Annotated in this window: 41 protein-coding genes and 1 pseudogene (1 of these 42 running past the window's edge); 23 read left to right on the forward strand and 19 right to left on the reverse strand. The window is 41.3% G+C overall.

The annotated features are described in order from the left end of the window. Positions 1-301: 301 nt before the first annotated feature. The 6 genes from AAEY55_RS11455 to AAEY55_RS11480 all read left to right on the forward strand — a co-directional run bounded on the left by AAEY55_RS11455 (position 302) and on the right by AAEY55_RS11480 (position 4932). Positions 302-778 carry a hypothetical protein gene (locus AAEY55_RS11455; RefSeq protein WP_197182358.1) on the forward strand — a complete coding sequence of 159 codons (477 nt, stop codon included), beginning with the start codon at positions 302-304 and terminating at the stop codon, positions 776-778. Between the two features lie 2 nt (positions 779-780). Then, a complete protein-coding gene (locus tag AAEY55_RS11460) occupies positions 781-1914 on the forward strand; it encodes a DUF1570 domain-containing protein (RefSeq protein ID WP_350551340.1) in 1134 nt (377 codons plus the stop codon). Between the two features lie 899 nt (positions 1915-2813). Further along, positions 2814-3212 carry a DUF6088 family protein gene (locus tag AAEY55_RS11465; RefSeq protein ID WP_011329741.1) on the forward strand — a complete coding sequence of 133 codons (399 nt, stop codon included), beginning with the start codon at positions 2814-2816 and terminating at the stop codon, positions 3210-3212. Next, positions 3202-4152 carry a nucleotidyl transferase AbiEii/AbiGii toxin family protein gene (locus tag AAEY55_RS11470; protein WP_193038940.1) on the forward strand — a complete coding sequence of 317 codons (951 nt, stop codon included), beginning with the start codon at positions 3202-3204 and terminating at the stop codon, positions 4150-4152. Before AAEY55_RS11465 ends, AAEY55_RS11470 begins: the two co-directional genes overlap by 11 nt. A gap of 290 nt (positions 4153-4442) precedes the next feature. Next, entirely contained in the window at positions 4443-4766 is a 324-nt protein-coding gene (locus AAEY55_RS11475) for a helix-turn-helix domain-containing protein (protein WP_086996891.1), read from the forward strand. Next, positions 4750-4932: a hypothetical protein gene (locus AAEY55_RS11480; RefSeq protein WP_086996888.1), complete on the forward strand. Its 183-nt coding sequence runs from the start codon at positions 4750-4752 to the stop codon at positions 4930-4932. Before AAEY55_RS11475 ends, AAEY55_RS11480 begins: the two co-directional genes overlap by 17 nt. 26 nt (positions 4933-4958) lie before the next feature. Here the strand turns inward: AAEY55_RS11480 and AAEY55_RS11485 are convergent. The 3 genes and pseudogenes from AAEY55_RS11485 to AAEY55_RS11495 form a co-directional block, all read right to left on the reverse strand. Beyond that, positions 4959-5815: pseudogene (locus tag AAEY55_RS11485) on the reverse strand (YecA family protein). Positions 5816-6290: 475 nt separating this feature from the next. Continuing rightward, entirely contained in the window at positions 6291-7241 is a 951-nt protein-coding gene (locus AAEY55_RS11490; RefSeq protein WP_350551348.1) for a glutathione S-transferase family protein, read from the reverse strand. A gap of 77 nt (positions 7242-7318) precedes the next feature. Next, a complete protein-coding gene (locus AAEY55_RS11495; protein WP_011329744.1) occupies positions 7319-7774 on the reverse strand; it encodes a DoxX family protein in 456 nt (151 codons plus the stop codon). Positions 7775-7918: 144 nt separating this feature from the next. Here AAEY55_RS11495 and AAEY55_RS11500 point away from each other — a divergent pair, with 144 nt between their 5' ends. After that, positions 7919-8806, forward strand: coding sequence for a LysR substrate-binding domain-containing protein (locus AAEY55_RS11500; RefSeq protein WP_179808333.1), 888 nt, complete (start codon positions 7919-7921; stop codon positions 8804-8806). A gap of 91 nt (positions 8807-8897) precedes the next feature. Here AAEY55_RS11500 and AAEY55_RS11505 read toward each other — a convergent pair whose 3' ends face one another. After that, positions 8898-10625, reverse strand: coding sequence for a potassium/proton antiporter (locus tag AAEY55_RS11505; RefSeq protein WP_350551352.1), 1728 nt, complete (start codon positions 10623-10625; stop codon positions 8898-8900). Positions 10626-11213: 588 nt separating this feature from the next. Between AAEY55_RS11505 and gshA the strand changes: the two genes are divergently transcribed. Further along, positions 11214-12731, forward strand: coding sequence for a glutamate--cysteine ligase (gene gshA / locus AAEY55_RS11510; protein WP_011329747.1), 1518 nt, complete (start codon positions 11214-11216; stop codon positions 12729-12731). A gap of 527 nt (positions 12732-13258) precedes the next feature. On the opposite strand, the gene AAEY55_RS11515 is transcribed toward gshA, so the two are convergent. Together AAEY55_RS11515 and dgt are read right to left on the reverse strand one after the other, a co-directional pair. Then, positions 13259-14824, reverse strand: a complete 1566-nt coding sequence (locus AAEY55_RS11515) for a cell surface protein (protein WP_350551355.1) — start codon at positions 14822-14824, stop codon at positions 13259-13261. A 69-nt stretch (positions 14825-14893) separates the two neighbouring features. Then, positions 14894-16360, reverse strand: a complete 1467-nt coding sequence (dgt, locus tag AAEY55_RS11520; RefSeq protein WP_041454886.1) for a dGTPase — start codon at positions 16358-16360, stop codon at positions 14894-14896. Positions 16361-16694: 334 nt separating this feature from the next. Here dgt and AAEY55_RS11525 point away from each other — a divergent pair, with 334 nt between their 5' ends. Continuing rightward, positions 16695-17915 carry an ectonucleotide pyrophosphatase/phosphodiesterase gene (locus AAEY55_RS11525; RefSeq protein WP_350551358.1) on the forward strand — a complete coding sequence of 407 codons (1221 nt, stop codon included), beginning with the start codon at positions 16695-16697 and terminating at the stop codon, positions 17913-17915. Between the two features lie 184 nt (positions 17916-18099). Then, positions 18100-19257: a benzoate/H(+) symporter BenE family transporter gene (locus AAEY55_RS11530; protein WP_086998222.1), complete on the forward strand. Its 1158-nt coding sequence runs from the start codon at positions 18100-18102 to the stop codon at positions 19255-19257. Positions 19258-19482: 225 nt separating this feature from the next. On the opposite strand, the gene hemH is transcribed toward AAEY55_RS11530, so the two are convergent. Then, on the reverse strand, positions 19483-20502 hold the full coding sequence (gene hemH / locus AAEY55_RS11535) for a ferrochelatase (RefSeq protein WP_011329752.1): 1020 nt from the start codon (positions 20500-20502) through the stop codon (positions 19483-19485). A gap of 494 nt (positions 20503-20996) precedes the next feature. On the opposite strand from hemH, the gene AAEY55_RS11540 reads away from it, so the two are divergent. Together AAEY55_RS11540 and arfA are read left to right on the forward strand one after the other, a co-directional pair. Then, complete coding sequence (locus tag AAEY55_RS11540) at positions 20997-23540, forward strand: TonB-dependent receptor domain-containing protein (RefSeq protein WP_350551362.1); 2544 nt, start codon at positions 20997-20999, stop codon at positions 23538-23540. A gap of 416 nt (positions 23541-23956) precedes the next feature. Next, a complete protein-coding gene (gene arfA, locus AAEY55_RS11545) occupies positions 23957-24157 on the forward strand; it encodes a ribosome alternative rescue factor ArfA (protein WP_058374703.1) in 201 nt (66 codons plus the stop codon). Positions 24158-24327: 170 nt separating this feature from the next. Here the strand turns inward: arfA and AAEY55_RS11550 are convergent, their stop codons facing one another. Both AAEY55_RS11550 and AAEY55_RS11555 read right to left on the reverse strand, forming a co-directional pair. Next, positions 24328-25827, reverse strand: a complete 1500-nt coding sequence (locus AAEY55_RS11550) for a DUF2235 domain-containing protein (protein WP_192531768.1) — start codon at positions 25825-25827, stop codon at positions 24328-24330. A gap of 161 nt (positions 25828-25988) precedes the next feature. Further along, entirely contained in the window at positions 25989-27293 is a 1305-nt protein-coding gene (locus AAEY55_RS11555) for an NAD(P)/FAD-dependent oxidoreductase (RefSeq protein WP_350551366.1), read from the reverse strand. A gap of 273 nt (positions 27294-27566) precedes the next feature. Here AAEY55_RS11555 and AAEY55_RS11560 point away from each other — a divergent pair, with 273 nt between their 5' ends. Both AAEY55_RS11560 and AAEY55_RS11565 read left to right on the forward strand, forming a co-directional pair. Next, the gene (locus tag AAEY55_RS11560; protein ID WP_350551369.1) at positions 27567-29513 is read left to right on the forward strand and encodes a RecQ family ATP-dependent DNA helicase; all 1947 of its coding nucleotides are present in this window, start codon (positions 27567-27569) and stop codon (positions 29511-29513) included. Positions 29514-29629: 116 nt separating this feature from the next. Further along, complete coding sequence (locus AAEY55_RS11565) at positions 29630-29938, forward strand: YkgJ family cysteine cluster protein (protein ID WP_176359701.1); 309 nt, start codon at positions 29630-29632, stop codon at positions 29936-29938. A gap of 97 nt (positions 29939-30035) precedes the next feature. On the opposite strand, the gene AAEY55_RS11570 is transcribed toward AAEY55_RS11565, so the two are convergent. Continuing rightward, positions 30036-30653 (reverse strand): glutathione S-transferase family protein, encoded by a 618-nt coding sequence (locus tag AAEY55_RS11570; protein ID WP_179807751.1) that lies wholly within the window; start codon positions 30651-30653, stop codon positions 30036-30038. 49 nt (positions 30654-30702) lie between these two features. Next, on the reverse strand, positions 30703-31731 hold the full coding sequence (locus AAEY55_RS11575; protein WP_350545641.1) for an NADP-dependent oxidoreductase: 1029 nt from the start codon (positions 31729-31731) through the stop codon (positions 30703-30705). A 481-nt stretch (positions 31732-32212) separates the two neighbouring features. Between AAEY55_RS11575 and AAEY55_RS11580 the strand changes: the two genes are divergently transcribed. The 7 genes from AAEY55_RS11580 (at position 32213) to AAEY55_RS11610 (ending at position 45992) form a co-directional block, all read left to right on the forward strand. Next, positions 32213-33418: an anhydro-N-acetylmuramic acid kinase gene (locus AAEY55_RS11580; RefSeq protein WP_182683765.1), complete on the forward strand. Its 1206-nt coding sequence runs from the start codon at positions 32213-32215 to the stop codon at positions 33416-33418. A gap of 624 nt (positions 33419-34042) precedes the next feature. Next, the gene (gltB, locus tag AAEY55_RS11585; RefSeq protein WP_350551372.1) at positions 34043-38650 is read left to right on the forward strand and encodes a glutamate synthase large subunit; all 4608 of its coding nucleotides are present in this window, start codon (positions 34043-34045) and stop codon (positions 38648-38650) included. 20 nt (positions 38651-38670) lie between these two features. Continuing rightward, positions 38671-40161, forward strand: a complete 1491-nt coding sequence (locus AAEY55_RS11590) for a glutamate synthase subunit beta (RefSeq protein WP_089369085.1) — start codon at positions 38671-38673, stop codon at positions 40159-40161. Positions 40162-40308: 147 nt separating this feature from the next. Then, entirely contained in the window at positions 40309-41988 is a 1680-nt protein-coding gene (gene ilvD, locus AAEY55_RS11595) for a dihydroxy-acid dehydratase (RefSeq protein ID WP_086998204.1), read from the forward strand. 190 nt (positions 41989-42178) lie between these two features. Next, positions 42179-44125: a hypothetical protein gene (locus AAEY55_RS11600; RefSeq protein ID WP_350545648.1), complete on the forward strand. Its 1947-nt coding sequence runs from the start codon at positions 42179-42181 to the stop codon at positions 44123-44125. 94 nt (positions 44126-44219) lie between these two features. Then, a complete protein-coding gene (locus tag AAEY55_RS11605; RefSeq protein WP_089369087.1) occupies positions 44220-44678 on the forward strand; it encodes a thioredoxin family protein in 459 nt (152 codons plus the stop codon). A 183-nt stretch (positions 44679-44861) separates the two neighbouring features. Next, positions 44862-45992, forward strand: coding sequence for a DUF2971 domain-containing protein (locus AAEY55_RS11610; protein ID WP_089369088.1), 1131 nt, complete (start codon positions 44862-44864; stop codon positions 45990-45992). Between the two features lie 146 nt (positions 45993-46138). On the opposite strand, the gene AAEY55_RS11615 is transcribed toward AAEY55_RS11610, so the two are convergent. Further along, positions 46139-47017: a LysR family transcriptional regulator gene (locus AAEY55_RS11615; RefSeq protein ID WP_089369089.1), complete on the reverse strand. Its 879-nt coding sequence runs from the start codon at positions 47015-47017 to the stop codon at positions 46139-46141. A 121-nt stretch (positions 47018-47138) separates the two neighbouring features. On the opposite strand from AAEY55_RS11615, the gene AAEY55_RS11620 reads away from it, so the two are divergent. Further along, positions 47139-48209: a YeiH family protein gene (locus tag AAEY55_RS11620; protein ID WP_089369090.1), complete on the forward strand. Its 1071-nt coding sequence runs from the start codon at positions 47139-47141 to the stop codon at positions 48207-48209. A 29-nt stretch (positions 48210-48238) separates the two neighbouring features. Here the strand turns inward: AAEY55_RS11620 and AAEY55_RS11625 are convergent, their stop codons facing one another. After that, positions 48239-49558 (reverse strand): DASH family cryptochrome, encoded by a 1320-nt coding sequence (locus tag AAEY55_RS11625; RefSeq protein ID WP_089369091.1) that lies wholly within the window; start codon positions 49556-49558, stop codon positions 48239-48241. A gap of 134 nt (positions 49559-49692) precedes the next feature. Then, positions 49693-51420 carry a DUF885 family protein gene (locus tag AAEY55_RS11630; RefSeq protein ID WP_024605507.1) on the reverse strand — a complete coding sequence of 576 codons (1728 nt, stop codon included), beginning with the start codon at positions 51418-51420 and terminating at the stop codon, positions 49693-49695. Between the two features lie 216 nt (positions 51421-51636). On the opposite strand from AAEY55_RS11630, the gene AAEY55_RS11635 reads away from it, so the two are divergent. Continuing rightward, on the forward strand, positions 51637-52224 hold the full coding sequence (locus AAEY55_RS11635; protein WP_350551376.1) for a DUF4202 domain-containing protein: 588 nt from the start codon (positions 51637-51639) through the stop codon (positions 52222-52224). Between the two features lie 82 nt (positions 52225-52306). On the opposite strand, the gene der is transcribed toward AAEY55_RS11635, so the two are convergent. From der to ispG, 5 genes are all read right to left on the reverse strand, one after another. Continuing rightward, entirely contained in the window at positions 52307-53770 is a 1464-nt protein-coding gene (gene der / locus AAEY55_RS11640; protein WP_011329772.1) for a ribosome biogenesis GTPase Der, read from the reverse strand. Positions 53771-53863: 93 nt separating this feature from the next. After that, a complete protein-coding gene (bamB, locus tag AAEY55_RS11645) occupies positions 53864-55042 on the reverse strand; it encodes an outer membrane protein assembly factor BamB (RefSeq protein WP_011329773.1) in 1179 nt (392 codons plus the stop codon). 10 nt (positions 55043-55052) lie between these two features. Next, positions 55053-55673: a tetratricopeptide repeat protein gene (locus tag AAEY55_RS11650; RefSeq protein WP_011329774.1), complete on the reverse strand. Its 621-nt coding sequence runs from the start codon at positions 55671-55673 to the stop codon at positions 55053-55055. 47 nt (positions 55674-55720) lie between these two features. Continuing rightward, on the reverse strand, positions 55721-57001 hold the full coding sequence (gene hisS / locus AAEY55_RS11655) for a histidine--tRNA ligase (RefSeq protein ID WP_011329775.1): 1281 nt from the start codon (positions 56999-57001) through the stop codon (positions 55721-55723). Between the two features lie 179 nt (positions 57002-57180). Continuing rightward, on the reverse strand, positions 57181-57671 hold the 3' end of the coding sequence (gene ispG / locus AAEY55_RS11660) for a flavodoxin-dependent (E)-4-hydroxy-3-methylbut-2-enyl-diphosphate synthase (RefSeq protein WP_086998188.1). It continues 628 nt past the right edge of the window; 491 of the gene's 1119 nt are visible here — the last part of the coding sequence; its start codon lies beyond the right edge, outside the window; the stop codon is at positions 57181-57183.

Genomic DNA, 57671 nt, shown 5'->3' on the forward strand with positions numbered 1-57671 from the left:
TCGGGGCGCTGTGAGATTCCAAAGAGAGGCCGGCGTTTGCCTTTCTTTGGTTGCCGTCGCCAACGCGACATATAACTCAAATTTGCAATTTGAAAGCCCAAGTGCGAGGTAAACTCCCGCCTACAATTCAAAAGTTGCGCTTTTGGCGTCAGCAAACTTAACGCCTACAAAATTACTTTTACTATTGCGCTAAAGCACGACTTAGTAATTCCCCTAAACTATCTGTTTCTATTTTATATCCAATCCCTTATATTCACTCTAGGAGCTCAAAGGAAGAAAGCACTCAATTTAAGGATAAATAATGATTAAATGGATTTTATTGATACTACTTGCCATATTTACAACGTTACCTCAAGCATACGAATCCTACTCACAAAGTCGCTGCGACAGAATTGAAAAAGAACGTGAAACAATACGTTCACGGTTGCGTCAAGGCTATAGAGTGAAAGAAGGTGAGCGATTAAAAGCACGATTCAAATCTTTATTTGAAGAACTTGCAAAGCATTGTGATAACCCCAAACAAACCAATCGAACACATCAACGATCTTCCGTTTATAGCACTAGTAATAACGCGTTATTACACACAAGAATGCCGAATATGCAATTTTATAGTGATAGCTATAACGACCCAGGTAAGCTTAAAGCTTGGTCTGAGTTTTATACTTTACCTAAACGTTGCCGAGCTAAGGGAATGGAGTCATCCGATTTTGTATGGTGCAGTGAGTACCGCGGTGAGCAAAAACGATTATTTGAAGAGCAGTGGAATAAGCGGCCATAAATATGTTAAACACACAATGGCGAGTGCTATTTGTATTTATTGTGCTGTTAATTGCATCGGCACTTATTGCTAATCATTTAACAGGACGGGTATTTAATTATCATGATCCTATTGGCAGTGTTAGGGCTATTTACGATGATATAAAAATTAAAATCGAAATGGCTGAAGAGTCTGAACTAACCGCTATTAAAACGATTGCCGCTCCGTCATTTTCTTCTAAAACTGCAATGCAAAACCATTTACCACAAGCCGACACTACGCGTTGTGTAGATGTATCATTAGGTAAAGTTAAATATAAGCGTAATGGCAATATTTACACCTGGACAGATAGCAATGGCGTACCACATTTTAGTGATAAAAAGCCTGACTTTGAGGTAGCAACACTCGACACAGATTTTGTTGAGCCGCTTGATTACTTTGAATTAACGCTACATGCAGCTAACTTACCGCCATCGTTTACTGAAGAGTTACGTATAAAGCTCAATACTGTTTTTAAGGTGTATGGCCAAATTATAGGTGTTGATGCATTAAAAAAAGTAAGGTTAAATTTAACTGTATTTGCAACACGAAGAAGCTATGAGCAAGCAATTAAACTGCGCGGGGCCGATCCAACAAACACCGATGGTATGTATTTTCATTCTACCAACTCAGCTTTAATAAATTATAGAAATGAGCAAAGTGCTATGCGCACAGCGGTACACGAAGCGGTGCATGCGGTTAACAAAGCAATATTAGGCTCGACTCCTCGCTGGCTCAATGAGGGGTTAGCTGAGTATTTTGAATATACCAAAAACAGCATGCAACTAGTTAGTGTTGAGCCACATCCTGGCTGGGTAAATAATAAGCGCGTAGCGCAAAGTGTTTTTACTATTAATTGGTTGATAGGTTTAGATGACACGTGGCAAACAGGCGATGACACTAAACTTTATGCGAGCAGTTGGGCTGCTATATATTTTTTGATGGATTCTAATAAAGGCAAACAGTTTTTAAAAAGCATCATGCTAGCCGAGCAAAAATCGCCATGCAGTAAACTCACTGCAGCAGAGTTAAAAAATATGCTGTATCAGCATTTTCCGCAATTGGATAAAGACTATAGACAATGGTTGAAAACCCCATTTAGAAAACAGAGTTTTTAAGGAGTTATGCAAAGCACTACGCGAATTAAACTCGGATCTAAAAACAAAGCGCGAGGTAAACTCCCGCCTACAATTTGAAGGCTGACGCTGAGATATTTCCCCGTGATCACACCCGAAATTGAATTAATGATGAGTAATAGCTGCGCATGGCGGAATTTTGTTCCCGACAAATTCCAAGTACCTAAATCCCTTTAGGCAATGCGCGATAAAGCGTAGCTTGGCCACGGATGGCCTATCTACGCTGGTTACGTTCATATCATTAATTTAAATTGAGGAAGCAGTGTGATCCTCGGGGCGCCGTGGGGTTCCAAGGGGCGGTCGGCGGTATCCGTCCCTTGGTTGCCGTCGCCAACGCGACATCTATAAATAAAGGCGTCGAGCGCCGAGTATCGGGCATCGAGCCAAGAGCTTCAAATTATTAAAAGCTGCGCTTTTCGAGTCAACAAGCTGCACGCCTACAGTAAAATTTAAAGACCGCTGCTAAGACAATACTCCCGTGCTCACACCTGAAATTGAATTAATGATGAGTAATTTACAGCATGGATGCTGTTAAAAAGCGTAGCTAGGCCACGGATGGCCTATCTACGCTGGTTACGTTCATATCATTAATTACAATTGAGGAAACAGTGTGATCCTCGGGGCGCTGTGAGATTCCAAAGAGAGGCCGGCGTTTGCCTTTCTTTGGTTGCCGTCGCCAACGCGACATATAACTAATACTTGCAATTAAAAGCCTAAACGCGAGGTAAACTCTTGCCTACAATTTAAAAGCTAGGCTTTTCGCGTCAGCAAATTAAGTGTTGATAGCTACCTTACCCAATCTATTATTAAATGTCGTATGTTTGCGTTGTTAAGGTGTCGTATATTTGCTATATTTAATACAAGAAACGAGGGTATTTATTATGACAATAGCAAGTAAAGTAACAACAAGAATAAACCGCTCAAAGCGTTATGTTTTTGATCGTGCTGATTTTGCAGATATTGCTGGTTACGACCAAGTTGGCCGGGTATTAAAAAAGCTGGTTGATAATGGTCATTTATTGCGTATTGGTTATGGGCTTTACACTAAAGCGAGAGAAAATCGCATTACGGGTAAGTTAATGCCTGCATCGCCTGCGGGAGCTGATGGTGTTATATTAGAAGCGATTGAAAAGCTAGGTGTTGACTACAAATTTGATGAGTTTTCACAACGTAGTATCAATGGTGAAAGCTTGCAAATTCCAGCGTCTCTGAAAATAATTACAAATAATCGCTTTAAACGCAAAATTGTCGTAAATAATAGTGCTATTAATGCTAATTGATAGTGACCTGTTTTTAGATGTTGCCGATGCTCTTGGTATGGGTAACCCTGCTATTGTTGAAAAAGATTATTATGTTGTTGCATTACTAAAACTACTTTCTGAATTGTCTTTTGATACGCACTTATTGGTTTTTTCTGGTGGTACCGCATTAACAAAGTCGGGCATTAAAACTCATCGAATGTCTGAAGACATTGATATTAAAATCATACCTACAGATGTGTTTGCTAATATTTCAAAAACACAAAAAAGAAAGGCTAGGAAAGAGTTACATCTTCAATTACTTAATGCCATTAGTCTGCACAACTCTTTTTCGGTAGAAAACCGCCCTACTATTTATGATGAATATCGTTATCAACAAATTGATATACGTTATCCTCAAGCACATTCAAAAGTTCCATGCCTAAGGCCGTTTATTAAGTTAGAGCTGATAGAGACCTTGCTTTATGATCAAGTAGTGAGTAGAGATATATGTTCTTTAATGAATGAGGTCACTCAAAAGCCTCCTGAAGTTGCGCTAATGGGGTTTTCGAGTATTAAGAGTACACAAGCGGAAAAGCTAGTCTCTATGTTGAGGCGAACAGCAAGTTTTGCGCGCGATAATATAAGAGATGATGATCCTGCATTAATACGCCATATTTATGATACGTATTATATTCAACAAGCTGGGCTTGCGAGTGCTTCTGGCGTAATGTCTTTGGTAAGTAAAGTTATTGCGGAAGACTTAACGCGTTACTCAAACCAACACGCTGAATTTATGAAAAGTCCGATTGCTGAACTGAAGTTTGGCTTAAGCTTACTACAAACCAATACATTATATGAAGAACGCTTTAACAAATATGTAGTACCTATGGTTTATGGGAATAATAGCCTTAATTGGCAGCAAGCATTTGATGTATTTAAGTTATATTGCAATCAAGTGTTAAATAACATAAAGCTTTAACTGCTGTCGCCAACGCGACATATAACTCAAATTTGCAATTTAAAAGCCCAAGCGCGAGGTAAACTCCTGCCTACAATTTAAAAGCTGCGCTTTTCGCGTCAGCAAGCTCAACGCCTACGGTAATCTATACTTTACTTAAGGGTCTAAAACTAATTCAAATGAGTCATAAGTAAACTTTAGGTTACTTATGGTTTCCTGCCTGATTAATTACAACTAAAAGTAAACTTAATTTGACTTTTAATAGCTGTATTCTAATATAAAGCATATAAGTAAACTGTAGTTGACCTTTAATGAGTAACCCCCCTGTAAAAAAAACACTTGGAAGAGTGGTTAAACACACTGAAATGCCTGATTTATCTAAGTCATTTTCGTCAGTGTTACTCGCTGAAGCGATCACTTCAAAGCGAACCGGTATGAAGCTTACGCTAGTTGATGTATCGCAAGCACTAAACATTTCGAAGCCTACGCTGATAAAAATAGAAAAAGGTGATGTTAATGTGCAGTTTTTTAATGTGCTTAAAGTGATGGAGTACTTGGGATTGTCGTTTAGCCTTGTTAGTGATGACGCGTCGCACCACAATAATAAAGAGGTGAACGATGAGCAGTGGTATTAAACAAAATAGGTTAGACGTGTTTATTGGTCATACGCAGAAGATAGGTGCGATAACTCTTGATATAGGCTCTGAAAATGAAATGTTAATTGATAGTGACCTGTTTTTAGATGTTGCCGTAAAAATCAGTAATGAGGCAATTAGCTATACTATTCGCCTCATTGTGTGAGGCGAATAATAATTGTATGTGTGGTACTAAATTGCAAACTGAAAGGTTTGCGTTAGCAATGGCTGTATATTGGCATTTCCCCTACGCTTTGGATCGATGCTAACAAATCCCCAAAATTCTAAAAAGCGATTGATGAATCGAGATTCAATCAGTCTGCCTAATAGCTCACTCGGACTTGAGTATTGAGACGCTGGAGCGTGACTAAGTAACGCCAATTGTATTGCATGATGGCGGCTTCGAGCATAGGGAGGTAAAAAGCATTAATCCCCTGGGTTTGATACAGCTTTTGCACCGATTTTTTAATATGAAAATGGCCACTTTTATAGTAAATAATACCGGCAACATCAGCCAAAGTACGCGTGTAGTGTAGGGCGTTAAACTTATCTTCGTTACTGCCTGCAAATTCAATAATACTGATATGGATGGGGTATTTAGAAACAGCAAAGTTAGGTAGTAGCTCAGAGGCTTGTTTGACTAATTTAGCAGGTAAATTGCCTTTAGCCGTTGCTTTAATTGAGCCGCCTTGTTGCATGGCTTCAGTAAAAATTAATGCTAAATAGCTCATCACTGGGCTACTTGATAAATCTGCTGGAGTATTAAAAGTAACTTTTGTTAATTCGTTGAACGGGGCATAGAGCCAATTAGATATTTGCGTTGGGCAAAGCCCGCAAAAATCACTATCGGCTTGGTTGTTTCGCGCAGCTATTGTTTGTTCTGCGACAAGGTTTAGCTCATCTAAACTTAACTCTGGATTCATGGCTAAAGTTTGCGTTATGTCATCAAATATTTGTGCATGCTGTTTAGTAGATACAGTGTTCATACAACAATGTTTGTGCTTTTTGCCACTGCCACATGGGCAGGGATCATTTCGTCCTAGTTTCATTTATTAGCTCGTTCTGCGCAATATGGGTTTAGTGTTACATCATTATATTTGTTAGTAAATAAAAGCTACGAGCAGAGGGCTAACTGGAAACTGACCGTGGATTGTTTTTTCTCTAAAGCGCAGCGCCTCATACCCTCTTTGTGAATAGGCTTTTAATATAAAATGCGCGGCATAAAGCCTCGCCTACAACAATTTGAACAAAGAGAATAAAATGAGGAGTAAATGAGTAGACAGAAAACACATCGTTTTTGGCGTTGTTATTTCTCTAAAAGCACAGCGCTTCATACCCTGTTTGTGAATAGGTTTTTAATATAAAATGCGCGGCATAAAGCCTCGCCTACAACAATTTGCACAAAGCGCAGCGCCTCACCTCCTCTTTGTGAATAAATGGGCTTAAATACTTGTGCACAAAGAGCAGGCAATGAGGGTGAATGAGTAGCGCTAGGGTTGATAGCGCCCACAGCTAGCAAATTTATTAATATTGGCGGTCGCGATTGTGCGGTTGCTCAAATTGTGTTTTAGGCCCTAGCGGTACTACGCCGGTGGGGTTAATAGTTTTGTGGCTGGCGTAGTAGTGTATTTTGGTGTATTCCAAGTCAATGGTGTCTTTAATACCCGGTACTTGGTACAGCTCAGTGACATAGTTATATAGGTTAGGGTATTCACTAATTTTTTGCTGATTACACTTAAAGTGGCCATGATACACAGCGTCAAAGCGCACTAAAGTAGTAAATAAGCGCCAATCGGCTTCGGTAATTTGCTCACCAACTAAGTAGCGCTGTGTAGCTAGGCGTTGCTCTAACCAGTCTAGGCTTTCGAATAATGCATGGTAAGCGCTGTTATAAGCACTTTGCGTGGTGGCAAAGCCTGCTTTATATACGCCGTTATTTACCGTGTTGTAAATGCGCTCGTTTACGCTGTCGATTTCTGCTTGTAGTGCTTGCGGGTAGTAGTCGTCGGTGTTGCCGGTTAGCTCGTTAAACGCGGTATTTAAAATACGCATGATGTCCGATGATTCGTTATTAACTATGGTATGGGTTTTTTTATCCCATAAAATAGGAATAGTGGCGCGGCCTTCGTAATTGGCATCGGCTTTTAAATACAATTGGTAGGCGTAATCTAGGTTATAAAGCGGATCGCCGTGCTCACCAAATTCCCAGCCATTTTCGAGCATTTCGGGCTTTACTACGCTAAGTGTAATTACGTTTTCGAGTTGCTTTAATTTACGCATTATCATGGTGCGGTGTGCCCATGGGCAAGCTAGCGACACATATAAATGGTAACGTCCCGCTTCGGGTTTAAATTGGCTATCGGCGGCGTTTGAAATTTGTTGGGTAAAGCGGCTTGCTTGGCGCTCAAACCTACCACCCGATTTTTTTGTGTCGTACCATTGGTCAACCCATTTTCCGTCTACGATTAATCCCATTATTAACTCCTTAATGTGCTGTAAATGCATAAACACACACCGCATAGCTATGCGGTGTGTGTTTTAAATAACTAATATTACGCTTTGTTTAAGTTACGGTTAATTACGTTATCAAGTGAGAATTTACCGCCACCTTGGATAACTAAAGCCAGTGTGATTGCTAATAGCGCTAGGCCAAATTCGTAACCGTTGTTGCTCATAAATAAGCCGTTATCAATGTGAGTGGTAAATATAGCCACAACCATAGTAATAGCCAGTACAAAGCTAGCAGGTCTTGTTAGTAGGCCAACAATTAAAAATAAGCCACCAAAAAATTCTGCACTACCTGCCATTAAGGCCATTAAAAACCCTGGTGCTAGGCCAATTGATTCCATCCATTGTCCTGTGCCTTCTAAGCCATAACCACCAAACCATGCAAATAATTTTTGCGCCCCGTGAGCGGCAAAAATAATACCTGCAATAACGCGCAGTGGTACTGTAGCCAGTGATTGTTCAGTTTTAGTGATAACGTTAGCAATATTTTTAATAGTCATAATTTTTACCCTTGTTGATGTTAAGTAAGTATGTTTAATTGAGTATGTAGCCATTGTAGTTGTTGTTTTGTAATTAAATAATGCCTATTATTTGCTTGATATGTTCAAATAATTTGAATAGTTGTTATTTGGATGAAAAAAACCATGAGTACACCTCCTATTAGTATTGAAGCGTTACTGGTGCTTGACGCTATTGAGCATCGTGGCAGTTATGCGGCAGCCGCAGAGCAATTAAATAAAGTACCTTCGGCGCTGTCCTACATAGTACAAAAACTAGAAGAGCAATTAAACGTGACTTTGTTTCAGCGTCAGGGACGTCGTGCTGTGCTAACTCCTGCGGGCAAACATTTACTGACCGAGGGGTGCAAGTTGCTTTTGGCGATTAATTCATTGTCGGAGCAAACACAAACAATTGCGAATGGCTGGGAGCCAAAAATTCGTATTGCTTTTGACTCGATTATTGATATAAAACCGATATTTACCAGTATAGAGCAGTTTTTAGCAGAGCATGAAAATATTGAAATAGATGTACAAGAACAGGTAATGAACGGCAGCTGGGAAGTGCTGATTGAAGATAAAGTTGATTTAGTTATTGGCGCGCCGTCGCCAGTGCCGAACCAAAAAGGCATTCGCGCGGTTAAAATAGATGAGTATCAAAGTGTACTTGTGGTAAATAGCACGCACCCGTTAGCAACGCAGCAGCAACCACTCGATATGAGTAGCCTTGCTCAGTACCGCAGTGTGATAGTACACGACTCTGCAGAGCAAGAAATTCCATGGTCGGCAAATATAATAGAGGGCACCCAGCGCTTTTTTGTTAGCTCTGTTGCGCAAAAAATTGCGGCTATTATTGCCGGTATAGGTATTGGTTATTTACCCAAGCGTTTAATTGAGCAGTATATAGGGTCGGGGCAGTTAGTGGAGGTAAAGCTAACCGAGCAACGACCTTGCCAAGATCTATTTATTGCCTGGAAAATAACTAATAAAGGTAAAGGGTTGCAACGACTTACCTCACTGTTACTACAACCTTAACGTTGCGCTTTTAAAGCTAACAGCCGTGTAAGGCTGTTAGCTAATAGCTGTATTAAATGTAATTTACTACTTAAAAGCCATGGTAAGCTCTTTATTCTTCTAGGCTTTCATCTAGGGTAATTATAATACCAACGGTAATAATACGGTCGCCAACCATTTCACAAATAGTGAGTTTTACGTCATCAAGTTCAATAAAGTCATCTACCTTAGGTAAGCTGTTTAGCGAGGTTTTTAGTACTTGCTCTAGCGTATCGTTTGGTTCAGCAGCAATATGAATATCGTAAGAATAGGCTATGCTGGCTACGCTGGTATTGCCTTTAACTCTTAGCTCTTTTGCCGAAAGCTCGGTAATATCTTGATCAATCGTGCTTGAAAAAACACAGTCAACAAACTCGCGGGTATGCGGTTTTAGTACCATAAATAGCTGATCGTCTGCCTGTAATAACGTAGAGCCGCGCGGGGCAATAATATTATTATTACGACTGATCATTGCCATTACTGTGCTATCGGGTAGTGCTAATTGCGATAAACGACGGCCAACAGCGCGTGACATTTTGCCTATGGTGTATTCAACAATATCGGCGTCAACATCGCCTAAAGCAGTGATCTCTAACGTGGCTGCGGGAGTCACTGGCGGTGGTAAAGTAAGCTTTAGTTTGCGGGCCATTAAAGCAAGCGTTGAGCCTTGCAGTGTGGCTGAAATTAACACCACAAAAAATACTACGTTAAATATGAGTTCGGCGCCAGGCAGGCCAAACATAAGAGGAAATATTGCTAAAATAATAGGGACTGAGCCGCGTAGCCCAACCCAAGACACTAAGGTGATTTCACGCGCTTTAAAACCAAATAGCGCTAACACCGGAATAACCGCCAAAGGGCGAGCAATAAATATAAGCACTAATGCAATGATCAGTCCCTCAAACCACACATCTAATAACGAGGTTGGGTTTATTAATAAGCCCAACACCACGAACATGGTAATTTGACCTAACCAAGCTAACCCGTCGTGGAATAAAAACGTACTGCGCTGAAACACAAAACGGCTGTTGCCAATAACCACACCGGTAATAAATACCGCTAAAAACCCGCTACCACCAATGTTTGCGGTAATACCAAATGAGAATAAACCACACGCAGCAACCAATACCGGATACAAACCGGTAGCAACTAATTGAATTTTATTAATTAATTTAACAGAGCTCCAACCCACGGCTAAGCCGACTAATGCGCCTAAGCCCATTTGTGATACAAACATGAGTAATAGGCCTGTGCCTAGCTTCATGTCGTTTACCAGAACCTCTAGTAAGCCTACGGTTAAAAATATTGCCATGGGGTCGTTTGAGGCACTTTCTATTTCGAGGGTGGCTTTTAGTTTGGTGTTTAAATGAATACCGGCATTACGCAGTAGCGCAAATACGGCTGCGGCATCGGTTGAGCCTACAATAGCGCCAAACAATAAGCCTTGTAGCAAAGGAATATCAAGCATGTATGCGGCAGCAACTCCAGTTACTGCGCTGGTAATTAGTACCCCAAGGGTGGCCAACACGGAGGCGGGTTTCCAGACTTTTTTTATCGCTTTTAAGGGCGTTTGCAAACCGCCATCAAATAATATCATTGCTAATGCGAGCGTACCTAAAGAATGCGCCGCTGCTGCATTGTCAAAAAATATGCCTCCGGGGCCATCTTCACCAGCGAGCATACCGACCATTAAAAACATTACCAGTACAGGCAAACCGAGACGAGCTGATAATTTACTGGATACAATACCCAGTAAAATTAATACCGCGGCTAACAATATTATTTGATCAATCAAAAACATATATTATTCTCATTTGTAGCTAAGGGCTGGGTTAGGTCGTTATTGTAAGTTATGCACTAGAGCATGGGATAGTAGTTACTCTGCTGCTAAGTATGAACTGGTTTTCATTTTTTAATAGGTAAAATAATAAGCGATAATAAACATGGGTTTGTTTACACAAAAATGTTTTTAGCTTTTGAAATTGTAGCATTATTCTCATTAAATAGGGAGGGCCAGCGTTATAAATAGCAGGTATTAGTAATCTGCTAAAAACTTGCCAAGCTCGGTGTTAAAGGGCCATTTTTAGATGTCATTTTAGCTCGCGCTTTAGGTTTAATATTTACAGTGAGAGTTTTGGGTCAACTTAGCCGCTTTAGTTTTTAACCTTTTAGATTGCTTTTTAAATTTGCACTTCGCCTTTGGCACTATTACCACTTAGTAAAAGTCATTTACACAATGAGGGGATTATTTATTAATGCATAAGAAATATAATGCTCTACTTATTTTTACTAGCACAGTCATCGTATGCCTAGGTTAAGGCGCGAAAGCAGCACAAGTAAAAAGGATCAGGGAAACTTCCTGATTAACTGAATTATTACAGAGGTTTTTATGACGTTATCCCTAACTCCACGCCTAACACAGTTAGCCAATGCTGATTTGATCCAACCATTGGCACATATTAAAAGGGGTATCGAAAAGGAAGCTTTACGAGTAACTACAGATGGTTTGTTGGCACAAAACCCTCATCCTTATAATTTAGGCTCGGCGCTAACTCATCCTCATATCACTACAGATTACTCAGAGTCGTTATTGGAGTTTATTACCCCAGCAGTTGAAAGTATTGATGACACACTCGACTTTTTACAACAATTGCACCGTTATACTGCCACTGAACTAACCGCGCAAAATATATGGCCAGCAAGTATGCCGTGTGCGCTTCAAGGTAATGATAGTGTGCCTATTGCTCAATATGGTAGCTCGGTGCAAGGACAAATGAAGCACACTTATCGTCGTGGGCTAGATATGCGCTACGGGCGTATTATGCAAAGTATTGCGGGTATTCATTTTAATTTTTCATTACCGGATAGCTTTTGGCAGGGGTATCAAACTCTACAGGGTAACCAAGACTCGCTTGCTGATTTTCGTTCTGCTCAGTATTTTGCGCTGATCCGTAACTTTCGTCGCTATGGTTGGTTATTGCTTTATTTATTTGGTGCATCTCCTGCGTTAAGCCGCTCGTTTGTTGATGGCCGCGCGCATCAGTTAGCCAGTTTGGGCAGCGATACGCTTTATATGCCTTATGCAACTTCGTTGCGAATGAGTGGTTTTGGCTATCAAAACGATGCCCAAGCGAGTTTAAATGTAAGTACCAATAACTTAGCTGAATATAGCCGCGATTTAACACAAGCGCTTCACACGCCACATGCACCTTATACGCGTATAGGGGTTGAGGTAAATGGTGAAAAACGTCAGCTAAACGATAATATTTTACAAATTGAAAACGAATACTACAGCGATATTCGCCCTAAACGTGTTACTCACGCGGGTGAAACACCACTGCAGGCTATGAACGATCGCGGGGTTGAATACATAGAAGTACGTAATCTCGATATTAACCCCATGTTGGCGCTAGGTATTGATGACACTCAAATTCGCTTTTTAGATACATTTTTACTGTTTTGCTTATTACAAGATAGCCCAGAAATTGGCGAGCAAGAACAACAGCGCTTGGCACGCAATCATACCCGTGTGACCGAGCAGGGGCGATGCCCTGATTTACTGCTAGAAACTGCTAATGGTGAGCTTAGTCGCAGTGCTTGGAGCGAACAGCTATTTGCAGAGCTAGATGCTATAGCAGAGTTACTTGATCAAGCTGGTAGCGGCTACAGTGAGGCGATACAACACTACAAGCCATTATTACAACAGCCAGAGCTAACTCCGTCGGGGCTTATGTTGACGCAGCTTGTCGCTAATAATCAGGATCACAGTGATTGGGTAGGGCAGCGCGCCACTGAGCTCACTGCACAATGGAAAAAAATGCCACTGAGCGCAGCACAAAGCGATTACTTTAAACAGCTTGTAAGCTCATCACACGCAGAGCAGCAAAAGTTAGAGGGTAAGGTTTAGCAAAAGAGCAGCTTTTAGGTGTCGGGCTTTAGCTTTTAGATAGATGATACGACCCCGATAAAGTAAACCGCACTAGGGTCGTATCAAGGTCAATACGCCCTATCAAGCTTGGTACTTGGATTTACTTGTAGGTGCGATTTTATATCGCACTTTTTACAATTAAGCCTCAACCCCTAGCCGAAATTAATAAACCACAACTATAAAAGTAAACCCCAAATGAGCCAATACACTTTTTGAAATTTATTCACAAAGAGGAGGTGAGGCGCTGCGCTTTTAGAGGAATAACAATGCCAAGAACGATATATTTTATGTCTACTCATTTACCCTCATTGTCTGCTCTTTGTGCAAATTGTTGTAGGCGAGGCTTTATGCCGCGCATTTTATATTAAAAACCTATTCACAAAAAGGGTATGAAGCGCTGTGCTTTTAGAGAAATAACAACGCCAAAAACGATGTGTTTTCTGTCTACTCATTTACTCCTCATTTTATATTGGCACTTAACTTACCAATGTATAAAACCTTTAACTCTATTCTTTAGTTTGCATATTTTTAGCACGCTGCTCGGCTTCGATCAGGGCTTGAGATTTAGGTTCACGTTTTTTCTCTGCTATTTTAGGTTTTACCGATGAATTTGGATCCCAGCTATCATCCAGCGATAGGTTAGCAAATGGGTTGCTGTTGTCTATTTGCACATTTTGCTCTTTAGGCTCAGCTACTGGTTCTGGCTGTTGGTTTGTATCTGCTTTTATTACAGGCTTTGCTTTACTACCTGGTAGCGGTGCATCGGGATCGAAAGTACGTACTTCGGGCTCTTTAAATTCGTGCTCGGTATTAAATGAAGTTGCTTGCTCTGTGGTGCTGTTTACAGGGGGGTGTATATTCGTTGTTGGTTGCTGCGCAATAATTGGCTCTGGGCTGATATTGGCGGGCTCAATTGCATTTTGAGCTGGCGTTTGATCATTAATTGCTGCTGGCGCTTGTTGAGTAACCTGTTGTTGGCGCTGCTTTTTAGTAGGCAGTGGTGCATCGGGATCGAACATGCGTACTTCTGGCTCGGCAAAGTCGCTGGCATTTTTTATTCGCTCTAAGGTGTTTTTAGCCGCGGCTTCAAACTCTGCGGTATTGGGCTCTGCTTTTGTTTTTGTTTTGGGTTTTTCATTACTAAATGTTGTATTTGTTGTTTTAGCTACGGTTTCTGGCTCGCTAGTACTTGCTTGTGGTTTTGCCAGCGCGGCATCAATTTGCTGCATTGAAACAGATTCTGCCGCAATTTGTGCTGTTGTCGTATTTTGCGTATTTACGGCGCTAGGGCTTGGCTTAGCTGCCGATTTAACTACTGATTTAACTGCTGGTTTAACTACTGGTTTAGGAGCGGGTGTGGTAACAGCTGGGCTCGTTGGCAGTACTGTTGCCACCTCAGAATTACTTTGTTTAGAGCGGCGCATACGTACTAAAACCATTACCCCAATAAGTACTATTAGCAATAATAATAAGCTAGGTAGCAGTAGTGAAGCGGCGCTTTCGGTATTTGGTTTTGATACTGGCGTAGGTTTTATATTTGCCGGCTTTTGTGCTGCTGCGATGGGCTCTGCGCTTATTTCTGTCGTGTTTGTCTGTGTACTTTTAGCTGCCGGATTTTTTATATCAGTGCTTTTTACATCAGTACTTTTTATATCTGAGCTTTTTACATTAGTAACGGGTTCATCAGTTGTTACTTGGCTTGTTTGACTAGGGCTTGCTTGTAACTCGGTATTAATACTCGCGGTATTGTCTGCCTCAGAGTGTGTTTTTAAAGGCTCAACAATAGGCGCTTTAACCGGCTCAGTAATAGGCTCGGGCAGTGCCTTCTGCGGCTCTGGATCATTAACAATAGCATGTGGCTTAGGTTTTGGCTGAGTTGGTGTTACTACCGGCTTATTGCAATTTTTATTATAGTCGCGCGCGGCATTGCGGTAGCTGCGGCCCGTTTTGTTATTACTGTGCTGCTGCATTTCTTGTTTTATAAGTATGCACATAGCTTGGTTATAGGCTGCGCTATTAAAGCTATAAAATAGGGCAACACAAAGGGTCAGGCGTGTGAGTATTTTTATCATAAAGTTCAGTAGCGCTTAAGCATCAATAGTTTGATTTTAAGCGCTAATTTAAAATATATCTACTGTGGGCTACTCAATTACCATTAGGCTGCGATATTCGTCGTAGGCAAATTGATCGGTCATGCCGCTTATATAATCTTGAATTAACCGACAGCGGTAATAAAACTCATAGGCGGTAAAGTGATCAGGCTCTTCTTGCATTGCATCTATGGCGTGCTGATAGCTGTTTAAGTGCTTTTTAGAAAGCTTTTTAACCAGTCGCGATTCTATTAATAAGCGTGAATCGCCATTGAGCGCTCGTTTAAAATCGTCACTGCTTAATAATAGCAGTGGTTTGTAACAATCGAGCAGGCCGTTAATAATGCGGTAGCCTTGTAGTTCGAGTTTTTCTACTTCTTTGTTTGAAAATACATATTCAAGCGCCACTTGTTTAAGGGTTATGGTGAGTGCGTGTAAATAGCTGCGATCCTCAAGTAGTGCTTGGTTAAAATCGCCATGATAAATGGGTTCTATGTGTTTAATAAAGCGTTTAGCCGCATGATTAACTAACGGATGCAGCAGCGCTACGCGTAAGTATATAAAAAATTCACTATTAAAATTATAAGGTTGTGCGTTGGCACGCTCAAGTGCGTAGTCTACGGCTTTATTTACAAAGTCTTGATGCTGGCTGTCGTCTATAGTGAGGTTTATAAGTACTTTTGTATAATGACTTTTAAGCTTTTGGCATAATAGCTCGGTGCTTATTATGTCTTTTTCTACGGCGTCTTCTATATCGGCTAGGCAATAGGAAATATCATCGGCGGCTTCCATAATATAACTTGCAGGGTGACGGCAATACGGCTGAATTTCAAGCGCAGTTTGCAGTGCCTCTACAAAGTTTTTTTCGCTGTAGTAGTAACCGACCTTTTTCATTAAATAGTTTTTGTTTTGTGGTATCTCTTTTTTGTCGAGCCCGGCAGGGCGGGTATATTTTAAAATACCGGCACTTTGGCTGTAGGTTAAATTAAGTAATTGTAATGAGTGAATAATACGTATGCCTTGGGCATTGCCTTCAAAGCTGCAAATGTCGTGTGCTAGGCTTTTAAAAACAACCCCAATACCAGAGTTAGGCTGTTTACAGCGCTCGGGGGTTACACTTGCTAAATTATTATTAAACCAATGGTTTATGGCGGCTTCACCAAAGTGACCAAACGGCGGATTGCCTATATCGTGCATTAGGCAGGCCATTTCAACTAGGCTTTCTAACGGCCGCTCTAGCTCGGTGAGTCCGTAGTCTTGCAGCTGCTGATAACTTAGTGATGCAAAAATACGTTGTACTATAAAGCGCCCTACTTGTTGTACTTCTAACGAGTGAGTAAGGCGAGAACGTACCGCGGCGTTGCGCTCTAGTGGAAACACTTGGGTTTTTTGTTGTAGGCGACGAATAGCGGCGCTGTTTATAATTCGGCCCCGATCGCTCTCTAGTGCCATTTGTAAGTTAGCGGTAGTGCGATACATACGTGCGGGGGTTATTTTTTTACTAAAATCGATCATCATCTTGTCCTTTTTTAAGCTGATGACAGGCATAGTTTTAGCGCATCGTCATATGTTTTTCATTAATTTGCTTTAATCTATCAGTTTGTATCTTAAATTAATATATTGCTTTAAGATCGAATTACAAAGCAGGTTTTTAGATGTCAGGTAAAGGTTAGCCAAGTGCGGTGATTGTAAGTAGGCGGGAGTTTACTTCGCGCTGTTACTTTGTAGGCGCACAGCTTGCTGGCGCGAAAAGCGTAGCTTTTAATTTTTAGCGCTTTGGTAGAGATGAGCCAAACGTGCTCATTTGCACACATATTTTATAAATAAACGTTATGTTAAACAGGGTATTAAAATGAAACAGTGGATTGTAAAGGCAATATCGGTTTGCCTTTTATTAGGGATGAGTAATGCGTTTGCCGCAAAAGAGCAAACGGTAGTACTTATATCAATTGATGGTATGCGCTGGGATTATATAGAAAAACATGGTGCGCCTAATTTAAAAGCAATGGGTGATCGCGGTGTAAGAGCACAAAAGTTGATTCCGGTTTATCCTACCAAAACGTTTCCTAACCATCTTTCAATTATTACCGGCTTACTCCCTGTTAATCATGGCATTGTTGACAATAGATTTTGTGATAAAGCCCGTAATAATGAATGCTATAGCATGGGCAAAGGCTTTACCGATAGTACTTGGGTTAGCGGTACGCCGTTGTGGAACTTGGCTAAAATGCAGGGACTTAAATCGGCAGTTTATTTTTGGCCTGAGTCGGATGCGCGTTTTAACGGCATGACCCCTGACTACTATTTTCATTACTCGCAGCATAGTGACTATCAAGACCGGGTTGATCAAATAGTGCAGTGGTTAAGTTTACCTAAAGCGCAGCGCCCACGTTTTGTTGCAGGTTATTTTTCATTGGTAGATAGCATGGGGCATAAATATGGGCCCGATGCGATGCAAACGCGCGATGCAGTTAAACAACTCGATGAGTTAATGGGGCAATTACAAGCGCGTTTAAGCAAATTAGATCAAGAAGTAAACTTAGTGATAGTGTCGGATCATGGTATGGCGCAGCTTGATCCAGCTAAAAGTATATTAGTTAGTAGTTTACCTAAAGATGACAACTTTTTAGTAAAAAATACCGGCCCGCGGTTACTTATTTATACAAAACCTGAGGCGGTTAATGCCGATATTGAGGACTATAAAGCGCGTTTACAACAAGCAGCTAAAGGGCGTTATACGGTATTAACGGCTGAGCAGTTAGCGGGCTATCATTATAATAAAGGCACCCGTGTAGGCGATATTGTAGTGCAAACAACGGCACCAGCAATATTTGCTAGTTCAGAAAAAGCAGGCCCTATAGGCACCCACGGTTATGCTTATACCGATGATATGGCAGCAACCTTTTTAGCTGTTGGCCCTGCGTTTAAAAAGGGTATGAGTATTGAGCAAGTTAATAACTTAGATATTTATCCGGTATTGGCAAAAATAATGGGGCTAAAGCTACTTAGTAAAACCGACGGCGACGGTAAAAGCTTAATGCCCGCTGTGCAGCGAAAAATGATAGTGCATTAATCTGTAGTCTAAAAAATAACAGCTTAGGCTGTAAACTACATAATACCTAAGCGGCTAATTAGCCGCTTTTTTATGCCTGTAAACTGACATGACTATTTTTCACTCAAATTAGACCTCTTGCTAATTGCAAAGTATTTAACTGCCACGTATGTTAAAAATATAACAATAATAAATAGAGAAACTTATGGCAGGGATTGATCAGTTAGTTAGCCGTGTAATGGCAGGGTTGGTGGCCGTTATTATTGGCTTTACCAGCTCAGTAGCACTGATTTACCAGGTGGTTATTGTGCTTGGTGGCACGCCTGAGTTAGTAGCCAGCTGGATTTTAATGCTGGGCTTAGTAATGGGCAGCACCTCTATTATTTTATCGTATTATTATAAAGTGCCTATATTAATTGCGTGGTCGACTACAGGGGCTGCACTGCTAATTTCTACCGCCGATGGCTATAACCTAAATGAGGCCGTAGGGGCATTTATGCTCTGTGCACTATTGGTATTTTTATCGGGAATGACGGGCTGGTTTGAAAAAGTTATGAACCGTATTCCCAGTGAGCTTGCCTGTGCCATGCTTGCGGGCGTATTAGTTACTTTTGGCATTGACGTATTTAACTTTATGAACGAATTACCGTTAATGATTGGCTTAATGGTATTAGTTTACTGCATAGGTAAACGTTACTTTGCACGTTTTACTATGTTAAGTGTACTAATAACCGGCGTATTACTGGCGTGGAATATGGGCCATATTGATACCAGCAACTTGCAATGGCAAGCTAGTAGTTTTGCTTATATAGCCCCAAGTTTTAACTTTCAGGCATTTATTAGTATTAGTATTCCTTTATATATAGTAACCATGACCTCACAAAATTTACCCGGTATTGCAGTACTAAAAGCCCATAATTATAAAGCGCCAATTTCGGCGTCACTTAATGTAACGGGTTTTATTAATTTAGTAACAGCGCCATTTGGCACCTATTCAATTAATTTAGCTGCCATAACAGCCGCCATTTGTATGAGTGAAGATGCAGATAAAAATCCCGATAAACGTTATTGGGCGAGCATAGCCGGTGGCGTTTTTTATATTATTATGGCGCTGTGCGCAGCAACATTAGTAGCCGTAGTGGCCAGCTTACCGCAAGCATTAATTTTAGCTTTAGCGGGCATTGCATTATTTGGCACTATTGCTTCAAGCCTGCAGCAAGCACTGCATAGCTCACAATATAGCGAAGCCGCCATAATTACATTTTTAGTCACTGCGTCAGATTTAACCCTGTGGTCGGTAGGCTCTGCCTGCTGGGGAATTATAGCAGGCGTATTAACGTTATTTATTATCCGTAAGGGTTAAAAGTAGGTTGTAGGGAAGCGATTAGGCGCTAGGTTTTAGGCGTATAAAAATTAAAAAGCTCACCACTGGGTGCTACTCCTTTGTGGTGAATTTTCACTTTTACCCGTGCACAAGGCACTAAGCAGACAAAAGGTTTTTTACTAAAGGTGCGATTAAGCTACAGCAAACCGATCTTAGTCAGTTAATACCTAAAGCCTGATACCTAAACCTGCTCTTTTACTGCCTTTAAAGCATTGGTTTTAATATATCAAACATAGCGTCTATGTGATCGTCTCGCTCGTTTAGTGCAGCAATGTAACGGTATTTTTCACCGCCGGCATGTTCAAAAATTTCACGGTTTTCGCCCTCTAACTCCTCGAGGGTTTCTAAGCAGTCAGCACTAAACGCGGGGCTAATTATGGCAATATCTTTAATGCCTTGTGCAGGAAAGCTTTCAAGGGTAGCGTCGGTATAAGGCTTTAACCATTCTGCTTTACCAAAGCGGCTTTGAAAGGTACTTATTACTTGGTCTTTATCAAGGCCAAGCTTTTCGATTACTAAACGTGTGGTTTGTAGGCATAAACAGTGATACGGATCGCCTCGTTCTAAAAATAGTTTAGGCATACCATGGTACGAAAAAACGAGTTTTTGTGGCATACCATTGGCTGCTAAATCTTCGCTAATACTATTAGCTAACGACTCTATGTAACGCGTATTTTTGTGATAGCCGTTTATAAAATGCAGCTCAGGAACCCAGCGCCATTTACGCAGCACGTTTGATACCGCGTCAAAGGTTGAGCCCGTAGTTGGGCTTGAGTATTGTGGGTATAACGGTAATACAATTATGCGCGTAAGGCCTTTATCGCGAAGTTGTTCCAACCCAGCTTCAATTGAAGGATTGCCGTAACGCATAGCCATAACCACTTCGGTATTGGTATAGCCATGCTCTTTTAATAGCGCATTTAATTTTAGGCTTTGCTGGCGAGTAATATGGGTAAGTGGTGAGCCGTTTTCGGTCCATATACTTTCATAAAGCTTGGCAGAGCGTTTTGGGCGAATACGTAAAATAATACCATGGAGAATAATCATCCATACAAAACGTGGTATTTCTACAATACGTGGATCTGATAAAAACTCACGTAAATAAGTACGCAAAGCACTTGCTGTTGGCGCATCAGGGCTGCCTAAGTTGGTGAGTAATATGCCTGTTTTTTGATTGAAACGCCCATCATGGGGATTATCGGTAACGGCAGAAAATCGCGACACGTTATGCTCCTTCAAGCAAAATATTCAGAAATAACTATTAAGGCATAGTGTAACGAAAAAAAGCACTGTTTAGATCAATCATTTAGTTGTTTTAATTATAATTTTAAAAAATCAGCACGATTAGATACTTTGAGGTTATTACTTTTTATATAAAAACTAAAAAACCTGCCACTTTAGTGCACTGTAAACACCAGGTTACAGACTGTAAAGCTAAGTAACCATGGTTTGGCTGTAAAATGAGCAGTCAGTGAGTTGAAGGCCAGTGTAAATAATACGTTAACTTTTTAATATTTAAAATAAAATGCCGAATTGCTGGTATTTTAACCTATTAAAGGTGTTAATTTTCTATTTTAGAAGTTATTTGCATACATAGACTAATTATTTATGCGTTTTAGTATCTTTTTATTTATATATGTTGCTAGGATGTTGGCAGCAAGGTTTGTATGTAACAGCCTTTCATAAATTATAAGAACACACAAAACAGGGTCGTCACTATGTCAACATATCGTTTAAACACACTCGCTGTTGCCGTTGCTTTTGCTTTTAGTGCACCAAGCATTGTTAACGCACAAGAAGCACCGGTTAAAGCTGTAAAAAATATTGAGCAAATATCAGTATTAGGATCACGCGTATCTAATCGTACTTCTACTGAATCCTCATCTCCTATTGATTTAATTGACGCGGACGATCTAAATAAAGGTGGCTTTACCGAACTTGGGCAAAGCTTACAAGCAACCGCACCTTCATTTAACTTTTCGCGTACGCAAGTATCTGACGGCTCTGATTTATTTAGACCTGCCACTTTACGTGGTTTACAGCCAGATCAAACACTAGTATTAATAAATGGTAAGCGCCGTCATAATCAAGCCATTTTTGGTTTAACAAGTACGGTTGGTGGTGGTTCAGCAGGCACCGATATGAATGCGATTCCGTTAGTTGCTTTAAAAGGTGTTGAAGTACTGCGTGATGGTGCTGCAGCACAGTATGGCTCTGATGCTATTGCAGGGGTTATTAACTTATCGCTTAACAATTCAACTGGCGTTACTACAGGTTATGTACAATATAGCGAAACCGGCGAAGGCGATGGCGAAACAGTATCGGTTGGCTTAAACCGCGGTTTTGATTTAGGCAGCGAAGGTGGATTTATTAACCTATCACTTGAGCACCGTGATGCACAAAGCACTAACCGTGCAGAGCGCGATATTGGCGGCTCACTTGATGTAGCACCTGGTACGCTTTCTAAAGATGTACGCTGGAGCCAAGGTAATGCAGAGAGCGAATTTACCTCACTATTTTATAATATGGCACTGCCAGTTGGTGGCGATAATGAACTTTACTCATTTGGTGGCTATTCTGAACGTACCGCTTTAGGTAATGGTTTTTACCGAAACTTTAATGAAGCTGGCAAAAACGTAACTCAAGTATACGCAGATGGTTTTTTACCGCAGATTTTTAACGAAGCACAAGATATTTCACTTGCGCTTGGACTTAAAGGCGAAATTAATACCGACTGGGGATACGATGTATCGGCGGTGTATGGTGAAAACCAATACGACTTTACTTCACGTAACAGCATTAATGCCTCGTATGCGGCAGAGTATGTTGCTAATAACCCAAATGCGAGTGACGCTGATATAGCGGCTAATGCGGGCCCAAGTGGTGGGTATTCAGGTGGTTTCCGTTTTGATCAAACTACAGTTAATGCCGACATTAATGGCATTATAGATATTGGTCGTAGTGAGCCTCTTTATTTGTCGTTTGGCGCAGAGTACCGTAAAGAAAATTACGAAATAGTCCCAGGGGAAGAAGCTTCTTATGCGTGTGGTTTAGCTAATATGGATACCTCGTATCCGTCAGTTAACGATGCTAATCAATTTGCAGAGTGTGGTTTTCAAGCTTATAACGGTTTGCGCCCTGAAGCGTCAAATTCACAAAGCCGCGACAGTTATGCATTTTATGTAGATGCTGAAACCATGATCACCGATGCATGGAACGTAAGTGGTGCACTGCGCTACGAAGACTTCTCGGATGCAGGCGATGATTTAATTGGTAAATTAGCAACGCGTTATGAGTTTAATGATGACTTTGCCGTGCGCGCTGCTGCATCTACAGGCTTTAGAGCACCGTCGTTACAACAAAGTGGCTATACAGCGTTTACCACTAACTTAGGCTCAGACGGCACGTTAAGCCAATCGTTTACAGCAACCACAGGTTCGGCATTTCCTTCTGCTTTAGGGGTTAATAGTTTAGAGCTAGAAACATCTAAAAACTTAAGCGCAGGCTTTGTTTATGATGTAACCAGCGAGCTTTCGTTAACGGTTGATTTTTACCACGTAGAAATTAAAGACCGTATAACGCTAGGTAGTTTATTATCAGCAGATGATGTGGCATTTAGTGCAGAGGCAGTTGCTGCATTACAAGCAACCGGTGCAGTGCAAGCAAACTATTTCTCAAATTCTTTAGATTCAACTACGCAAGGTGTTGATATTATTGCATCTTACCGTACTGAATTGGACGGTGGTAACTTAGGTATTACTTTTGCGGGTAACCTAAACGAAACTAAAATTGATAATGTAAATGCAGCACCCGGTATTCCAAAAAATGTCGCGCTTGATGATATACAAAGCAGCTTTTTAACGGACGGCCAACCAGGTGAGCGTGGTACGTTAACCTTTGATTATGAGCGCGATGCTTATAGTTCAATGATACGCTTTAACTACTTTGGCGAAACCGATGTTAAATACTTTGCTAACGACCATATTTCGTTACCTGGGTTTTTATCACCTACGGGTTCGTTTAAGCCTACCAGCACGGTTGAGTCAGCAGTATTGGTTGATTTAAACGTGACTTACCAAATTAACGATACGTTTGCTGTATCGGTTGGTGCTGATAACGTATTTGACGAAACGCCAGATGAATTAGGTGATGATGAAGTACTTAACTTTATCTCTAATGGCGGATTTAAATACCCATTACGTGCCGTACCTTATGGTTTTGATGGCCGTACCTACTATGCAAAATTAAGCTTTAGCTTTTAATATTTAGCTAAACAGTAACAAGCGCAGTTATTTACTGCGCTTTTTTTTGCCTTAATTTTATACTAATGAGGGCAGTGAAATAGGGGGAAAGGGGGGGGGGGACATATTTTTTAAATAGCGCTTTAAATCACTTGCAAGCTTGTAAATTAAGCATACAATCGCCATATATAAGTAACCTGAACTTTGGATAATAAATATATCTCAAGCAGCTACTTTCAGCGCTAACTGCGTTGAATTTACTTGCAATAGGCCAGCTATTGACGCGTAAATTCGCCTTGTTTTCACTGAAAATCTCTGGCTAGAGAAAATAAATTTAAATATAACTATGATTTAGTACGTTAGTAAATCTCTTAACCAGAGTTCAGGTTAAGTAACATACAATCTATTTTATAATTAGTTGGTTTATAGGAAAAATGATGACTAAAAAATCGAAAACAAAAACGGCCACTAACAGCGCCGTAGATACTGGCCGCGGTGTTATAAGGCACAATGCGTTGGCTGCACTGGTTACCTCTAAAGTGTTTAAACCACAAGTGGTTAAAGCTAAAAAAGGTAAAGGCTCTTTTAAGCGCAGCAACAAGCATTCAGGACAAGAGTCCTATTTAATCGCCGCTTAAATAGCTGTGATCAAATAGGGCTTTTGCTAATGCTTTTAGTTATTTGGTACTAGCTTAACTTATTACTTTCGCCTCGCACCTGTTGCTAACAGTGCAATGTAAACTTCCACCTTCAGCTAGCCACCGCGCTTGGCTAGTCTCTACCTGAAACTTAATGCCTGAGCGCTATTTTATTCTAGCCTCGTTACTTTGATTTTAATTTTACCGGCGTTAGCGCCATAAAATCGGCTTAAGTCGTTGGCAAATGGGGTAAATTCACCTGATTGCACCATTTTAACATCTGCGCCGTCGGCTATTGCAAATAAGTTCTTGTCACTTTTATTAATAGCGCCAATTAACGAAAACCACTGTGCATTTGGTAGTCGTCTAAATGGCTCGAGCAATGCCATAGAGATTTCTTTTACGCCAAGTTGCACGTCATCGCGGTGCCAGCCAAGCGCAGTACATTTTATACCGTCGTCGAACCAATACTGATCAGGGTAAGGGGTAAAGCGATACGTTGCGCCTTGCTCTAGCATTAAACCAGTGGCGTTGTAGGCTTCGCTGGCAAATACCACCACATCTTGGCTTTGCTTTACTGCCAGTACGCTCATATTTTGGTTAGCAAGCATAATATGTGCACTTAACCCGGTAAAACTAAGTTGGGTATTATCGTTATAGATTATTTTATAAGGCAGGTTTTTAAGTGACTCTGGGCGGTAACTGGTGAGTTTGTTAATGCGTTCGGCCACGCTGTGGTGCACTAATGGCTCAAGGGGACTTGGTTCGTTATCTATCAGTACATAGCATTCTCTATCTACTAGTTTAAAAAATGGGTTAAACCAAAAATAATTTTGCTGATGGCTTAATGCCAACGGGTCGGGTGTAATTGTTATATCGTCTTGCGCGATTACTTTATTGTTAGGAAGTAAGGCTGCATAGTCAATATCGTGACTGGTTAAAAAGGTGATATTTAACGGCTGCGAGATTAACCACTCTATTGCATAGCGCAAGCAAATATCGGCTAAACCATCGCGATAGTAACCGCCACCAATATCAGAATGCGCACCAGCAAACCACAATTCGGTAATGTTGCTTTGTTGGTTCATTAGTGTGGGTTCAAACGCGCGACGCTTTTCATCCAGGGCTACAAAATGTAAGGCTTGAGTAACATTACTTGCTATGGTGTGGTTTTCAAAAATTACATGCTCTGCGCCACGGGTCGCTTTGGTTATTTTTGATAAACCAATAGAGGCAATAGTGTCAAATACACACAGGTATACTTGCTCACTTATTAATGGTTCTAATAATTTTGCTAAGCGCCTAGCGAGTGCAGCGCCTCGGCTAAAACCAGTTAATAAGACAATGTCGCCTAGCTTATAATGGCTTTTAAAATCACTTAGGGCTTGTTTTAAAATGCTAGCTACATCGTCGTTACGTGGTGCGAGTGTTTGATTTAAAAAACGTTTTAAGCGGCTGCCTTTAGTACCAATACCTTGATAATAAAAACTAAGTTGATTGGTTAATTTAGTATTAGGAGAGTTATTAAGTTGTCCGCCAGCGAGTAAGTGTAGTTTAAGAATATTAGAAATACTGCTGTCTTCTTTAAAATGATCAGCACTAAACTGCTCGGCGTCTCTAGGCTCAGCACCGGTGCCATCAAAGTTAAAAATGAGTGTTTTAGCCGTCATTGCATATTACCTCCTAAGCTTTTTTACTTTATACCCAAAGCAAGCCTTTGAAATGCTGAACTTTGCATTTTGAGATGGTTTGGATATATAACGTAAAAGTGTTAAATATTAATGACAGCGGTAATAAATTCACCGCTGTGGTGTTTAAACTCTGCAAAACTTTAATGTAACTTCATTTTAGGGCGTACCACGCGCAGTATTTTTTCGCTGATCCACAAGGCAAAGGTTTTTGCACTGCCGTGAATGGCGCGTTGATGCATGCGATAGAGCGAAATATACATAAAGCGGGCAATTTTACCTTCAATAAAAAAGCTATTACTGGTGAGATTACCCATTAAATTACCAACTGTACTGTAGCGAGACAGATTAACTAAAGAGCCGTGATCGCTGTACTTAAAGCCACTCAATGGTTGCTGTTTTAATGTGGCTATAAGATTTTTTTCAACACATTGCGCCATTTGATGCGCCGATTGCGCCCGCGGTGGCACTTGTTTGCCGTCGGCTTGGGTAAAGGCGCAGCAATCGCCCAATACAAAAATGCTGTCATCAACCGTGCTTTGTAAAAATTGGTTTACTTGAATTTGATTGCTGCGAGTGAGCTCAAAAATACCTAGGTCTTTAATAAAATCAGGAGCTTTTACTCCTGCAGCCCAAAGCATAATATCGGCATTAATGTGCTCATTGTCTTTGGTAATGAAGCCGTGCTCGGTGGCCTCTTTTACTTGCGTTTGTTCGCGTACATTAACCCCTAATTTTAGCAGCTCGCGCTTGGCACTAACGGCAATGCGCTCGGGCAGTGCGGGTAAAATACGTGGCCCGGCTTCAATTAAATGAATATGTAAACGTTTGGACGACATATTAGTTAAGCCGTATAGCTTTAATAACTCAGAAACATGATACAACTCAGCCGAGAGTTCTACACCGGTTGCGCCGCCGCCCACAATGGCAATGTTTAAAGATTGTTGTTGATTGTCGTCTTGGTGCAGGCGGGTAAAGCTGTCGAGTAACGAGTGCTGAAAGCGCTCTGCTTGCTGATTAGAATCTAAAAAATAGCAATGCTCTTTTATACCAGGGGTATTAAAGTCGTTACTTACGCTGCCTATGGCAATAACAAGATGGTCGTAGCGCACGTTGCGCTCGGGTAAAATAGTGTGGCCTAATTCGTCATAAAGTGGTGCGAGGGTAATAGTTTTATTGCTTTGGTCAATATTACAAAATGTACCAAGCTGAAAGCGATAATGATGTTTAGCAGCATGAGCGCTGTACACTACGCCATCTAAATCTGGGTCAATAGAACCGGTCGCTACTTCGTGCAGTAACGGCTTCCATATGTGGGTGCGGTTTTTATCTATGAGTAGTATGTCTGCGTGTTTTTTCTTTCCTAGTTTATGTCCTAGTTGGGTTGCAAGCTCTAATCCGCCAGCCCCACCGCCAATAACGACGACTTTAGGTGTGGTAATATTCATAACGCTGCCTTTAAAAATAATATACCCAAATAATCTATGTAGAATTATTTTTTTGAGGTTACTTGGGTATGAATCAAGTTATTTTGGCAAAGGCTAAACTCGTTATTGATATGGCTATATTCTGCGCCTAAATAAAGGATGTGTCAGCAAAAAATAATGAATAAGTTATACTCACACTTTTAAAGCTAAATAGTGTGTATTTTTATACTTACTTAGGTTTTACCGTGTAGGAATATTTTTCCTTTTGAGGGAAATATTTAAACAGGATATTTTATGACCCCTTCATTAATTCAATCACTTGAGCAACACTTTGGCTTTAATCAGTTTAGAGGCGGGCAGCAGCAAACCATAGAGCAGTTGTTAAATGGGCAATCGTCGTTGGCTATATTTCCCACCGGCTCGGGTAAGTCTTTGTGTTATCAATTAACCGCGTTGCATTTACCACATTTAACCTTAGTGGTGTCGCCATTATTGGCATTGATGAAAGATCAAATTAGCTTTTTAAACAGCAAAGGTATTTATGCTGCCAGCCTTGATTCGAGCCAAGACCAAATGCAAAGCAGCACAGTAATGAACGATGTTCGCAGCGGTAAAGTTAAAGTGTTAATGGTGTCGGTTGAACGCTTTAAGAACGAGCGTTTTAGAGAGTTTATTAATCAAATAGCAGTGTCTATGTTGGTTGTTGACGAAGCGCACTGTATTTCTGAGTGGGGACACAACTTTAGACCCGACTACTTAAAACTACCACGCTACCGTGAAGAGCTTAATATTCCGCTGGTATTATTATTAACCGCCACCGCGACTAAAAAAGTAAAGCGCGATATGGCCGAGCGCTTTGCCATTGCCCCAGAATGCATTGTACAAACCGGTTTTTACCGCGCTAATTTAGACTTAAGTGTGCTGAGTGTAAAAACGGCGGATAAAAATACCGAGCTTGCTAACATTATTAGCGCACAAAATGGCCCAGGTATTGTGTATGTTACCTTGCAGCAAAGTGCCGAACAAGTGGCTAATATGCTAAGCAATCAAGGGCTGCAAGCGGTGGCGTATCATGCTGGGCTTAAAGATACACTTAGATGGCAAATTCAAGATGACTTTATGGGTGGTAAAATTAATGTAGTAGTGGCTACGATTGCTTTTGGAATGGGCGTAGATAAAGCCGATATTCGCTTTGTTATTCATTACGACTTACCTAAATCGATTGAAAACTACAGCCAAGAAATAGGCCGAGCAGGGCGCGATGGTAACCCGTCACAGTGTTTTACCTTAGCCAACCTTGATGGGTTAAATACTGTAGAGAACTTTGTGTATGGCGACACCCCAGAGCTAAGCGGTATTGAGCATGTAATTAACGATATTCGCCAGCACCACAGCTCGCAGCAGCAATGGGAAATGCAAGAATATAGCCTTTCAAGCGACAGTAATATTAGGCAACTTGCGCTTAAAACTTTGTTAGTACAGCTAGAAATGCAAGGTGCAATTACGCCGCAATACGCTTACTACGCCGATTTTAAATATAAGTTTTTAGTTGATAAAAACGAGTTGCTAGGCCAGTTTGATGAGCAGCGCCAAGCATTTTTAACGCAAATATTTAGCCATACCGATTTTAAAAAAGTATGGGGCACGCTTAATTTTGATAGCCTGACACAAGCCGCGCAAGTCGATCGAAAACGAGTGGTTGCGGCGCTTGACTACTTAGCCGAAAAACAGCTTATTACCCTAGAAACCAAACGTATTACCCAAGTGTATAAAGTGCATAGTGAGGTGATAAACAACCCTGAACTTGCGCAGCAACTGCATGATTATTTTACCGATAAAGAACAAGCCGAAATAAAACGTATAGCTGCATTGGTACGCTTTTTTGAGTTGCAAAGCTGTTTAAGCTACAACCTTGCCCGTTATTTTGACGATCAAAATGCGCCCCAGCAATGCGGCCATTGCTCAGTATGCAGAGGCCACAGTGTTAAGCTTGAATATTCAGTGCAAGCAGATGTTGTTGATGAGAGTGTAATTTATCAAAAAGTAGATGAGTTTTTACAGCATCTAGCCAGTAAAGGCATTAATAACGTAGGTGTAGAAACCCAATGTCGCTTTTTAGCGGGCATGAGCGTGCCTTTATTTGCACGCAATAAAGTGCGCCAATTGAGTGGTTTTGCGCTGTGTGAAGCGATGCGCTACAGTGATATTAAAGCGAAATTACTGGCGCGTCAGCTAGCATAATATTAGCTAAATTTAACCTAGTTAGCCTTTAAAATAGCCCCTAGAGATAGATTTACTCTGCCGATTTGAGCTTAGTTGGTGTATCCTAGTGGCTTACTTTATTTTATTAAGCCACTATGCCTCAAATTGTTATTCCGGTTAAAAACCTCACCACCACCCCAGAGCCTGTTACGTGTGCTAATTGCCAAGCCTGTTGCTGCCAATTAGAAGTACGCATAGTGACAGATACCGGTGTGCCATTTCATTATATTGAATACGATAAATGGGGCAGCGAAGTAATGAAACGTGCCGATGATGGCTGGTGCCAAGCCCTCGATCGCAACACACTCATGTGTTCTATTTACGAAAACCGCCCGTTAGTGTGTCGCGAATTTGAAATGGCGTCAGATGAGTGTATTACCGAGCGCGAGCTAGGCGGAATTTAAATTATTACAGCAAACGTAAAAAGGGCCCAAGGCCCTTTTTAAATGTGTACTAACTTAATGCAATTGGTATAACTGTAAAGCTAATACCAGACAATTATTAATCGTATTTAGCTTCAAGCTCTTGTGCGGTATGAAACTTCTCATGGCTTTGTAATTGCTCATCGTACTTAACTAGGTTTTTAAAGTGTGCTAGTTGACCTGAGTTTTTAACGATTTCGACAATAAACGACATCATAAAATCGGCGCCGGTTAGGGTGTCGCCTACTAAGTAACGCTTGCCTTCTAGGCGATCGTTAAAGTAGCTTATTACTTTAGCTGTTTCGGCGTCGGCGTAACCTTCTAAAAACTGGGTTTTAGCGCCATCTTTTAATACAAACATTTTAAGCAGCAGCGGTAAAATAGCTGAGCTTTCGGCAAAGTGTAGCCATTGCTGATAATCAACATAATCGCTAGTGCCTGCTTTAGGTGCAAACTTTCCGTTACCGTATTTAGTAATGAGGTAATCGGTAATTGCGCCCGACTCGGCAACAATAATCCCATCATCTTCTATCACCGGCGACTTACCAAGCTGATGAATATGTTTAAGTTCATCTGGGGCTAAAAAAGTGTCTTTATTACGTTGGTAAGCAACTATTTCATAATCTACGGCTAATTCTTCTAGTAACCAGATAATACGTTTTGAGCGTGATTTATTTAAATGATGTAGCTTGATCATAGTAATCCTTGTTGCGTTGCCATTTTCTACAGATAACAACGCATTAAATTTAAAGTGGGCTGTTAATTTTAACTACGGTTTTACCGAAGTTTTTCCCGCTGATCATATCGTTAAAGGCAGTAATGGTATTTTCGATGCCTTCTACTATATGTTCGCGGTATTGAATTTTTCCATCTTGTAGCCATTGCTGCATAGCGGTTGCAAACTCATCATAACGATGGCCATAATCGTCAAAAATAATAAAGCCTTGCATCTTAATACGCTTAGAGAGTATTTGCCCCATTAGCATACCCAAACGATCAGGGCCTTCTGGTAAGCTGGTTGCATTATACTGCGACACTAAACCACACACAGGTACGCGTGCTGATGTATTGAGAAGGGGTAATACGGCGTCGAATACCTTGCCGCCCACATTTTCATAATAAACATCAATACCATTATCACAGGCTTGTTCAAGTTGCTGTGCAAAATTATCTGCTTTGTGATCAATACAGGCATCAAAACCTAATACTTCTACTGCGTGCTTACATTTTTCACTGCCACCGGCAACGCCGACGACTCTACAGCCTTTAATTTTTGCAATTTGGCCAACGGTAGCGCCCACAGGGCCTGTTGCTGCAGCAACGACCACGGTTTCACCTGCTTTAGGTGCACCAATATCAAGTAATCCCATATAAGCGGTAAAGCCCGGCATTCCCATAATACCTAGTGCATACGAAGGATTAGCAGGCTCTTTGCCTAATTGCATTAACCCTTCGCCGTTGCTAATAGCGTAGTCTTGCCAACCAGTGTAAGCCAATACCCATTCGCCTTCGCTAAAGGAGTCGTTTTTAGACTCTTGAACTTGGCATACAGTTGCCCCAACCATCACGTCGCCAACATTTACTGGGTCGGCATACGATTTAGCGTCGCTCATGCGGCCACGCATGTAAGGGTCAAGGGATAAGTAAATGGTACGCAGTAATACTTCACCATTTTTTAATGGCGGCAGCTCTAGTGTTTTTAATGCAAAGTTTTCATCGGTAGGAGCACCGTGTGGGCGTGATGCTAACGTGAGTTGTCGACTGGTTACTGACATATAAAATCTCCAATAGATGAGTGAACTACTTTGATCTGAATGTTTTAGTTTGTGTTTAAAGCAAAGTTGAAACTAAACAATAATGCGCAGATAAGTAGTAAGAAACCTGAGCTCCGGATAATAAACTTATCTCAAGCAGCTATTTTCAGCGCTAACTGCGTTGAATTTACTTGCAATAGGCCAGCTATTGACGCGTAAATTCGCCTTGTTTTCACTGAAAACCTCTGGCTAGAGAAAATAAAATCAAATATAACGATGATTCAATACGTTAGTAAATCTCTTAACCAGAGCTCAGGTTAAGTATGTATATCTTAATACAGGAGTTTTGGGCACACGGTTAAAAAATCAACCCCAAGGTGTGAGTATTTACTCTAAGGTGAGTTTATAAGTGGATTAACTGATTTCTATAGCGCTATAACTTTTATTTAAACTACTCTAAAATGAATGCTATTAACTTAACAACAATAGATGCGAAATTATTATGCACCCACACATTAGTAAGCTTTATAACAGTGCGTTAAAGCCAAGCCGATTAATTATAGGCCTAATGAGTGGTACCTCGTTAGATGGACTTGATGTTGCCTTATGTAAAATAACTGCCGCGGGTGTGCATACCCAAATTGAGGTTTTAAAGTTTACTACGGTTGATTATAGCGATGATTATAAAACAAAAATAAAGCAGGTATTTGCCAAGCGTGAATGCAACTTAGAATACCTTACGTTACTGCACCCTTGGGTTGGTAAATTACATGGCGACATGGTTAATCAGTGTTTAAACAGCTGGCAGGTAAACCCAGCCAATATAGATGTAATAGCCAGCCACGGACAAACTATTTACCACTGTCCTAAAAGCCAGCATCAGTATAACGATTTTAACAATGGCACTTTACAAATTGGCGACAGCGACCAAATAGCCGTTACTACAGGTATTACTACCATTGGCGATTTTAGGCAAAAGCATATAGCAGCAGGCGGCGAGGGCGCACCACTTGCCGTGTATGGTGATTATTTGTTTTTTTCAAGCTCTGACGAAAACCGTATTTTGCTCAATATGGGCGGTATAGCTAACCTCACTTTTTTACCCCAAAATGGCGATAGCAACGCAGTATTTAGCTCTGACATTGGCCCATGTAATACCATTATGGATGCCTATGTGCAGCGTTATTTTAATAACATGCATTACGATGAAAACGCTGCGATAGCGAAAGCGGGCGTTATTAATACTGCGTTACTAACAGCGCTTTGCGACAATCATTTTTTAACCCTAAAAATGCCAAAAACTACTGGCCCTGAAGTGTTTAATCTGGCTTATTTAGAGGCTGCGCAACAGGCTTCAAATACCCAAAAGTTAAGTCATCAAGACGTAATGGCCACCTTAAACCGCTTTACCGCAGAGGTTATTGCCAATGCGCTAAATACGTGTGTAAAAATGGCGCCCAATAGTGTGGTGTATGCCAGTGGCGGCGGCATTCACAATTTACTCTTAATGCAACATTTAGTAACGCTTTGTCCGGCCATAAAAGGTTTTAAAAATACTCACGCATTAGGGGTTGATCCCGACGCGAAAGAAGCGGTACTTTTTGCTATTTTAGCTAACGAATGCTTAGCCGGTGAGCAGCTACACCTTGATAATAAAGCCCAAGGAATTGCAGGCGTTACTATGGGTAAAGTGAGTTTTGCAGATTGAAACCACATATTCTAAGCTTAAGTTTTTAGGTGAGACCTAGCCAAACTCACTGTTTGGCCTTTGCATAACTGCGACTTACTGTTTTAGGGTAAGCTTATTTTTTTGCGCTGCCATTAGCGTGAATATTGTTTTGTAGTAATTAATTGCAGCTGCGCTTTAATTATTATAAAAATGTTATTGCTTATTTACTTTTTAAAGATGCACCAATCCTCCCTTAGTTTCGCCCCTCAGGCCTTAGTGGTGCACTTTTATAACTAAAAAGACCAAACCCATCCAAATCAACTATGCGCTTTTTTAAAACATAAGGCATAGTTATTAAATGCAGTGTAAATGGGCTGTTAATAACTATTTTAGACTATATATATTCATATAATCTGAATGTATATTCATTTCTTAGTTGACTCAGCGTTATTTTACGGCTAGTTTTTATCCCCCTTTGATTAAAGTTTTCACTAATAAATACTGCACTATACAAATTCAAAAAGATTTTACAGTGGCTGTTTTAGGCATTTTAACGATTTTTTGAATGAGATAAGCGCATACCTCGAGTATATAAAAATATATGACTTAATTAGTAAGCACAATTTAGCTGATAGCAATAGGCTGATGAAATAGGAATAAGTAATGAATGATATGAGCAAAAAATCCCAAGGTCTTTATCGCGCTGAATTTGAACATGACAGTTGCGGCATTGGCTTTGTCGCTAACCTTAAGGGTAAAAAGTCACACGATATTATCGAAAATGCACTCACCATGCTCAGCTGCATGGAACATCGTGGTGGAACAGGGTTTGACGTTAAAAGTGGTGATGGTGCTGGTATTCTTATTCAAATTCCTCATGAGTTTTTCCGTCAAGAAACCGCAAAGCTAGGGTGGACGCTGCCAAGCGCCTTAAACTATGGTGTGGGGATGATTTTTTTCCCGCGCGATAAAGCACTTAGCGACGCGTGTAAAAAAATACTAAATCAAAATATTGCCGAACTGGGTTTAACCTTAATAGGGTATCGGGATGTTCCGGGCGATAACTCTATGTTAGGCGCGGCTTCATTTGAAAGCGAGCCAAATATTGAGCAAGTGTTTATTGCTAAGCCGCAAGCGCTAAGCGCACAAGAATTTGAACGTAAGCTGTTTGTGCTGCGTAAATACACCTCGCATAAAATTAATGGTTTAGATTTCACCGAACGTGACGAATTTTATGTAACCTCAATGTCATCTACCAAAATTGTTTATAAAGGCCAGTTTACTACCGAGCAAGTGCGCCAGTATTACCTTGATCTGCAAGACGAGCGTACTATTTCGGGAATGGCGATGTTTCATTCTCGTTTTTCAACCAACACTTTTCCTGCTTGGCGCCGCGCGCAGCCGTTTCGTTATATAGCCCACAATGGTGAAATTAATACGGTACGCGGTAATATTAACTGGATGAATGCTCGTGAGGCATTGTTTAGCTCGGTTAATTTTAGCGATGCTGAATTGAATATGTTAAATCCGGTGTGTAATAACGATAACTCAGATTCGGCTAATCTTGATATGGCTATTGAGCTATTAGTGCTCAGCGGGCGGTCTTTGGCGCAAGTAATGATGATGATGGTGCCAGAAGCATGGCAAACACAAACCAATATGGATGCCACCAAGCGCGCATTTTATGAATACTATGCGTGTATTATGGAGCCTTGGGATGGCCCAGCATCGTTATCGTTTACCGATGGCAACGTTATTGGTGCAACACTTGACCGTAATGGTTTGCGCCCTTCGCGTTACTTGTTAACCGAAGATGGCACGCTAGTGATGGGCTCTGAAACCGGTGCATTGTGCGTTGATCAATCAACGGTTGTTGAAAAAGGGCGTTTGCAACCGGGTAAAATATTTATTGCTGACTTAGAGCAAGGTCGCATTATTAGTGATGACGAAGTAAAACAACACGTTAGCTCGGCTCAGCCGTATGCTCGTTGGTTAGCTGAAAACAAAATTGAATTAGACAATTTACCCGTTCCTAGCGCGTCTTTTGCCCAGCCGCCATTGGCAGAGCTGCGAAAAATACAAAAAGCATTTGGTTACACCAGCGAAGATCTTAACCTAGTACTGGCGGGTATGGTTGGTACGGCTAAAGAGCCACTAGGCGCTATGGGTACCGACACGCCGCTTGCAGTGCTGTCGCATCGCCCGCAACAATTATCACATTATTTTAAGCAGTTATTTGCGCAAGTAACCAACCCACCCATCGACCCTATTCGTGAAGAGTTGGTTATGTCGTTGCGCGGTTATATTGGCCGCTCACTTAACTTGCTCGATGAAACACCTGGGCATTGCCATAAGGTTGAAATAGAACAGCCTGTATTGACCAATGAGCAATTACGCAAACTACAGTATATAGATAACAATCATCTTCAAGCTAAAACGATCGACATTACTTTTAAAGCCAGCGGTGGGCCAGGTGCACTAAAAAGAGCACTGGATCGTATTTGTTTATATGCCAAAAATGCCGTTGAAGATGATTATGAAATACTCATTTTAAGTGACCGTGGCGTAGACAGCGACCATGTTGCTATACCTTCGGTATTGGCAACAGCAGCGGTGCATCACTATTTAATTCGTGAAAAACTACGCTCATCTGCCGATATAATTTTGGAGTCGGGTGATATACGCGAAACGCATCATTTTGCTACTGTTATTGGTTATGGCGCTGCGGCAGTTAACCCGTATTTAGCCCTAGAGAGCATGTATGGTTTACGTGATGAAGGCGTACTTGATACTAACTTAACAAATGAACAAATTACCCAAAAATACACCAAAGCGGTAGGCAGCGGCTTGTTGAAAACCTTCTCTAAAATGGGTATTTCAACGCTACAGTCGTATTTAGGTGCGCAAGTTTTTGAAGCCTTGGGCATTAACTCTGAGGTTATTGATCAGTACTTTACCGGTACGGTTAGCCGTATTGAAGGCTTAAGCCTAGATCAAATTGCCCAAGAGGCGCTATTACGCCACCGTGAGGGTTTCCCTGAGGCCAACCGCATTGCTATAGATAAACTACTGCCTACGGGCGGAGAATACTCGTGGCGTCATGATGGTGAACGGCACTTATTTAATCCCACGGTAATTCGCTTACTGCAGCATTCAACAGCCAGTAATAATGTTGAGCAGTTTAAGCAGTATGCAAAAACGGTGGACGATCAAAGTAAAGAAGCCTTTACCTTACGGGGTTTATTACAATTGAATAGCGATCGTCCTGCTATTGCCTTGAGCGAAGTGGAACCGGTTGCCAACATTTTTAAACGCTTTGCCTCGGGTGCTATGTCGTTTGGCTCAATTTCGTGGGAAGCACACACTACTTTAGCTATAGCTATGAACCGCATTGGCGGTAAAAGTAACAGCGGTGAGGGCGGCGAAGACCCAATTCGTTATACACCGCTTGAAAATGGCGATTCGATGAATTCGCGAATTAAACAAGTGGCTTCGGGTCGTTTTGGTGTTACTAGCCATTATTTAGCGAATGCCGATGAGCTACAAATAAAAATGGCGCAGGGCGCTAAACCGGGCGAAGGTGGGCAATTACCCGGCGATAAAGTAGATGCATGGATAGGTAAAACTCGTGGCTCTACGCCAGGGGTGGGCTTAATTTCGCCGCCGCCACACCATGATATTTATTCTATTGAAGATTTATCGCAACTTATTTTTGATCTTAAAAACGCCAACCGCGACGCGCGCATTAACGTTAAATTAGTATCAGAAGCGGGTGTAGGTACGGTTGCATCGGGTGTGGCAAAAGCCTATGCCGATGTGGTACTGATTGCGGGCCACGATGGCGGCACCGGTGCGTCACCACTGAGCTCAATTAAACATACGGGCTTACCGTGGGAACTGGGTTTGGCTGAAACGCATCAAACTTTGGTGCGTAATAAACTGCGTAGCCGTATTACGGTACAAACCGATGGGCAACTTAAAACGCCACGCGACTTAGCCATTGCAACGCTGCTTGGTGCAGAAGAGTACGGCATGGCTACCACAGCATTGGTGGTTGAGGGATGTATTATGATGCGTAAGTGTCATTTAAATACCTGCCCAGTTGGTATTGCCACACAAGATAAAGGCCTGCGCGACAAGTTTACTGGTCGTGCCGATATTTTAGTTAACTTTTTTACCATGATGGCAGAAGGTTTACGCGAAATTATGGCTGAGCTTGGCTTTAGAAGTATTGAAGAAATGGTGGGCCAAACTCAGTGCCTTACGCAGCGCAAAGATGTTGACCATTGGAAATACCAAGGCGTTGACTTAACTCCACTATTACACAAAGCAGAATGCGCTGAAAACGAAACTCTGTATCAATCAATAAAGCAAAAGCATTTAATCGACGACATTATCGATCGCAAAATGATCAAAGATGCTCAAGCGGCACTAGAGTCTGGGCAAAGTGTGGCGCTTGAATACGATGTGATTAACACCGACAGAACCATAGGGGCGATGATCTCTAACGAAATCTCTAAAAAGTACCATGCAGATGGCTTACCGCAAGATACTATTAAGGTTAAGTTTAACGGCTCAGCGGGGCAAAGCTTTGGTTGTTTTTCAACCAGGGGTTTACGTTTTGAACTTGAAGGCGATGCCAACGACTACTTTGGTAAAGGACTCTCTGGCGCAAATTTAGTGGTGTACCCTAGTAAACAAGCTAAGTTTGCTGCTAGTGAAAATATCCTCATTGGTAATGTGGCCTTTTTTGGAGCAACTTCTGGTAGCGCCTTTATACGCGGTATAGCGGGGGAGCGTTTTTGTGTACGTAACTCGGGCGCAACAGCCGTTGTTGAAGGTGTGGGGGATCACGGTTGTGAATACATGACCGGCGGTAAAGTGGTTATTTTGGGCGCAACTGGTCGAAACTTTGCTGCAGGTATGTCGGGCGGTGTTGCTTACGTACTTGATGTAAATAATGACTTTGCGGCTAAATGCAATATGGAAATGGTCGCACTTGAAAGTGTAGATACCGACGCTGAAAGCCACGAATTAAAAGCCTTAATTAGCCAACATTTTGATGCTACAGGTTCAGATGTTGCCAGTGATTTATTAAAAGATTGGAACAGCAATGTTAAGCGCTTTGTTAAAGTAATGCCGATTGATTACAAACGCATGCAAGGTTATATGAATGATGTACGCAGTAGCGGAAAATTCACCTCGGAATATGATATTGCCGTTGAAGCATTCGACATTCATTTAAACAACATAGCTAGCGCTAAAGCTTAAGCTGCCAAGGAGAATATATTATGGGAAATCCAACAGGGTTTATCAACGTAGGTCGTGCCTTGCCAACTGAGCGTAACGCAGGTGAACGTTTAATTGACTGGCTGGAAGTATATGAAGAAATACCACAAGCAGATGTAGAGCAGCAAGCTTCGCGTTGTATGGATTGTGGCGTGCCGTTTTGTCAGTCGGCAAAATCAGAATTTGCACCGGCAGTAGCAGGATGTCCGGTAAATAATGTAATACCGGAGTGGAATGACTTAATTTATCGCGGCCGCTGGCAAGATGCAGTAGAGCTATTGCATAAAACCAATAACTTTCCTGAGTTTACTGGGCGTGTATGCCCAGCCCCTTGTGAGGGGGCATGTGTACTGGGTATTAACGCCGATCCGGTGGCTATTAAGTTACATGAAAAAGAAATTATTGATCATGCCTTTAAGCAAGGTTGGGTGGTTGCTGAGCCACCTGCATCTCGCACTGGTAAAAATGTAGCCGTAATTGGTTCGGGCCCAGCGGGCCTTGCCGCTGCAGCACAGTTAAATAAAGCTGGCCATATGGTTACTGTATATGAGCGCGCCGACCGCATTGGTGGCTTGCTAATGTATGGTATTCCAAACATGAAGCTACAAAAAGAATTAGTGCAACGTCGGGTTGATATTTTAGCCCAAGAAGGCATTGTTTTTGTTACTAATACTGAAGTAGGCAAAGACATTAGTGTGGCGCAGTTAGAAACTGACTTTGACTCAGTCGTGTTATGTATTGGTGCCACAGTACCGCGCGACTTACCCGTTGCAGGGCGCGAGCTTAACGGTGTGCATTTTGCGATGGACTTTTTAACAGCCAATACCAAAAGCTTGCTCGATAGCGAACATCAAGACGGAGCGTTCATTAATGCGAAAGGCAAAAATGTAGTGGTTATAGGTGGCGGTGATACCGGCACCGACTGTATTGGTACTGCGCTTCGCCATCAGTGTAAAAGTGCTATTCAGCTAGAAATTATGCCTCGTCCACCCGAGCAACGCGACGAGAGCAGCAATCCTTGGCCACAATGGCCAAAACGTTTGTTGGTTGATTACGGCCAAAAAGAAGCTATTGCAGTGCAAGGCCAAGATCCACGTCAATATTTAGTGATGACTAAAAAAATTGAAAGTGACGGGCAAGGTAATGTTAAAGCTGTGCACACTGTAGATATTACTTGGCAACTTAACGATAAAGGGCAAATGGTGCCACAAGAAGTAGCGGGCAGTGAAAAGATAATTCCTGCCGATATAGTACTGATTGCTATGGGCTTTATGGGGCCAGAAGGTGGCCTTGTTGCACAATTTGGTTTAGAGCAAGATGCTCGCTCTAATATTGCAGCACAGTACGATAAGTTTGCTACAAGCAAGCCTGGCGTATTTGCCGCAGGCGATAGTCGTCGCGGACAAAGCTTAATTGTGTGGGCAATAGATGAAGGTCGACGCTGCGCGCGTGAGGTTGACAGCTATTTAATGGGTAAAAGCTATTTGCCTTAAAGCGATTACAAGTCTGTAAACTTTAACTGCTTTAAAAGTTAAAACCATCTATTATAGCAAGCCCTACCGCATTAATTATGCAAGGTGGGGCTTGTTTTTATAATTTGTTCTATTAATAAACCTTGTAAAAAGTAGGTAAGGTAAGAAATGACTTCTGAAAAACCACGTAAATATTCACAAAAAATTGTAGATGGTAGCGCTCAGGCTCCTAGTCGTTCTATGTTACGAGCGGTAGGTTTTAATGATGACGATTTTAAAAAATCTCAAGTTGGTATTGCCTCTACATGGTCTATGGTAACACCGTGCAATATGCACATTAATACACTTGCCGAAGAAGTGGGTAAAGGCGTAGATAGCGCCGGTGCGAAAAGCGTTATTTATAATACCATTACCGTATCCGATGGTATTTCTATGGGCACCGAAGGGATGAAATATTCTTTAGTATCACGCGAAGTAATTTGCGACTCTATAGAAGCGGTATCGGCGGGTATGGGCCACGACGGTATTATTGCTATTGGCGGTTGTGATAAAAATATGCCGGGTTGCTTAATGGGCTTAGCACGTTTAAACCGCCCCTCTATATTTGTGTACGGCGGTACAATTTTACCCGGTGAAAATCATACCGATATAGTTTCGGTATTTGAAGCGGTGGGCAGCTACGCGGCAGGCGATATTCCAATTACGCAATTAGAACATATTGAAAAAACAGCCATACCAGGGGCCGGTTCGTGTGGTGGTATGTACACGGCAAATACGTTAGCCTCAGCAATTGAAGCTTTAGGCATGAGTATGCCAAATAGTTCTGCGCAAAATGCTATTTCACAAAACAAAAAACAAGACTGTATTGATGCGGGTAAAGCGATTGTTTATTTGCTAGAGCATGACATTAAACCTTCCGATATTATGACCAAAAAAGCGTTTGAAAATGCAATTACGCTGATCATTACCTTAGGCGGCTCAACCAATGCGGTGCTGCATTTAATTGCTATGGCTGATGCGGTAGGCGTTGAAGTAACATTGGATGACTTTGTGCGTATTGGCGATAAAACACCAGTAATTGCCGACTTGCGCCCAAGCGGTCAATATTTAATGTCGGAGTTGATTGAAATTGGTGGCATTCAACCACTGATGAAGCGTTTATTAGATGCCGGTATGCTGCACGGTGACTGTATGACAGTGACAGGCAAAACCATGGCCGAAAATTTAGCCGATGTAGCAGATTACCCAGCAGGGCAAAATATTATTTTACCTTTTGATCAGCCAATTAAAAAAGACAGTCATTTAGTTATATTAGCTGGCAACTTAGCGCCAGAAGGAGCAGTGTCAAAAATTACGGGTAAAGAGGGTTTACGCTTTACCGGCAACGCAAAAGTATATGACTCAGAAGAGCAAGGCTTTGCCGCTATTATAGATGGGCAAGTAGTAGCCGGAGACGTTGTAGTAATTCGCTATGAAGGTCCTAAAGGTGGCCCAGGTATGCGTGAAATGCTAAGCCCCACTTCAGCTATTATGGGTAAAGGTTTAGGTAACGATGTGGCGCTTATTACCGATGGTCGTTTTTCAGGTGGTAGTAGGGGTTTTGTTGTGGGGCACGTTACACCAGAAGCTTACGAAGGCGGCGCCATTGCACTAGTAGAAAATGGTGACAGCATTACTATTGACGCGCAAAGCCGTGAAATGACTCTTAATATTACTGATGAAGAAATGGCCAGTAGGAAACAACGTTGGCAACAACCTGCGCCAAAATACACCCGCGGATTACTAGCAAAATATGCCAGAACAGTAAGTTCAGCTTCTACCGGAGCCGTGACCGATAAGCCAAGTTAAGGCACAATTAATCGCTAAAATTAGCGATTAAACTCCCCTAAATAGAGCGAGTTTTAATCCGCAAAGATCAACACGCCCTAGATAACCTTGTTACTTTATTTGTAATTTAAGTAACAAGGTTATAAATCGCTCAAGTTTTTAGTTGGCCGACCGATATATACTTAATAGCAGTTTGCGATTAAGGATGATCATGATTAACAATGGGTTAAATAACCACTCTAGTTTAGCGACAAAGCAAGTACTGCCAGTTGATAATGCAAACCATACCCTTAGCAGCAAACTGCAACATAGCCCACTCGAAATAGCGCCAAAATTAATACCAGAGTTAGCAACAGAGCTATCACCCAAAATAACGTCCGATTTTCTCAGTCAGTTTAGCGACGAAAAAGTTGCCCAATTACTGCAACAACAACTTTCGGTGCTGATCACTCCTGCAAAAAAAGCAAATATATCGAACTACCACTACAGCGCTGAAGAGTTAGCTATACGTACTGTAATAACGAGTCAGCAAGAAGGGCTACTTAAAAATGAGCATAGCGATAAGCTCATACAACGCTTAAATAAATCGGTAAAAGATATTCAGGGTGCTTACGCTAACACCAGTGATATTTTATTTAACCTGGGGCAATTAGGGCATCAACAAACATCATTTTTAGCCTCTAGTCAGCAGCGTGTTGAGCGTGCGCTTAACCCTTATATGGAGAGTATTAATCGCAGCAAGCATGAGGATGACGATAACTACCGCTTTCAATTATCAGTAAAAACCAAAGAAGGCGATATTATTAATATTACCTTTAACTCATCGCAAGGTTATGATGAAAGTGCTGGTAAAACGGCTGATAATTTTAGCCTTAGCTATGAAGTAGAAGGGGATTTGTCAGAGGCTGAGCATCAGGCGCTAACTGAAGTACTTGCAGGTGTAGGTGAAATGGCTGATGAGTTTTTTAAAGTCAGTCAATATGCTAACAGCCGTTATGTGCCGGTAAACCAAGGCGATATAAACTTAGACTTTTTAGCTGATTTTAATCATCAGCAGTTATCTGGTTTTAATGTGTCGTTTTCAACAACGCAAAATGATGTGCTTGATATAGGCGAAAACACGCTTGATTTAAGTTACTCAATTGATGAAGCATCGAATCAGCAAGCACTTGTGTTTAAATCAGAAAGTGGGCAAAACGAAATAGACTTTGCACTCGATATGTCGACCATTGGTGCTAAAGACACGCAGCAAGTGCAGCGGTATTTAGCGTCGCTCGATCAAAGCCTAGAAGATAGCCGAGTAAACAGCACCAAAGACGATAAAGAGTCGGCATTTGGGCGCAAAGGCGACGAGGCAATGCAGCAAGGTTTTGCATTGTTTAAAGGCGCTTTTACGAGTATGTCATCAGCGGCTGAGCGTTATAGCAATTTGGAGTCACTTGCAGATCAGCACTTTAATGACGGGCGCGCCATGGTTGCCGATTTGGTTGATAACATGATTACAAACGATGCCCGTTACCAAGGGCTTGGTAATAAGGCGCCAAATACATTAGGAGCGGGTATTTCTAAGCTCGCTGATTTTGATGCTACATTTTCTTATGCGCTTGATAACGGCGATTATCAGCCTAAAAGTACAATTGAGCTAAGCCAAGCGACTGAACAAGCCCAATTAGGGGATCTTAGCGGTGTAACGCAAAGTAAAAATGTAAGTAGCCACTTTGATTATCAATACAGTCGCCCTGATTACTACAACAAAGAAGAGAGTTATAACGTAGGTACTGCGGTTAAAAATAAAGAACTTGTGGGGCTTGATCAGTCTCACGAGGTTGATGTTGATACAAAAATGTTTGAGTTTAATCCGCAAACCAATCAATACGAGCTGCAAATGGCGATGCAAGAACAAACCATTAGTAAAAGCAACATTCGCTTAATTGACGATATTTGGCTTGAAGAAAACGAAAACAGCTACAACATGAATAAAAAAGAGCGTGTTGAGAGTGACGAAAAGCAAGACGAGTTTAAAAAAACAAGCAGCCATTCTCATAATAAACTAGTTACCTTGATTGGTGATTTAGACAAGCTAGCTGAGAATAAAAACGTAAGGCGAGAATATTTAACTAACTTATCGCAAGTTAACTTTTTTATGGATAAAAAGTAACGGTTTTGAGTTGTTCACTCCACACTCAATATTGGGTATAGTCGTTAAATGCTTTATTTAATACTTAATTAAATACCTACTTAAAGAGTACCTTATGTTTAAACAATTAATTTTACTGTGCGCTTTAAGCATGCCGCTTATAATCTGCGCTGCTACGGCGCCATTTTCGGGCGAGATAAGTACGCAAGCACTGCTAAGCGACTACGACAAGTTTAACGAACACTACAAGGCGTTTACGCCAACGACGCAAGATATAGCGCTAATGCAAAAGCTAGAAGGCAAAGAGCTTATTGTATTATTTGGAACGTGGTGCCACGACAGTGAGCGCGAAGTGCCAAAGCTCATTAAGTTACTTGATGCATCGAAAGTACAACTTGCAAGCATTGACTATGTGGCCGTAGGTTACAACAAGCAAGACGATGCAGGCATTGCACAGGCTCACGACTTACAATACACACCTACGTTTATTGTTAAACAAAATGGCAAAGAGTTAATACGCGTAATTGAAAAACCAACGGGTACGTTAGCGCAAGATTTAACTCAGGGTTTGTAAGTTCAGCTTGCTCGTATTTGGTTTACCGATTTAGCAAATAGGTTTATGAGGTAGCTGCTGGACTCATATAACTAGTCTCCTGGTATTTTAATGTGTGAAGTCGAGGTATGACCCATTTGGCTATCTTTGATTTTTGCATGATGGGCGCACTATAAATTGTTTCTTCTAGTATGAGTGGTAAAGGTGAACTTAAAACAAATCAAACAGCTTAGAAAAACTCACTCTCTCGAGAAATTTGAGTTGGTTAACTGTGAACGAAATATTACGGGGCTCAATACCCATTACAGCGTCTCAGTTACGTTAGGTGATTCTGTAACAAATTTCAATATACTTGCGAGTGATACTGATACCGTTTTATATATTGAGCGGTGGGCTGATGAAGTTAGTTTTGTGCGAACAGAGCGATCTGAAGAGATTTCCAAAAATGTTTTTCAGCCATTTACAAATGGCGAAACCCTATATGATGATACAGTGATTTGGAAGTACATGGATTTGAGCAAGTTTATTTCTTTACTTTCAACTCAATCCCTTTGGTTTGCAAGATTAGATAAAAACTGGGAAATTGACCCGTTGGAGGGGAAAGTTCCAACTGCACATTGGGAATCACTTGTAGAAAGAATTCTAAATACCAAATTTGCTCCTCAGTTTTTTGGTAACAGTAAAGTTCAGTTTGGCGGAATGCCAGAAGCAGGAATGGCGCAAGTTCCGCAATCCGAACAAAAATCGAGGGAGATCGATTTACAAAGAAATATGTATGAGGCTGCCATCTACAATTCTTATGTGACTTGCTGGAATATCAGCACTCATGAGTCTTATCATATGTGGAAGTTATACTGTAATCATCACAACGGAATTGCAATTAAGTCTACTATAGGTCGACTTAAATCATCATTAGGAAAAAACAAAAACTATACTGTACTAGGTGGACTTATTGAATACTTAGACTTTAAAAACCAAATGCCAGCTAGAGGCGACAACCTTTTAACACACATTTATTGCAAAAGCATGCCATATTCTTTCGAGAATGAATTTCGTTTATGTTTCAGAGACTTTGGTTTTGTAAATGATGTCATAGGGGGACACGCCCCGTATTCAGAAGATCCAGAAGAGATTAGATCTATCTTAGATTCCTACAGAGCAGGATATACTGTCAAGTTGGATTTAAATACTCTCATTGAATCAGTCGTAACATCTCCCCACTCTGACCCTTGGTTTTTTGACTTAGTCACTTCAATCGTAGGAGATGGTCGAGAATTTTCGAATTCACTTAGTGGTTTAAATACGCTCAGTGTAACTTCCTCTAACATGAATTAATACATTAGATAAATGGAGTAACAAGCGCATGTTTTCGAATTGGCTTTCCGGCGCGCTCTTAAACAACCACGATATGGGTATAACCAGTGTCTTCAAACCGCTCATTCGTTACTTACAGATCAGTTCTAGTTTAACTCACATAATCACTATTCACTAAACAGGCTTTTTTCGAACGCTTGCGCAGCGTGTGAAGACGGTCTGTCTTTATAATGCAGTTGATAAAGTGGCCGAGAGAGTTGCTCGTTATTTTTTTGGCTCAGGCGCGTTAATTTACCTAACTGCACTAAATCCTCAGTAACTACGTTTGGCAATAAAGCGACCCCCATACCTTGAGCAACAGCCCTTGCTATTGCCTCGTTGCTGCCCAATTGCATACTGCGCTCTGCTATTACGCCATGTTGGGCTAATAACTTAACCGACATTTCTAAAGTGCCCGAGCCCGGCTCGCGCAGTAGCCAAAACTGTTTGTTTAACCATGCATTTAAGTTTTTAGCGGGCTTAAAGTTACTGGGTATAACGATACTCATTAAATCGTTTTGCCAGTGCTTACTTATAATATGCGGCTCGATAGGTGTGCCTTCAACCAGTGCTAAATCGATAGTACATTCTAGTAGGGCAAGCTCAATTTGCGCGGTATTAGCCACTTGTACTTCTACTTTAATATGGGGGTACTGCGCGCAAAAATTAGCTAAATAGGGCGGTAGCCAATAGCTGGCAATGGTTGTACTAGTGCCTATAACGAGCGTGCCACGCTTAAGCCCTGTGCGCGATTTAATATCTTCAATGGCGGCTTTCTCAATGGCAAAAATACTACGAGCATGTTCAAAAAGTGCTTGTCCGCCTTCACTCAAGGTGAGTTTTTTACCCTTAGATGCGCGCTCAATAAGTTGTATATTTAGCTGATACTCAAGTTCTTTTAGCGCTTTAGATACCGCAGGCTGGCTTATAAAAAGCGCCTCAGCTGCGCCTGAAAAACTACCAAGCTTTGCTACCGTATAAAACACCCGAAGTGCATGCAAGTTCATTGTGTCTCTCAAATCACATAACTTTAAGTTATCGAATCATGATTTTAATGTATTGGAGTTATATTTTGCGCTTTCTTAAAATGAAGTCAACAGTTTAACGTTGTTCAATTGAGAGAATATTATGCTTAGCGCTATTAAAAATTTGGGTATTAATACTATGCAATACGGCGATGCGCGCTGGTGGTTAGGTATGCTGCTGGTGGTTGTTTTGGCGGGGGCATCTGTTGCATTAAGTAAGTTACCTATAATGCAAAGTGCGCAATTTAGCTCTTTAACTATTGGTATAGTGCTTGGCATTATTGTGGGTAACAGTGTGTTTTCGCGTATTGCTACGCAAACCGATATAGGTGTTGATTACGCTAAAAGTATATTACTCAAAGCGGGCGTTATTTTATTTGGGTTTAGAATTACTTTTGCGCAAGTAGCGGGTGTAGGCTGGCATGGCCTATTAACCGATATAGTAATGCTGTTAGGCACATTTATTTTGGCAGTGCAGCTAGGTAAGCGCGTATTTAAGCTTGATGAGCAAACAGTAATATTAATTGGCGCAGGTAGCTCTATTTGTGGCGCAGCAGCTGTAATGGCAACCGAGCCAGTTATAAAAGCGCAGGCACATAAAGTATCGGTAGCGGTGGCAACGGTGGTGGTGTTTGGCACGTTAAGCATGTTTGCCTACCCAATCATGTTTGAGTTTATGGGACTGAGTGAACACGCTTACGGTATTTTTGTAGGCTCAACTATTCATGAAGTAGCGCAAGTGGTTGCAGCGGGCACTGCTGTAAGCGCCAATGCTGCAGATACCGCCGTTATAGAAAAAATGCTACGCGTAATGATGCTTGCGCCATTTTTAGTGGGTTTATCGTTTTGGCAAAGTAAAAAGCATGCAAAAACAAACAATAACGTGCATGGCGGCGAGCAAAAAACGGGTATTACCATCCCTTGGTTTGCAGTGTTATTTATTGTGGCAAGTGGTGTGCATTCACTCTCTATTATTCCTCAAGTGGTTACAAGCGCTATTGTATGGTTTGATAATATATTACTCACTATTGCTATGGTGGCTTTGGGTTTACGCACACATGTTGGGGCAATTCGCCAAGCGGGTATTAAACCGCTGTTACTGGCGCTGTGTTTATTTTTGTTTTTAACGTTAGGCGGCTTTGCCATTAATATAGGCATTGCTGAGCTGTTTTAAACGTTATTTGGTAAAAGTTGATTGGCGGCTTAAATTGGCCAATCAACTTCGTTTAAAGTATCCAGCTGTGTGCTGGTATTTTCATTGCCTTGCCATTTATTAGTGTAAACAGCGTGCGGATCAAACTGCGCGGTTTGTTTTTCAATATTAAAGTGCCTACCACCACGCGGGTCGACCCCTACACCCGCTATATATTGCCAATTACCCCAATTAGCGGCTACATCGTAATCAATCAATTGTTGTTCAAAATAAGCCGCGCCATAGCGCCAATCAAGGCCAAGTTCGTTAACTAAACAACTTGCTGCAACTTGTCTTGCTCGGTTTGATATATAACCAGTAGCATTAAGCTCATTCATAATGGCATTGACTAATGGGTAGGGCGTTGAGCCATTACACCACGCTGCAAAGCGATTTGGCATAAACGTAGTAAGGGGCTTGGTTTGTTTTTGGCCTTTAAAGCTAAACAGGCTGTTGCCCGCATTGAGTGCATGCCATTTAAAATACTCTCGCCATAGCAATTCAAACTTAATCCAATAAGTAGATTCGTTTGCAATATGTTTATGTTCGTACTCTTCAACCGCTTTATAAACTTGCCGTGCACTTACACAGCCAAAGGCAAGCCAGGTACTAAATTTTGTGGTGTTATTAAAGCCATCAAGCTCGTTTCGAGTTGTTTTATAGGTACTTGGCAGTAAGCCCGAAAAGTACTGCGCTAAATGAGCTTGCACACTTTTAAATCCGCCGTGCATTATCGCGTTGTTGTCATCAGTATATTCACTAAGCTCAATTGGTTTGGCCGCACATAATGTTATAGGTTGAGGGAGTAAACCTTTAGGCAGGGTTGAGGTTGTTATAGGTATGTTTACCGCCTCTACTTTTTTTCTAAATGGGGTAAAGCTTTTAGGTAGCTCGTTTAAATCAAAAGGGAGATCACTTTGTTGAAATAGAGTATCTTGTTGAGTTGTTTTAAATATGACATGTGAGCAATGTGCTTTTAGTCGGGCGAGTTGACGCTGCTCATAGGTTCCAACATGTTCACTGCACACTACTTCGTCAATGTGTTGCTCAGCTATGCGCTGCTTTAAAACACTAAAAGTTTCGCCCTCAAGTACGTGAAGAGTTTGCCCGCGTTCAATAAGTGCTTGTTGCAGCTCAAATAAGCTTTGCATTAAAAACTGTTGTTTGTGCACGCCATATGGCTTTTGTTGGTGGTTATTATTTTTAAACCAGTGCGGGTTTATTACAAATACAATATCGAGCGCACATTGCCCAGTAGCAAGTTCGCTTAAAATAGGGTTGTCGTCTATTCGTAAATCGTTTTGTAGCCAATATAAAATACGTTTGCTCATAGGTTTGCTCAGGTTTTTAAACTCTAAAGTGGTACGAAGCAAAAGCGGGTGAGGATTAATGGTTAGGTATTTTAATTAGCTCGGCAGTTTACTTAACTAATAGAGACGGCTAAGTAAGCCGTCTCTATTAAAATTTAAATAGCTGATTTTTGCTCTGTTATCCAATCGTTTATTACATCTTCTAGCACTTCCATAGGGAGTGACCCTTGGCCGATTACGGTGTCGTGAAAGCTGCGTATATCAAACTTAGCACCTAGCTCTTTTTCGGCTTTTGCACGTAGTTCGCGTATTTTTATTTCGCCCATTTTGTAAGAGAGCGCTTGGCCTGGCCATGAAATATAACGATCTATTTGATCCTCGACCGCGCTTTGTGGCAAAGCAGTGTGATCTGCCAAGTAGTCAATTGCCTTTTGGCGGCTCCAGCCAAATGCATGAATACCGGTATCAACAACGAGTCTCACGGCACGCCACATTTCGTAACCTAAACGACCAAAGTCGCTGTATGGGTCTTGATAAAAGCCGGCTTCTTTACCTAAACGTTCGGTGTAAAGTGCCCAGCCTTCACCAAATGCTGAATGGCTAAGTGTGCGTCTAAATTCGGGTACATCTAACTCCATTGCAATAGCGTTTTGTAAATGGTGCCCTGGTATTGCCTCGTGCAGGCTTAGCGCTTCTAAATTATACAAAGGTTGCAATTTAGGTGTTGAGGCTAAAAAGTAAGTGCCAGGGGAGCGGTTATCAGCAGGTGGCATATAAAACGCGCCGCGACTCGCTGAGCCTTTTATAGTAAAGGTATTACGTGGTAAATGATTAAAATAGGTTGGTAACTTGCCATACATTTTTTGCGTAATAAAGGCTGTTTTTTCAAGCAGGTCTTGCGCGTCTGTTGCGTAAAATTGCTCGTCGGTTGCTAAAAATTCTAAAAAATCGCTGTAAGAGCCATCAAAGCCTACTTTATCAATGATGTTTTGCATTTGTGTTTTTATACGTGCCACTTCTTTTAAGCCAAGCTCGTGTATTTGCTTTGGTGTGGCATTGGTTGTGGTGTAGTAATTAACTGTATATTTGTAATACTCAAGCCCGCCTTTAACGCTTGAAATACCCGGCTGCGCTCTACAGTTAGGCATGTAATCGTTTTCAAAAAAGTCGTAAAAGTGTTGATAAGCCGGAACTACTTTTGAGCTAATTAAGGCTTTTGCTTTGTTTTGGTATGTTGCCTTTTGCTCTGCTGTAAATGTATTTGGTATGCGTGTAAAGGGCTCGTATAAGGCGCTGTTTTCAGGTTGCTTAACAATATGAGCGTTAATACTCTGGCTGTAATTTTCAAATGTTTTGCAGTAGTGCGTGTAACCCTTTTCAATACCTTCTTTCATCAAGTTAATGTTTTCTTGATTAAAGCGAGGGTAGTCGGCAAGGCTTACTAAAAATGCGTTGTAATCATCAGGCGTTAAAAACGCCATATTAGCCGGTGCTTCGGCAAAGTAAGTATGCCAGCCACTTAAAAAGTTAACTTGAAAATACTTATCTTGAAAAAGGTAGCTTTGCTGCTCTGTTTCTCGCTCATATTTAAATAAACGATAGTTCATTAGCTGCTCGCTATTGAGCGTTTTAGGGTCAATACTAGCTAAGTTTTTTAACACACTGTTGTTGTAAGCTTGGCGCTTCGCAATGGCTTGCTCGGTCCAATGTGGCAATGTACCACTGGGTTTCCAGCCGTCTGGATCGGTACGAAAGAATATTTTTTCGGCTTTTGCATTTTGCCAATGGTTATCAATAATCGTTTTTAAATCAGTGTTACTGTCGGCTAGGCTTGGTAGTGGTGCAACAGCTAAACAAATAGCTAAAATACTTTTTTTAAACATAGTCATCCGTTATTGGCGAGTTAGTCGCGCTTTTTTATTTTAATTTGTGCTCAATATAGTACCAAGTTAACTTAATCAATGCGCTTACTTTTATAACTTGTGCCTCTAGGCTTTACTTTTTGATTGAACAAATTTCACTTCATAACTGATTGGGGCACTAGTTTATTGTTTTATCAGCGTTTAGAATGATAAAAACTAATTATAATAAAGGTCGTCATGTTTAATAAAGTAATAACGCTGATTGATGAAGCGAATAACCAAGACCCAAATACTGAGCAGCACAATGGAGAAAGTTTTCCAAAAGAGTATTTATACTCACAGCGTATGAGCGAAATGCTAACTCGCTTTAAACCTGATGCCGATGAGCTTATGCAAATTGCAGTGCGTGCACAGCATATTCAGCGTTGGAAGTCGCCACGTAGCGATTTTGAAATGAATAAACAGGGTTATCATCAATGGCGCAGTGCTCTTTATATTTTTCATGCGTCACTAGTCGTTGAATTAATGAAACAAGCTGGGTTTAGCGATACAGACCAAAACCGTGTTTATAACGCTGTTGCTAAAAAAGATATTAAGCGCAATCTAGACAGCCAATTAGTAGAAGATGTAGCAAGTTTGGTGTTTATTGAGCATTACATGCTTGGGTTTGCCAATGCAAAACCAGATTATAATGAACAAAAATGGCTTGGCATTATTCGCCGTACATGGCAAAAAATGTCTGATGAAGCGCATGAGTTTGTACTTACAGGTAAGATTACATTACCGGCGCCGCTTGTTGGGCTTATTCATAAAGCGGTTGCGTAATACTTTATTTTAAACAAAAAAATGGCGTACATTTAATGTACGCCATTTAATATTTTAGTACCTAGTACCTAGTACCTAGTACCTATTTGTTACGGTTTTCTTTACTAAACGCACGAATTTTACGTTTTTGCGATAGTGTTATTTTATTAACACGTCCGGCAAATGGGTTATCACCTTCTCTAAATTCGATTTTGATAGGTGTGCCCATAATTTTCAGTGCTTTACGGTAGTAGTTCATTAGGTAGCGTTTATAGCTATCAGGTAAATCATGAACTTGGTTACCATGAATAACGATACGTGGTGGGTTATAACCACCGGCATGCGCATATTTAAGCTTAACACGGCGACCACGAACAAGTGGCGGCTGATGATCTGCTTGTGCCATGTCCATAATACGACGTAACATTGCGGTGCTTATACGCTTAGTAGCTGATTCGTACGCTTCATCTACCGACTCAAATAAATGACCTACGCCAGTACCGTGTAATGCCGATATAAAGTGTAAACGGGCAAAGTCGATAAAGCCTAAGCGACGATCTAGTTCTGATTTAATACGATCTTTAACATAATCGTCTAAGCCATCCCATTTGTTCACCGCAATAACCAGTGAACGGCCAGAGTTAAGTGCAAAACCTAATAAGCTTAAATCTTGATCAGAAATACCCGCACGAGCATCAACGACTAATAACACTACGTTACAGTCTTCAATTGCTTGTAGGGTTTTAATCACTGAGAACTTTTCAACCACGTCGCTTACTTTTTTACGCTTACGCACACCAGCTGTGTCGATTAAAATATATTCTTTGTCGTTACGGGTCATCGGAATATAAATAGAATCGCGGGTTGTGCCTGGCATATCGTAAACAATTACACGTTCTTCACCGAGTATACGGTTGGTAAGTGTTGACTTGCCTACGTTAGGACGACCAATAATGGCTAGCTTTACAGGTTTGTCTGCAAATGCTTGATGAGAGTCATCTTCACTGTCTTCTTGGTATAAATCGATAAGCTCTTCATCATCGTTACTTACATCTTCATCAAGCGCCGCTAATTCAGCAATTAAAGGCTGTAGCGTTTGCTCAAGTAATAACGTAATACCGCGGCCATGTGATGCAGCAATATGATGAATTTCGCCCAGCGATAATTGATAGAACTCAGCGCAGTTTGAATCGGCGTCAATACCGTCGGTTTTGTTAGCAACCACAAAGCATTTTTTCTCTTGCTTGCGCAAGTGATTAGCAATGGCTTGGTCAGCTACTGTCATACCTACACGGGCATCAACTAAAAACAGTACTATATCGGCTTCTTCAATGGCGAGCAGAGACTGATCAGCCATTTCGATTTCAATGCCTTCTTCAGAACCATCAATACCACCCGTGTCTACCACGATAAATTCATAGCCATCGTAATTTGCTTGGCCATATTTTCTATCACGAGTTAAACCTGGAAAATCGGCTACGAGCGCGTCACGAGTACGTGTTAAACGGTTAAATAATGTGGATTTGCCCACATTGGGTCGCCCAACTAGAGCGATCACGGGAAGCATAAACTACCTCTTTAAAAAACAACAAAAGGCTTCGCGTTGCGAAGCCTTACAAAAAATAATTAACTATTAGTGGGTTATACTAATAATCATAAGTTAGTTTGGTATTTGTACCGCACTAACTTCCCCATCTCGGGTATATAAAATCAGTTTATCGTTGGCAACAACAGGCTCAACAAAAAAGCCTGAACTGTCAAAGTCTTCACGAGATACTAGCTCGCCAGTGACTTTATTTAGCCAATGTAGGTTACCTTCTTGATCACCTAACGCTAAATATTCACCTGCAACTGCAGGGCCTGTTAAATACCAACCACGTAGAGCGGGTTGGCTCCAACGTTCAATACCTGAATCTTTATCCAATGCGTAAATAACACCGTTGCTATCTACTACATAAATACTTTGTGCATCCATGGCAATATCGCGGTAACTGCTGTATTCACGTTTCCATACAATATTACCAGAACGAATATCAACTGCCGCTAGGTTACCATTATAAGCAATAGCATAAGCGTATGGGCCGCTAATAAGTGGTTGTGTGTCTACATCAACTAGACGCTCAAACTCTGAAGCACCTTTAGCAACTGCAATTTCGGCACTCCATGCAGAGTAACCACTGTCTGAAATTAATACGCTTAATTTGCCGGTTTCTAGGCCAACTAATACACCACCATTTGCAACAGTAGGCGCGCTTTGTCCACGTAAGGTTAGCGCAGGTACTTCTTGCTCAAAGCGCCAGCGTTCTTCACCCGTATCAGGATGAAGGGCTAATAACTTACCCGAAGCTAAATTTACAAATACCAAACCGTCACCGGCAGCTGGTTTTGAAAGTGCTTCACCGGGTACGTTTTTACGCCAAACTTCTTCACCAGTTTCACGATCTAGAGCAATAACATAGCCATGCTCCGAACCTAAATATATTTTACCATAAGCTTGTAATATTCCGCCCGATAATTTTGCACTATCGTTATCGGCCCATGGCCAAAACGATACATCTTGGCGCACATCGCTTTTCCATAGCGTATCGCCATTTTCTAGCTTAAGTGCTTTTACTTGGCCTTCGCGGTTAGCAACGTATACGGTATCTTTATATACAGCAGGTGATAAGCGTGAAAAATAATGCTCTACACCATTACCAATTGATTCTTGCCATACAATATTAGTTTCGAACTGGTTGGCTATTTCAGGCAGAACCAGTTCTTCTTCGTCATCACTTGACGAGCAACCCATTAAAGTTGCCATGCAAAGTGCAAGCGTTGCGATTGTTATTTTTTTCATAGCTAAAACCTTATGCCGCTGGGCTTGTTACTGCTAGGTCATCTAACTTAATTTGTAATAGTGGATTACTGGTTAGTCCACCGGCATCAACCGCTGCTTGATATGCTGCGCGAGCTTGTTTTTTGTCGCCTTGCTTAGTGTAAATATCACCCTTAAGCTCTGCAACATTGGCAGAAAATGCGTCAGGTAATGATGCATTTAACGACGTTAGCGCTTCATCATACTGCTGCTGGGCAATTTGAACGCGAGCTAGGCGTGTAATAGCAATGGCTTTTAATTCATCGTTTTTTACGTTAGACACTATCCAGCTTAGCTTTTCGCTTGCGGCGTCTAGGTCATTTGCTTCTACAGCATCTTTAGCCGCTACAAATGCAGCTAACGTTGCGTAGTTGGTATCTTTATTTTCGCTAATAAAAGTATCAGCTGACGATAATACACTTTCGCCTGAAACCAATGTTGTGTAAGCGTCTGATGCTTGCTCAGCTGTGGTAATTTGGTTTTGGTTATACGCTTTCCAGCCATATAAACCACCTAAACCTACAATTACACCTAGTGCAAGAGAAAGGCCGTTTTCACGGAAAAAGCGCTTTATGGCTTCGGCTTGTTGTTCTTCTGTTGAATAAATATCCATTTTTACCTCTGTGATAGCTTTGGCATTAATATGCTTTTATTAAAATATTAGCTATTAATAAGCTCTGCTAATAGCGCTTTAGCTTGTTCTAATTCTAATGTGACTTGTTCTTTACGCTCGCGTAAATACTTAATGGTCACAACGCCTTGTTCTAATTCATCTTCACCGATAATAACGGCAACGAGTGCATCGCTTTTATCAGCACGTTTTAATTGTTTTTTAAAGTTGCCGCCGCCAGCATGCACCATAACGCGTAAGTTTGGCACATCGCGTCGAAGCGTCGCTGCAATAATAGGTGCTTGAATACTGGCTTTGTCGCCCATTGATGCTAAATATACATCAGCATTACGACGAATATCACCTACACACTCAAGTGCTTGTAGCAGTAGCACTAAGCGCTCAAGGCCCATTGCAAAACCTACTGCAGGGGTCGCTTTTCCACCAAGTTGCTCAACTAAGCCATCGTAACGGCCACCGGCACACACAGTACCTTGCGCGCCTAAGCTGTCGGTGATCCATTCAAACACAGTGCGGTTGTAATAATCTAAACCACGTACCAGTTTTTCGTTAATCGTGTATTTGACGCCGGCTGCGTCTAAACGTTCACATAAATTTGCAAAATGTTCTTTTGATTCAGTGTCTAAATGCTCAGATAGCTTAGGTGCATTAATTAAAATTGCTTGCACGTCAGGGTTTTTGCTATCAAGTACACGTAGCGGGTTTGAATACATGCGACGTTTTGAATCTTCGTCTAGTACATCAAGGTGTTGCTCAAGATAGGCAACCAGTGCATCACGGTAATTGGCACGTGCTTCGTTTGAACCTAACGAGTTAAGCTCTAAACGTACATGTTCGCTAATCCCAAACGATTCCCATAATTGCGCTGTAAGTAAAATAACTTCTGCATCTATGTCGGCACTCGCAATACCAAAGGTTTCTAAACCAAATTGGTGAAACTGGCGATAGCGGCCTTTTTGCGGACGTTCATGGCGAAACATTGGGCCCATATACCAAAGGCGTTGCTCTTGGTTATACAGTAAGCCATTTTCGTTTCCTGCGCGTACACACACAGCGGTGCCTTCTGGGCGAAGCGTAAGTAAGTCGCCATTACGATCGGCAAAGGTGTACATTTCTTTTTCTACTATATCGGTTACTTCACCAATAGAGCGTTTAAATAGGTCGGTTGATTCTACAATTGGAAAACGAATTTCTTGATAACCGAACGACGCAACGGTTTCGCGTAAAATATTTTCTACTTTTTGCCAAACTTGAGTATCGCCTGGTAGGCAATCGTTCATACCGCGAACTGCTTGAATTTGTTTTGCCACTGCTAAATCCTAAAAACTGTTGTTGTACAATGCTTGACTGCGACAACATAAAACTAAAAAAATTGACCCGATATTATAACCCTAATTTACACGTAAATGCGAGCTTAGAGGCGCGCTATTGCTAAGTTACCCAGCGATAGCACAATTTAAATAAAGGCCAAACTAACTAATTAAAGGTGTTACTCAACGATTTTAATATCGATAGGTGTTTGGTTTTGTTTTTTTGCAATAAAATCGCGCACGTAGCCTTCAAGTTGTTCAACAATATTATTGTTATCTATGCGGGCTTTTTGGCGTTCGCCATTAATATATAATCCTGAGCGACGACTAGCGCCGGCTAAACCAATATCACTTACCAATGCTTCGCCAGGGCCGTTTACTACACAGCCAATCACTGAGACCGAAACCGGTTCAATAATATCCTCTAAGCGCTCTTCTAATTGGTTCATGGTGCTAACTACATCAAACTCTTGGCGAGAGCAGCTAGGGCAAGCAATAAAGTTAATACCGCGAGAACGAATACGCAGTGATTTTAAAATATCAAAACCAACTTTAATTTCTTGCACCGGATCGGCTGCCAACGAAACACGTAGCGTATCGCCAATTCCTTCGGCAAGTAACATGCCTAAACCGACTGCAGATTTAACTGAGCCTGAGCGCATGCCACCGG

The organism is Pseudoalteromonas sp. 120-MNA-CIBAN-0494 (assembly GCF_040308885.1).
Classification (GTDB): Bacteria; Pseudomonadota; Gammaproteobacteria; order Enterobacterales; family Alteromonadaceae; genus Pseudoalteromonas; species Pseudoalteromonas nigrifaciens.

Bases quoted from the DNA above. Each gene is read 5' to 3' on its own strand.
- AAEY55_RS11635 (WP_350551376.1), top strand. From the start codon at position 51,637: ATGTTTAATAAAGTAATAACGCTGATTGATGAAGCGAATAACCAAGAC.
- AAEY55_RS11480 (WP_086996888.1), top strand. From the start codon at position 4,750: ATGAGCAGTGGTATTAAACAAAATAGGTTAGACGTGTTTATTGGTCAT.
- ilvD (WP_086998204.1), top strand. From the start codon at position 40,309: ATGACTTCTGAAAAACCACGTAAATATTCACAAAAAATTGTAGATGGT.
- AAEY55_RS11555 (WP_350551366.1), bottom strand. From the start codon at position 27,293: ATGAATATTACCACACCTAAAGTCGTCGTTATTGGCGGTGGGGCTGGC.
- AAEY55_RS11600 (WP_350545648.1), top strand. From the start codon at position 42,179: ATGATTAACAATGGGTTAAATAACCACTCTAGTTTAGCGACAAAGCAA.
- bamB (WP_011329773.1), bottom strand. From the start codon at position 55,042: ATGAAAAAAATAACAATCGCAACGCTTGCACTTTGCATGGCAACTTTA.
- AAEY55_RS11580 (WP_182683765.1), top strand. From the start codon at position 32,213: ATGCACCCACACATTAGTAAGCTTTATAACAGTGCGTTAAAGCCAAGC.
- AAEY55_RS11605 (WP_089369087.1), top strand. From the start codon at position 44,220: ATGTTTAAACAATTAATTTTACTGTGCGCTTTAAGCATGCCGCTTATA.
- AAEY55_RS11625 (WP_089369091.1), bottom strand. From the start codon at position 49,558: ATGAGCAAACGTATTTTATATTGGCTACAAAACGATTTACGAATAGAC.
- AAEY55_RS11650 (WP_011329774.1), bottom strand. From the start codon at position 55,673: ATGGATATTTATTCAACAGAAGAACAACAAGCCGAAGCCATAAAGCGC.
- AAEY55_RS11615 (WP_089369089.1), bottom strand. From the start codon at position 47,017: ATGAACTTGCATGCACTTCGGGTGTTTTATACGGTAGCAAAGCTTGGT.
- AAEY55_RS11565 (WP_176359701.1), top strand. From the start codon at position 29,630: ATGCCTCAAATTGTTATTCCGGTTAAAAACCTCACCACCACCCCAGAG.
- arfA (WP_058374703.1), top strand. From the start codon at position 23,957: ATGACTAAAAAATCGAAAACAAAAACGGCCACTAACAGCGCCGTAGAT.
- AAEY55_RS11475 (WP_086996891.1), top strand. From the start codon at position 4,443: ATGAGTAACCCCCCTGTAAAAAAAACACTTGGAAGAGTGGTTAAACAC.
- AAEY55_RS11490 (WP_350551348.1), bottom strand. From the start codon at position 7,241: ATGGGATTAATCGTAGACGGAAAATGGGTTGACCAATGGTACGACACA.
- AAEY55_RS11630 (WP_024605507.1), bottom strand. From the start codon at position 51,420: ATGTTTAAAAAAAGTATTTTAGCTATTTGTTTAGCTGTTGCACCACTA.
- AAEY55_RS11575 (WP_350545641.1), bottom strand. From the start codon at position 31,731: ATGTCAGTAACCAGTCGACAACTCACGTTAGCATCACGCCCACACGGT.
- dgt (WP_041454886.1), bottom strand. From the start codon at position 16,360: ATGATGATCGATTTTAGTAAAAAAATAACCCCCGCACGTATGTATCGC.
- AAEY55_RS11455 (WP_197182358.1), top strand. From the start codon at position 302: ATGATTAAATGGATTTTATTGATACTACTTGCCATATTTACAACGTTA.
- gshA (WP_011329747.1), top strand. From the start codon at position 11,214: ATGACGTTATCCCTAACTCCACGCCTAACACAGTTAGCCAATGCTGAT.
- AAEY55_RS11505 (WP_350551352.1), bottom strand. From the start codon at position 10,625: ATGTTTTTGATTGATCAAATAATATTGTTAGCCGCGGTATTAATTTTA.
- AAEY55_RS11620 (WP_089369090.1), top strand. From the start codon at position 47,139: ATGCTTAGCGCTATTAAAAATTTGGGTATTAATACTATGCAATACGGC.
- AAEY55_RS11530 (WP_086998222.1), top strand. From the start codon at position 18,100: ATGGCAGGGATTGATCAGTTAGTTAGCCGTGTAATGGCAGGGTTGGTG.
- AAEY55_RS11570 (WP_179807751.1), bottom strand. From the start codon at position 30,653: ATGATCAAGCTACATCATTTAAATAAATCACGCTCAAAACGTATTATC.
- AAEY55_RS11495 (WP_011329744.1), bottom strand. From the start codon at position 7,774: ATGACTATTAAAAATATTGCTAACGTTATCACTAAAACTGAACAATCA.
- AAEY55_RS11590 (WP_089369085.1), top strand. From the start codon at position 38,671: ATGGGAAATCCAACAGGGTTTATCAACGTAGGTCGTGCCTTGCCAACT.
- AAEY55_RS11560 (WP_350551369.1), top strand. From the start codon at position 27,567: ATGACCCCTTCATTAATTCAATCACTTGAGCAACACTTTGGCTTTAAT.
- AAEY55_RS11470 (WP_193038940.1), top strand. From the start codon at position 3,202: ATGCTAATTGATAGTGACCTGTTTTTAGATGTTGCCGATGCTCTTGGT.
- AAEY55_RS11515 (WP_350551355.1), bottom strand. From the start codon at position 14,824: ATGATAAAAATACTCACACGCCTGACCCTTTGTGTTGCCCTATTTTAT.
- gltB (WP_350551372.1), top strand. From the start codon at position 34,043: ATGAATGATATGAGCAAAAAATCCCAAGGTCTTTATCGCGCTGAATTT.
- AAEY55_RS11550 (WP_192531768.1), bottom strand. From the start codon at position 25,827: ATGACGGCTAAAACACTCATTTTTAACTTTGATGGCACCGGTGCTGAG.
- AAEY55_RS11465 (WP_011329741.1), top strand. From the start codon at position 2,814: ATGACAATAGCAAGTAAAGTAACAACAAGAATAAACCGCTCAAAGCGT.
- der (WP_011329772.1), bottom strand. From the start codon at position 53,770: ATGCTTCCCGTGATCGCTCTAGTTGGGCGACCCAATGTGGGCAAATCC.
- AAEY55_RS11500 (WP_179808333.1), top strand. From the start codon at position 7,919: ATGAGTACACCTCCTATTAGTATTGAAGCGTTACTGGTGCTTGACGCT.
- AAEY55_RS11460 (WP_350551340.1), top strand. From the start codon at position 781: ATGTTAAACACACAATGGCGAGTGCTATTTGTATTTATTGTGCTGTTA.
- AAEY55_RS11540 (WP_350551362.1), top strand. From the start codon at position 20,997: ATGTCAACATATCGTTTAAACACACTCGCTGTTGCCGTTGCTTTTGCT.
- AAEY55_RS11525 (WP_350551358.1), top strand. From the start codon at position 16,695: ATGAAACAGTGGATTGTAAAGGCAATATCGGTTTGCCTTTTATTAGGG.